This is a genomic window from Gilliamella sp. X-57, assembly GCF_057063565.1.
Genome location: NZ_JBXSQI010000010.1, coordinates 1 through 57,671, shown reverse-complemented (window position 1 = coordinate 57,671; position 57,671 = coordinate 1). Strand labels below are relative to the sequence as shown.

The following is a 57,671-nucleotide window of genomic DNA, read 5'->3' as shown; positions in this document are numbered from 1 at the left end:
CCGGCTAAATTGACCCCCAGCAAACTGGTTAAAAAAGTAATCGGCGTAAAGATAATAGTAAATAGCGACATTAAATAAATTCGTTTATTGGTCGATTCAGCCAAGAAACTATTAATCTGCTCCATAATTGAGGCTATTCGTAATAAACAGCTATCTATATCAGACACATAATGATTTTGTTGATAAGAAATATCGTGTAATCGCTGACGATCGTTATCGTCAATCCATGATATTCGTTCTGTTGAAATCTTCACAAAAATATCACGTTGTGGTGATAATAATCGACGTAAGACGATCAATTGTTTACGGACACGACCTATTTCTTTATAAGAAAAAATACGTTGATTTAATACAGATTCTTCTAACTTAATGATTTTATTGTGAACACTATCAAAAGATAAATTAACTTGATCACTAATTAAATCTGACATTTGAATCAACCAATCAGCCACATCCACAGGTCCAATACCTTTTTCTAAACGATCTTTTAATTCAGCAATAGCTGCAATTTCTTGATGCCGAGTTGAAATGATCATGTTATCGGTAATAAAAAAACGAAAGGTAACAATAGGATCGGGAAGTTCATTAGGAATAAAGTTAACTCCTTTTAACACAACTAAAACCCCTGATTCAAAACGGATTTCTTTAGGTATTTGGTTTGGTTTTACCAATTCGTTTTTGATCAAATCAGGAACAAGATCTGTAGCATTTATCCAATCAATCGTTTCTTGCTTGGCAAAATCTAGATGGATCCAAAATGGCTGCGAAATGGAAGGCTTACTCTGTTCGTTAAGTGGCATTGCTTTGCCTTTACCGTCTAATTGACAGACAAAAGCAGGTTGAGCATCTAAAAGATGAGAAACAGAAATCACACTTTCACTATCTTGGTTCGTCATTACTAGTACCATTTATTATTGTTTTTTCAAATTATATACTGAATTTAGATTAAAATGGAGTCAATAATTAGTGTTTATTTTGCTTAAGGCATTAAATAAACTTGAAGGACACAAGAATTATCAGGGTGCTGATAAATACCCAACTTAACCCCAGCTAGCGACAAATATTATCCATTGTCAGAACGTCTTTGGATGTGCTTTGTTCAATAATTTCACCCTGATGAATTAATAAAATTTTGACGGCATATAATAATGCCGCTAAATTGAGATCATACAATACACAATATACCGCCAATTTCCGCTTATGAGCAAGTTGTTTTAACAATCTTAAGATCTGTTGTAGGTGATATAAATCAAGGCTGAAGTGGGTTCATCTAAAAAAGCAATTTTTCAGATAGAGGTTATCATAAAGGCTTAATCAAGATGATGACCTTAATGGTATTTTGCATTAAGTCGCCTTGATGGTCAGCAAGATCGCAATCATGGCGATTCAATCAATAATTATCCAGAAAATTGCCATTCAAATTCAATATCGGCGGAATTAGGAAGGCAAACGGGTGATCAACCTTTACTTAATACCACAGCTGATTACAATAGCAAGACCAAAAGGCACATTACAACACATAGGATAAATAGGGTAATTCTTTAATCATCAAAGAAGCAAAAATAACCGTTTCAATCTGGCCATCAAAGTGCAACTGCAGTCAACTAATATTAGCGGGATTGACGCCTTAACTACCCAATTCAATTATCAATAAACTCATATTTACGATAACACAGACTTAAAAAACACATCTAGAGGCAATTTCAACAACAAACACACTACAAAACCTCAACAGAGCCCTGCTTTTACGCAGGGTATATTTTCTTTAGTCGCAAGAAAAAAGCTAAGGAGTGACACAAAGGCCATCGTAGATAACCGGGTGGAGTGGGGTGCTCTCATAACCTTTCATTATTTGACCGTCGAATGAAGCCACCGTGAAAAATGGAACGCCATTTGCAGAGTCAGTCGTCGGGAAGTCGTCGCCACCAAATTCTGCTCCGATGTAATAATACATTTTGCCCCACTCAGAAAAGAGCCCTGCCCCTATTTGACGCTGGTAATGATTACCTGTCGATGACGGCGTGGCGCCAATGGCACCTGCCCCTCTGCATTGGCTTGAGTTATAACCACGGCAGACTGCGTTAGTGAGATCTTTTACTTTTGGAAGCCGATAACCTAAACCATCACACCACTCAGCATGGGTTGGAGCACTCTCAATATCCCATATGTCGCGAACGAGAAACCATTTTTGTAATACAAATCCATATGTTACAACCCCATTACCCTCGCTATCTTTACCCACTAATTCGAATGTCTGCGGTAAATTTGGCTTATAAATTAGACCTGGGTAAGTTGGTTTTTGACCGATATCAAGATAATTACCGTTCTCATCAACTTCACTGTCATCTAATCTAGGACCTGTTATGGTAACTCGCAGCACATCTTCTGGACCATCAAACCACCCATCCCATACTCCTATCTTCCATTGCACTGTAGCAGTTATGCCCTCATGTGTAACGGGTTCCCAAGTCAACTGCCTTGCATCAACCCCCTCTATATCTAAATCAAAATATAATCCATTAGCGCCCGTAGTTGGAAAATTAAGCTCGTATGATGAGGGATTGATTGATTTCACAAAGAATCCTTTTTTGGGATTCCATATGTCAACAGGACCAGCATTTTCATGTGTACCCCAAACCAGATTTGGCCTAACGAAATTGATGAATGGTGATGGTGGTACCATTATTGAATCACTACGATTACCCCCTCGACCATTTTTACTGCTTACCGCCTGTAAATTCAATGAATACGGCAATAACAACAATAGAGCCAATGCCAACGGGACTTTTCGGAATAATTTCGATAATAATTTGCAAGATATTAACAAGATGAGTGTAGTAATTTGCCTAATAGGTTTATTTAATAATTTTAAGATATAAGACTGCTGGTCTCTAAAACGATGATAATGTATCATGGCTAATCCATAAAGTAATTTTTTTTGTTTTATTTCACTTTTTATATTTCTTCGCTTACTAAACAAGCTACTTTTAATCGGTGAAATTATAGCCGTTAAAAAAAAGATTAGCTAGTTTTTTCAGGGAATTTTTTTTGTAAAGATTTATTAAGAGCTATCGATTCAGTTTTTATCAGAGTGTGGATCACATAAGATGATTTATTTAATTAAAATAATTATTTAGGTTTTAGTCGTTTTAGACTTTTGGTTAAAAAATAGCTATTGGAATAATTTTCAAGTGAGAAGAATCTATGCGAAATCCCTAAAAAACACGTAACCACAGTTTGTTCACTGGACTAGATGTGTTAGTTTGCTTTTGAACATCGGTTGCTTTTAGATCGGTTAGAATAACCCATATACTAGAACTAGTGATGGCCGTTATACCTTTGTGAGTGACTGACTTCCAAGTTAACTAACTACCCCCGCCTATATCTAAATCAAAATATAATTCCATTAGCGCCTGCGATTAAGAAATTATGGTCATAAGATGCAAGCGTACAGTATCGTTAAAAAATTTCGAACTACTCTTTGGTCTGAACATTTTGTAAGGATTTGTTAAACGCAATTAATGGTAATCTTCATTGAGCTTTTAGTGAAAAGTTTTGCAAACCTTGTCAAAAACTTTCAGATAACTATGCGTTTGAATATGAAAATTATTTTTTGTTTTAGAAAGCTATTTTTGTTTCGGGCATTTTATGTTTAGATGATTTTATCATTACGCCGATTATCACGCTTGAAAGGTAGCTAATTTGAAATGGATTTTGGGACAAAATAGAAAACATCCGCAAAAAGATTGAGCTAGCGACGCAATTTCACTTCAAATTTTTTACATTCTTTTTTATTAAAAACCATTCTCCTCTTTTATGCGATCAGTGACAATTTGTCACTTTATCGGTATGATATTGGTCATTTTATTATAATCGATTAGGTTTAGTGTGAATATTCAACAATTATTAACGCAACGTGTTTCGCAAGCGATGATTATGGCGGGTGCAGATAAAAACTGCGACGCTCTAATTAAGCAATCAGCTAAAGCACAATTTGGTGATTACCAAGCGAATGGCATTATGGCTGTTGCCAAAAAACTCGGAATGCCCCCTCGGGATCTTGCTCAGGCGGTTTTACAACATCTCGATATTAATGATATCGCCGAAAAAGTTGAAATTGCCGGTCCTGGTTTTATCAATATTTTTTTAAAAAATAGCTGGATTGCTGAGCAAAATGAAATTGCTTTAAACAGTGATAAACTTAATATTACTTTGCCCGCAAAATCACAAACCATTGTGGTTGACTATTCAGCGCCTAATGTCGCCAAAGAGATGCATGTCGGGCATTTGCGTTCAACCATTATCGGTGATGCCAGTGTTCGCGTTTTATCGTTTTTAGGGCATAACGTTATTCGTGCCAACCATGTTGGTGATTGGGGAACGCAATTTGGTATGTTAATTGCATATCTTGAAAAAATGCAAAATGAGCATGCCAATGATATGGATCTTTCAGATTTAGAATCTTTCTATCGCGCTGCCAAAAAATACTATGACGAAGACGAAGTGTTTGCCGAAAAAGCCCGTAACTATGTAGTAAAACTGCAAGGCGGTGATGAGTATTGTCGCGAGATGTGGCGAAAGTTGGTTGATATTACCATGACGCAAAATATTGCCACTTATAAACGTTTAAATGTTACGTTAACGCTTGAAGACACCATGGGCGAAAGCATCTATAACAGTATGCTACCGGGTATTGTTGCCGATTTAAAACAAAAAGGGCTAGCCGTTGAAAGCGAAGGCGCGATTGTTGTGTTTTTAGATGAGTATAAAAATAAAGAAGGCGAGCCGATGGGTGTTATCATCCAAAAACGGGATGGTGGCTATCTTTACGCTACAACCGATATTGCTTGCGCAAAATACCGTTACGAAACGTTACACGCTGATCGTATTCTTTATTATACTGACTCTCGCCAACATCAGCATTTGGAGCAAGTTTGGACAATTATTCATAAAGCCAAGTATGTGCCAGAATCATTAAAACTTGAGCACCATATGTTTGGCATGATGCTAGGTAAAGACGGTAAACCGTTTAAAACACGTTCTGGTGATACTGTTAAATTAAATGATTTGCTAGACGAGGCTTGTGAACGTGCGACAACATTAATTCGTAGCAAAAATCCTGACTTAACTGAAAGCGAGCTTGCCGAAATCGTCGATGCAGTGGCTATCGGTGCAGTTAAATATGCCGATCTTTCTAAAAATCGTACCACCGATTATGTTTTTGATTGGGATAATATGTTGTCATTTGAAGGCAATACCGCACCTTATTTACAATATGCTTATACCCGTGTGTTATCAATATTTAAAAAATCAAATATTACCGAAGACAGCTTAACAGGTAATATTAGTTTAGAAACCGATAAAGAGCGTGCCTTAGCAACTCGTTTAATTCAATTTGACGAAACAATTTCAACTGTGGCAAGGGAAGGTACGCCGCATGTACTTTGTGCTTATCTTTACGACATTGCGACGCTGTTTTCAAGTTTTTATGAAAACTGCCCTATTTTAACGGCCGACAGCGAAAGCTTGAAGCAAAGCCGCTTGAAATTGGCTTGTTTAACAGCAAAAACACTGAAAACTGGTCTTGATATGTTAGGTATTAAGACGGTTGATAAAATGTAGGTAAACCGCCACCGATGTGAATGCATGGGTGGCAGTTTTGCTAATACACTTAATATTTTGTACTTTTAAGCTACATGATTTGTTTAACAATATTAATCTCTAACCCATCAACGTGATCTTTAGCAAAGTTGGCAAATTCAACAAAATGAGGCGTTGCATTGTGAAAATCAATTGCCTGCTGTGAAGCCCATGTTTCGATCACAATAAAGATATTGGGGTTATCAATACTTTGATTAAGCTCATAGCGCACACAACCTGTTTCGGCCCTGCTACCTGCAACTAATCGTTTAAATATCGGTTGAAATGCATCATAAAATTCTGGTTTAACGGTGATTGTAGCAACAATATTTAATTGGCTCATGTTAACTGCCCTATATTTCACAATAATTGGTTAGTACAGTATACGCTTGGCATCACCAATAATCCAAAACAGAATAATAAGATAAATAATCTCATTTTTGTGACGTTCAATTATGATTATTAAATAATAAGTTATCATTTAATTTTTTATTTTATGAGTAATTTGTATTTATTGAACGCTTTTTTGTTAGTAGAAAATCTAAAAAATAATACTTTAACCATTTTATTTATTTATATATTTCATCAATTATAGTCCTTGCCATTAAAAATATTTTGGTTAGAATTTCTGCAATTTTTAATCGATAAGGTATAAGCGCAATGAACATTTGTAAATCAATAATCTTAATCACTAAAATTATTGATATTACTTGTATCCTCCTTTTTGGGGGATTTTTTTTGCCTATTGCGCTCGATTTTATCCACTTTATTCAAAATGATTGCATTAGAGGCACATTATGATTGAACATAAAAACATGTTGTTAACTACAAGAGACCAAAGTTTAAAAGCCTATTTAATGACTAAAATTAAACAAAATGGCGGATGGGTTAATGCTCATATGCATGCCGATCGTGCTTTTACTATTTCGGTTGATAGTTTTGATGTCTATCAAAAACAGACCTTAATTGAAAAATGGGATACATTAGATAAAGTCAAAGCATCAATGAGCGAAGATGATTACTATCGCCATTTTAGTATGGCGGTTGAGCGGATGATTGAGCAAGGAGTGAGTGCAATGGGATCGTTTGTTGATATTGACCCTATCGCTCAAGAACGGGCAATTAAAGGGGCGTTAAGAGCACGTGAAACCTATAAAAATGACATCACTATAAAATTAGTCAATCAAACACTTAAAGGCGTTATCGATAAAGAGGCTCGTTATTGGTTCGATAAAGGCGCTGATTTAGTTGATATTATTGGCGGTTTACCACGTCGTGATGAGCGCGATCATGGTGAAGGAATGGGACTGAAGCATCTTGATGTGCTAATGCAAACGGGTAAATCATTAGGCAAAATGGTGCACGTACATGTTGACCAGTTTAATTCTCAAGATGAGATTGAAACGGAACAACTTACCGATAAAACCCTTGAACATGGTATGCATGGTCGCGTTGTTGCCATTCATAGTATTTCGATCACAGCCCACAGTTTAGAATATCGCCAAAAACTCTATAAAAAAATGAAAGAAGCAAAAATGATGGTAATTGCCTGCCCATTTGCTTGGATCGATAGCCCACGTCGCGAAGAACAAGGCCCTACTCGTAACTCACTCACCCCAGTTGATGAACTTGCCACAGCAGGTATTCCCGTTGCAATCGGTACAGATAATGTCAGCGATTATATGTTGCCATTTTCAACTGGCAATATGTGGGAAGAACTTAAATTATTAGTGACCGGATGCCGTTATACAGATTTAGATAATGTAATTAATGTAGCAACCAAAAATGGACGAATGGTGCTTGGGCTTGAATAGTTAATCATCTATATTAAATAAAAACCCCACAAACAATAAATAATGTTGTTAGTGGGATTTTATTTTTGCTTTGCATATAAATATTATGCACACTGATGAGATTAGATTATCTTTTGTAAAAATTAAAATATAAACTTCAATTAGTTACAAATATGAAAGATCTCTAATAATATCGTCAAACCGTGATTTTAGTTCGGTTAATTGCTGTTCTTTTGCTGCTTGAAGCAAGCTATCTTTAGTTTTCAACACTCCTTCACTGTGGTTACGCAAATTAGAGGGCACATTACCAGAATAGATATAATCATGTTTTGCCGATGTTTGAACAATGTCAAATTTTTTACTGTAACTATAGACGCCATGAACCTCAATTTCAGTGGTCAAGGTTAATTTATTACTATGCGTCACCGTTTTTAAATTAAATTGCTGATCTTTGTAGGTTTTAACTTGCTTTTTATTGCCGTTTTCGTCAGACACTTCAACAAATTTATCAAAGACTTGTTCGGTTTTGGTTTCATTGTTAACAGACTCCCCAAGATCAGAAAATTCAACGTTTGTCGTAATTCGGATTGTGACATCTGCCTGACTTGGTTGATAAGCAATGAATTCTATAAAGTCCTTACTTAATATATCTAATACAAAAGATTTTAATTCTAAAGAATTATAATAAACTTTAATTTTTCCTTTTTTTGTATAATTATTTGCTTGTGAATCTGCATCGCGAAAAGATCCGTATTGACGATAAGCAGAAGCAGCCGAGGCATAATATTTAGCAATTTCACGAAATTGATAACGATGCGTTGCAGTCTTTTCTAGTTGTTGTGCTTGTTCATAAGCATTTTCTGCTTGTTGAGTACAGTATTTTCTATCATTATCAATAGAAAGTTTATCACTATCTTTGTACTTGCCAAGCGGTTTATATACCTCCGAAGCATTACTAAATGCATCCGCAGCAGCTTTATAATTACCTTGCTGTTCGAACATTTTTCCTTGATCATAATACTCTTTAGCCGCAAGTTGCATATATTTTTTATTGGCATTTTTGTACAAGCTTTCAATATTTTTATAGTTATATTGCTCAAGCCCTTTTCCATATAAATCGGCTCTTATTCTGTAACTTTCACTATCGGTGCCAGTAATTGAATTGCCATAATTATAGTACTCTTTAGCAATAGTCTGTTGTAATTGAGTCACGTCATATTTGTTATCGAAAAAGCTGATTTCTTGGCTATAAAAACGATCAGTTAATCGCATTTTCATAGCTAATAGGTTTTCGTAACATTTTATTCGCGTGGCATAATCCAAGTTATTGGTGTTTAAAAGGCTTGTTTCGTAATGTTGCATGACATTACTGACTATATTTTGCAGTCGTTGTATATCTTGTTTTCCAAATTCTGCAGGACCTTTGTCCTCAATACTATCACCCAATAGGTTGATACTTTCTAAATATTTTCCTTCTTTATAAGCATCTTCTGCTGTACGTGTATGGCAAGCAGTTAATAAAAACATAAAAAAAACAGCTATGATTATACGCATAATTTTCCTTTCAATTTATTTTATTTTTGTGCTCGTTCATCTATTTATTATGATGAAAACTGTTTTAATTGAGCTTAATTAATAAGCTGGTTGATGAGTTTATTATAAATTTGCTCTAATTTATTAACTTTTTTTGCTAAAGTTGAGCCACAAATTAATCATCTTTAAAACAAACTAACGCCATATCACAGACAAGCGATATGACATTGATATCATAAAGAAGAATCACTGTCACCTATATGGCTAAACGCTTTATAGCCAACTATCCAACCTTTTATATTCCGTTAAAAAAGCTCGATTGAAGATAAATTAAGACGGCAAGCTAAATGTTCGCTTTTTAGGTTAGATTTTTTGTAAAAAATATTCAGGATTCTATACCGTTTCGTAATTAAATTTGTAGTCACTATGGGTTAAAACGTCTGATAATCATTGTATCAATAAAACATTCATACACCTTTTGCCCACAAACAAATAAGAAAACCGAAAGCGATAGAAACTTTAATGAAGATGTGATGTTCATTTTAGGTTATATTTTTGTAAAAAATATTCAGGATTCTATACCGTTTCGTCATTAATTGAGAATTTGCAGCCATTATGGGTTAAAACGTGTGATAATCATTGTATCAATCAAACATTCAAAAACTATCTGCCCACAAACAAGTAGGCAAGCTGAAAGCAATAGGGGTTTTAATGAAGATGTGATGTTCATTTTAGGTTATATTTTTGTAAAAAATATTCAGGATTCTATACCGTTTCGTCATTAATTGAGGATTGGTAGTGACTATGGGGTAATTCGTATGATAACCATTGTGGCAATCAAGCATTCAAAAAAACCGCTTGCCAATAAAAATTTAAGCAATTTATTAACTTTTATAATAGGGTTAAACCACATAAAGCGATTTTGGGTAAAAACGCCTTATGAGTTTTTTTAGTCTTAACGTGTAAACAACTCGTCGTTTTCCTATTTATAAAGGTTATTTTCGGGTTGCTTTTTGGGCTACTTTTTGACGAGTAGTTTTAGTCTGTTGATTGAATTTTACGCGCTTAGGTCTTGCTATTCGTTTGTCAGAGGATGAACTTGTTGTAAAGCTTTTGGCTTCTGGTGGTAAACCGACTAGTTCACGTAAGTAATTGACTGAGTCAATACCCAGTTCCATCCAAGTTCCACGCGATAATCCTTTAGGTAAAGTGATATTACCATAACGAATACGTAATAATCGGCTAACTTGCACCTCGATAGCTTCCCACATACGGCGCACTTCGCGATTACGTCCTTCGGTGATTACGACATTAAACCATTGGTTAAGCCCATCGCCACCTTGTGCTTTTATCGATTGAAATGAGGCTGGGCCATCTTCTAGTTGTATTCCTTTACGAAGTTGATTAATCTGCTGATCAGTCACATTACCAAATACACGCACAGCATATTCACGCTCAATTTCGTGCCTTGGATGCATTAAGCGATTTGCAAGTTCACCATCTGTTGTAAATAATAATAAACCTGATGTATTAATATCAAGTCTACCAATATTGATCCAGCGAGCATTTTTCAACCTAGGCAAACGTTCAAAAACAGTGGCTCGACCTTGTGGATCATGACGTGAGCAAATTTCACCTTCCGGTTTGTAATAAGCAAGCACGCGACAAATTTCTTTTTCTTTGCTTCGAAGCTGAACCAAGTGCCCGTTGATACGTATTTTAGGGGTTGCATTCACATCAACGCGATCACCTAAAGTGGCAATTTTACCATCCACACTGATTTTACCGGCTATAATCATGGCTTCAATTTCGCGGCGCGATCCGTTACCTAAATTGGCTAATACTTTTTGCAGTTTTTCAGTATTATCATGTACCGAAGTTTTTCGTGTCACAGTTGGTGCACTTGACGCTTTCGTTTTTTCATAAGATTGGCTTTCTTTAGCTTTAACGCTATTTGTCTTTTTGCCTCGTTGTGGGAATGCAGATTTGCTATTTTTCATATTATCCTCGCTGTTACCTTCTCAGGTATCATTTTTACTATTCACTCTATTGCCTAAATATCGACAATAAAAAACGGTCATTTATTCAAAAGGTTTAGTGTCGCCACTTCCTTGACGAATAATTTCTGGATAGCTATTAGTTAAATCAATCACGGTCGTGGGTTGCTCACCTATATAGCCTCCGTGCACAATTGCATCAAGCTGATGACCAATTTTATCTTCTATTTCGTCGGGATCGGATTGCGCTTGATCATCATTAGGTAAAATTAACGTTGCGCTCATTAATGGTTGCCCTAATAATTCAAGTAACGCTAAATCAATTTTATTATCTGGTACACGTAATCCAATGGTTTTACGTTTTTCGTTCATTAATCGACGTGGCACCTCTTTACTCGCTTGTAAAATAAACACATATTTGCCCGGTGTATTATTTTTTAATAATCGAAAAGTCGTATTATCAACAAAAGCATAGCAAGATAGCTCTGAAAGATCACGGCACATTAAAGTAAAATTGTGATGTTTATCCAGCTGACGAATTTGGCAGATGCGATCAACGCCATGTTTGTTATCCAGTAAGCAACCCAATGAATAGCCTGAATCAGTCGGAAAAGCGATAACACCACCGTCATTTAATATTTTAACAACTTGATCTAATAATCGAGTTTGCGGATTATCTGGGTGAATATAAAAAATTTGGCTCATAGTTTTCTTCTATATCAATTTTTTTAGTTTATTTTTCAATGTTTAGCGTAATTCCGTCAATATTTTGACCAAATGCCAATATACAGCCATTTAATCCTGATTTAATTACTATTGCCAATTATGCCAAATTGGCGTAACGCTACCTGGCAATGGCATTGTTTTGCCTAAGTCTAAATAATTAACTAAATCATGAAAATCCGAACCTTGCGATGCTAACATATCAAATTCATTGGCTAATTTAGCTAATCGATGTAAATCATCTTGCGTTTGCCTGCTTTGCGAAACCTCAATTGCATCACCACCACAGTCTTTAAATTCACTCAGTAATAATTTCAATTTAGTTAAGGTTAGATCATAACGACTTGGATGCGCAAGCACCGCTTGCCCTCCGGCCATGTGAATGGCATTAACTGCATCAGCAATGCTGCACCATGTTGCAGACACATAAGCATACCCACCTTTACCTAGGTACTTTTTAAATGCGCGTTTGATGTCCTTAACATAGCCATTAGCGACTAAAAATCTTGCAAAATGAGCTCGCGAAACAATGTCTCCTTTCGCAAATTGTTGTGCTTGCTGATAAGCATTTTCAATACTAACCTTTGCCAATTTTTGGCTTATTGCCAACGCTCGATTAATTCGTCCTTGCTCTTGTGATGATAATAGTGTCAATAATTGAGGATGTTCAATATCAATATTGAGTCCCACAATATGGATTTCGTTATTTTTCCAAGCCGTTGATATTTCAACACCACAAACTAATTTAACAGGCAAATTTTCATTAGCAATTGTTTGTTGAGCTTCAGGTAAGCCTTTAACGGTGTCATGATCGGTAATAGCCAAAATATCGATTTGGTTATCCACCGCTCTTTTGACAAGATCGCTGGGCGTTAAAACACCATCCGATGCCGTAGTATGAGAATGTAAATCAACGATCACTTTTTTCTCGAAAATTATTTTGAAACGTGTAATATACCACACAATTTGCATGACCACTAAAAGGTATATTATGAAAGATCAAATTATTCTTGCTCAGCAAGATACTAACGCTATTATTCAAGAATTGTTAGACGATGGTAGCGATCCTCATGCGCTTTATATTATTGAACATCATGTTTCATCGCAAGATTTTGATAAACTAGAAAAAATAGCAGTAGAAGCTTATAAGTTAGGCTATGAAGCAACCGATCCCGATGAAGATGTTGACGATGCGGGCAACGTTGTTATCGGTTTTGATATCATTGCCGAAAGTCCGCTTAATGCTGAATTAATCAATGCGCAAATTGCCGAAATCATTACTCTTACCGCCCAATTTGGCGTCAATTATGACGGTTGGGGCACTTATTTTGAAGATGGAAGCGATGACGATTTCGATGATAGTGAACTTATGGACACACTTCATTAATGTGTTATTAATCTATTTTGTTATTGACTATTCTTATCCGTTAAACAACGGATAAGAATATTGGGTTAATTTAATCTATTTCAATTCTTCTATACGGCTCGTTCTTTTGTGATTTGGCGATACGCTACGAATAGAGACTGTTTCGCCTTTTCTAATGCCTACTGGTTCAGTGTAGCGATGCCAGTTTTTACCTTGATTGGTTGAATATTCAATGGTTAAACCAGGAAATACAATATTGGCTACTAATTGACCGTTTTCAATTTTAGCACCTGGAACAGGCAAGCGATAATCTATACTAGCTAAATCAAGTTTTTGTAGTTCACGCTGACCCACTAAATTTGCAAAGCGAACCCAATCATTAAGTAGCTTTTGTTGATCAACATAATGCGTTGTTCCCTGAGCAAATTGACGATCTTTTTGGTAGCCAAGTTCCCAATCGGCTTGATGCCAAGCTCTTTCGGCGACTGCTAACAAACGTGGAAACGTCATGTATTCCATTTTTTTATCTGTCCGAATATCTTCAGTCCAAATCTGAGCAGATATGCCATAAGCGCCTGACCAATTCATTGTGCCCTTAGCCGTAAATGGATTACCATCGCGATCAACTGAGGTTTCTGCATTTTGTGGCAAATTATTGGGTGCGAAACTAAATATTTTACGTTCATCATTAAAGCGCGTTGCCCAATAATAACCACTCTCTTTTGGATTGACTTCATATGGCATATCTAAATAGACGTAATCAGGATTAGAAATGATCACTTGATAACCTTTATTAGACCACTCATTTACAGAATCAAATCCTCCCCAATATAATGTATCCCAAAAGTTAACCGTCACTTTATCAACCGCAAAAGATTTTGCATTCTCAGCATATTTCATGCCATCTTGCCATGCTTGCATATGGTTAATGCCATGAGATTTTATTATCGTACTGACTTGTTGTGCAAAATAACTAGGTAAATGTTCAATATCTTTTACCTTTCCTTTTGACACAAAGGTTTGGCAGGCTTGAGATTTTGCCCATGGATGATCTTCTATGCTTTGATCTATCGTTCCTTTAGCATCAGTTTTATCTTTTGCTTGTAGATCTTGATAACCTGCACCTAAACGAATATTTTTAGCCTCATCACCACCAAAATGCCAAGTGTGAAGTGGTTGGCCAGCTTCAATATGCATTTTTGCTATTTCATCTATGATTTTATTGACAAAACGTTTAGATGAATCAAGACAAGGATTTAAATAACTTAAACGATTATAAAATTGTACTGTTGTGGTATTAGATGTATCGGTTGGATCAACTAGTCGAAACTCATTAGCTTGTGCTTCTTTGCCATCTGCTACTAAACGTTTATAACGTGCTTCCATTGACACAATTGCGGCTCTGGCATGAGCGGGCATATCAATTTCAGGAATCACCTCGATAAAGCGTGCTTTCGCATATTTTACAATTTCTATATAATCTCGACGAGTTAAAAACCCTGATCCATTCGTATCCCTTTCGGGACCCGAACCTAATTGTGGTAATAAACAATGTTGTTCAGTAAGATCATGGCAGCGTTTACTACCAATATCGGTTAGTTCAGGTAATCCTGGAATTTCAATTCGCCAACCTTCATCATCACTTAAGTGGAAATGAAACTTATTGAGTTTATATTTTGCCATTTGATCTAATAAACGTAATATGGCTTGTTTTGATTTAAAATTACGACCAATATCGAGCATAATACCGCGATAAGCAAAACGGGGGGAATCAAACACATTTAGTGTTGGAATTGTTTTAAGTTCGTTTACGGGAATCAATGATAAAATGGATTGTACAGCATAAAAAATACCGCTTTCGTCGTAAGCTGTTATTAAAGCCTCATCTTTTTTAATATCTAATTGATATCCCCCTGATTGTCCTTGTTTGAATTGTTCAGGAGCAATTGCCGCTTTTATTTTATAACCATTTTGAGTAACGGGAATATTTAACGCATTAAACGCCGTGTTTAAAATTGTTAAGCTTTCTTGATTTAAGTCATTAAGTATTAGATTCACCCCTTGCTGACCAATTGTTATATCTTCTTTTTTTAATGTCATTTTTGCAGGTGTTGGCAAAATTTGCCCGCGGAGTGATTCTGCCGATAATTTCTTAATATCCGAATTATATTGGAAACGAGTATTAGGTGTCATTAGTGTATTGTGATCATCGGTTGTCCTTTTCCAGTTTTGTTGAATCGGTGCAACAAAAGCCGATAAATTGTCAGTCCCCGTGTTAGTATTAGCAATGATTTTGGGTTTAGCATTACTTGATGTGATATACCAACGAGGCATTAAATCACTTTCACTTACCATCCAATATTCACCAATAACCGGAATATTTACCGTGGCATTAGCTGGAATCGAAGTAAATTTTTCTGTTGGCTCGATTTTATGAAGATCGCCAGTAATGTGGGTTATTTTGAACTGTTCATTATTTACCGCTAAAATCATCCGGATATTATTAAAATAAATAACCCAATCCTTATCCTTGATTGCTGGACCATTATTCTTTAGCGAAATCTGCACCTTATTACAAGCAGCCCAATCAGCACCTAAAGCTGAACAATTTACACCATGTTCCCCAGCTTGATTGTCTATTACCTCATATTTAACATTGAGTTGTGAACTCATTGAGTCAACAATTTGTTGAGAAGCAAAAACAGATTGGGTTGCTCCCATACTTAACAAAGAAGCAATTGAAGTGGCTAATATTGCGGTTTTTATCTTTTTCATCATTTTTACCTACTTTGGTTGAGCGCTAAACACAGTGAATGGAATTGTGACAATGAATTTGATATCTCGCTCATCTTGAAAGATATTGCCATATCCACCGCCCCAGCTTGGTATACTATTTGAGTGATTGTTATATTTGGTGTAGTGCAATTGGAAAGTCGTATCTTTTGCCCAAATTTCTTGCACGGTATACCCTAAATCAAAGTTATATGCTGATTCAATCAAACGTTGTTTTTGATTGAATTGTCGATTAGTGCTTGGTTTTGCGTTCCAACCATAAGCATAAGAAGCCCCTGTTTTCCAACCTGCTAAAGAGTAAGATAGCTTACTTAAATCATAAGTTATTTCAGCAAACAGGGCTTTTTCACCATTGGCATTAAAGTCGGAACGTGAATTCCACCATACATCTAAACGGCCATTTGATGAAGCATAATCAGGTGTCATACGTTGTAAAAAGAATCCTTGCTCACCTTCAGCTTTAACACAAACCCCTTCAAGTCGCAAACCAACAGGACCAACTTGATAACCTAATGTCGCCGCTTGTAGCCATGCTAAACCATCATAAACATCTTTGCCTTTATGAGACTGATCTTTAGCACCATAAAATTGATAACTCATGGTCAGAGGGCTATCAAACACGTCCATTTTATAAGACACTTTACCAAAAAATTGGTTCATATAATTGTGCGCTTGGCCAAATGCACTTTCTAGTAATAAATTATTTTTGAAGTCATACTTCAAGCCAGCAGAATGTAAATAATCAATTTTTTTACCCGCGCCCCATTGTTTGAATTCATAGAGCCTTTTATACCATGGCGCTTTATATTTATCTGTCCACATGTAAGACATTGATAATGCACCGGCTGTATCAAAATCAAGCGTGGAACCCAATTCAAATCCACGATAAGTGCCCGGTAATAAGCTCCAGTGTGGTGCCAGTAACGTTTGTCCCGAAGGTTGAATATAACCTGCTTTCAGCCACAATAACTCATCGATTTTAAAATTCGCTTGTGCTTTATAAAAGCTAAGCCCACTGACGTCTTTCTTCCAATTTTCATCCCAACGAGTGTTTGCACCACTAAATCCAATTTCATTTGGATGACCATTGCCACCATTACTCACTTCCCAAGCGCCATAACCGCCTAGCTCGATAGCAAATCTATTGGCAATATACCCAGAACGGAAGTCCAAATTACTATTAAAGGTTGATTGTCTTATATTGCTTTTATATTTGTCCGTTTCGATATCTTTACGATCACGATCGCGATTCCAAAAAAAGACATTACCAGTTAATGAAGAATCTTCAATAAAGTCATTTACACCCGATGCATAAACAGGGATTGCACTGGTTAAAATAGATAAGGATAAAATCAGTTTAGTTAAAGGATTAAATGGTCGAGGTATTATTTGTGCATTACAGATATTCATCTTTATTTTCCTAAAATTATTCTGTTTAATTAATAATAAAATTCATCAAGCTCTAACTTACATGGCAAGCAGAACAACAGATTAATATTTTCTTAGAATTCGAAAGACACATTATTTTCATTAGCGTATACAAATCAGTGTAGCCTAATAAAAACGTTATCAATGGCGATATTGACTTGAAATACGCAGTTTTATAATGCATAAACATATTTTATCTAGCAAATTAAACAATCTAAAATCGTGATCTAAATCACCAAAATAGCCATTATTTATACGATTTTTTAGATAAAAATCACAACTTTTTTTATTATGAAAAATAAAAAAATCAGATTTTGAGTTTAAAACACGAGTGAAAATTGATATTAACTTATAAAAACAAAAATGGATGTAAATCGGATAAATAAGACGAAGAAAGCAATAAGGTAAAAAAAAGAGGAATCACTCGATTCCTCTTTTTATTGACATGAAAAAGAATGTATTATTTACAATCAATAGTCTATTCTTTCAAATTAAAAAATATGTTACTTTTAATTTTCAGTATCAATTTCATCAAAGCTTTTTACTAGCTCATCAATCGCTTTCATCTGTTTTAAGAAAGGTTCAAGTTTATTAAGTGGTAACGCTGATGGGCCATCGCATTTTGCATGACTCGGATCGGGGTGTGATTCTAAAAATAATCCGGCTATACCAACAGCCATGCCAGATCGCGCCAGTTCAGTCACTTGACCACGACGCCCGCCAGATGCAGCTCCCATTGGATCACGACACTGCAAGGCATGAGTAACATCAAAAATAACTGGTGAGCCTTTGCTGGCTTTTTTCATAATGTTAAAACCAAGCATATCCACCACTAAGTTGTCATAACCAAAACAACTACCGCGATCACAAAGAATCACTTGGTTATTGCCCGCTTCTTCAAATTTTTCAACAATGTTACCCATTTGCCCAGGACTGACAAATTGTGGTTTTTTAACATTAATTACTGCGCCTGTTTTTGCCATTGCAACAACGAGATCCGTTTGCCTTGCTAAAAAAGCCGGTAATTGAATCACATCAACCACATCAGCAACGGGTTGGCATTGCGCTTCGGTATGGACATCGGTAATAATTTTAATACCAAACTGTTGTTTAAGCTCTTGGAATATTTTAAGCCCTTCTTCTAAGCCTGGTCCACGATAAGAATGGATTGATGAGCGATTCGCTTTATCAAAAGACGCTTTAAAAATATAAGGGATATTCAGTTTATTAGTGACAGCGACATAATGTTCACAAATTCTCATTGCCAAATCGCGAGATTCAAGTACATTCATACCACCAAATAGTACAAAAGGTAGATCATTAGCGACAGTAATATCACCAACATTTACTTTTTTTTGCTGCATCATAAATAAAATTTTCCTAGTTAAGGTTTGAACCAGCGACCCAGTGTAACTCGATCATTACCACTATAGTCGGTGAAAGTTTCAACTAATTGAAATCCGTGTTGTTTAAAAATGGTTTGCACAGCTTCACCTTGTTTCCAACCATGTTCTATCAGTAACCAACCATATTGGTTTAAATGCTTAGTTGCACCTTTTACAATTAGTTTAATATCAGCTAAACCGTCATCTTCAGAAACGAGAGCGCTTCTTGGTTCATAACGCACATCACCTTGTGATAAGTGAATATCGGTTGGTTCAATGTAAGGAGGATTACTGACAATCATTGAAAACTTGCGGTTTTTGATTGGTTTATACCAATCTCCGTGTAAAAAATAAACATTATTTACCCCAATTTGCCTTGCATTTTGTTGAGCTAAGATTAGCGCATCTTTATTTTTTTCAATTGCGGTAAATAAACAGTCTTGACGCTCAGTTGCCATAGCGATAACTATCGCACCCGTACCCGTACCAAGATCCAACACTTCGCATGGCACTTTAGGTAGATACTCTAAACCTAATTCGACTAATTTTTCGGTATCAGGTCTCGGTATTAATGTAGCGTTAGAAACATTAAACTTTAAAGACCAAAACTCTTTTTCGCCAGTAATATAAGCGATAGGTTCGCCGTTTTGCCGGCGTTTTAAACATTCAGATAAAGCAATTAGCTCATCATCAGTAAGCAATGTTTCGCTAAATGCCATTAAAAATGTTCGCGTTTTGTGAGTCACATAACTTAATAAAATTTCGGCATCTCGCTTTGGGCTTTCACTATCGGTTAACGTTTGAGATGCGCACTTAAGCCATTGTAAATAAGTCATTCATCTTGTTCCGATAAAGCGGCCAGTTGATCTGCTTGATATTCTTGTACAATTGGGTCGATTAGCATCTCTAATTTTCCTGCCATTACTTCGTCTAAACGATAAAGTGTTAGGTTAATTCGATGATCAGTAACTCGACCTTGTGGATAGTTATAGGTTCTAATTCTATCTGAACGATCACCCGATCCTAATAAATTACGTCTTGTAGAGGCTTCTTCTTGTTGACGCTTGCGTAGTTCCGCATCTTGAATACGTGCTGCCAATACCGACATCGCTTTGGCTCTATTTTTATGTTGTGAGCGCTCATCTTGACACTCAACCACAATACCAGTCGGTAGATGGGTAATACGAATAGCCGAGTCAGTGGTATTAACATGCTGACCACCGGCACCAGATGAACGATAAGTATCAATTTTTAAATCAGCAGGATTAATTTCGGGCATTTCAGCCTCAGGCACTTCGGGTAAAACAGCAACAGTACAAGCTGAAGTATGAATACGACCTTGCGATTCTGTTTCTGGCACACGTTGAACACGATGCCCACCCGATTCAAACTTCAAATGACCATAAACACCATCACCACTGACTAACATAATCACTTCTTTATAGCCACCATGCTCACCATCACTTGCGCTCATAATTTCAACGCGCCAATTGCGTGATTCTGCATAACGTGTATACATTCGGGCTAAGTCACCAGCAAATATAGCTGCTTCATCGCCACCCGTTCCCGCTCTCACTTCGACAAAACAGTTATATTCGTCATTAGGATCTTTAGGAAGTAATAGCACTTGTAATTGCTTTTCTTGCTCTTCAATTCGACTTAATGCTTCGTTTAATTCCTCTTGCGCCATTTCGCTCATTTCAGGATCAGATAGCATCATTTTAGCTGTCTCTATATCCTCTTGTGTTTGCTTCCAATCGGCAAAACACTTTACCACTCCAGTTAACTGTGAATATTCTTTAGACAGTGTGCGAAAGCGATTTTGATCGGCAATAACCGAAGCATCAGACAACAATGCTTGAACTTCTTCATAACGCTCTTGTAGCGTTTCTAACTTACTGATAATTGAAGATTTCATAAAAATATATTTTAAATGATAGAAATTAATTAAATTTGTGGGGCATTATATACTTAATCTGCTTTAAAATACAGTTTGGACTAGTTATCAGGCTTATATCGCATAAACAATATATAGCAAAGAGATTGAGGTTATATGCAAATACCCGGTATATCCGAAATTCAATATTAGTCTTCTTGAGTTTTGTGATTGTGGTTTTGGTTAAAAAAACTTATTCTGTGCCAATCTTCTATTGTTTATCAATTACGTTAATTAAATTCTATTACAAGCTAAATTTTAAAATCTGAAAAAATGATAATTGAAATTGAAAGTTTTTATGGTAATACATTAATTTCAGGAAAAATAACATCAATAGAGCAGTTAAAATCACGTATGATGACTGTTCTTAATATGGTTGATACCCAAAATTTCACTCACACTTTTTGCCTTAGTTATGGTTATCAAATTTATCCATATGATAAAAATATTGCTGTGGACTATGTGATTGATTTAGATATTTATCATGTTTATCAACCTTATTGTTAATCGCTACAGATTATTTTATTTTCAGAAAGTATTCAAACACGACATATAATGACATTCATCTAGATTCAAAAGACTAAAAGAACCCGATAAGTAATAAAGAATAATATAATGGCTCATTTGTACATTTTATATTATTCAAGAAATACTAATCAAAAAAGTACAAAGGCTAAATTCAATAAAATGAATACTTGTGTAATTTATCAAACAAGAAATCCAGTTCTGACATGTCAACTCGGATTACCTGTATCTAAAGATTGTTTATTTAATCCCTATACCTTATGAATCAAAATTCCAAGCCATTTTATCTAAGGGAAAAGCTTCTCCTACTAATTTGATTTGTCTTATTCATCACAATTCTCACTTTAAAGTCTCTCGATTGTTACTAGACAGTTCATGGCCTATAATAGATAGGTTTATGTTGGTATTTTTCTATAAATTAATCATATTCAATTTTATATCTGCCAATAACATCAAAAATATGATCATAAGTACTAAGAATTACGCGTTGCTTGCCTTTTTTATGAACTTCATCAACTAAATCAAAGCTAGATTTTGAATATTTTTCATATGGGTATTCATCTATTAGATAAATAGATAAGCTATCAATATCACTAAAAATAAATGTAACTTTAACTTCTGGAACATTTAAGATTTCTGGCTTACAGCCTGCTAATGATAATGATGTATTGACCATCAAAGTGAATGGTATACATTCTAATTTAACGTCAGATAATATCAATGCATTTCGTGCATAAATAATGCCGTATTTTGTTTGTATTTCCTGTGTATTCATATCAACCTCATTTTTTCAATTTATTATTAATTGGTATTGTTTTTCTGAAAAATCTTTTTATATACTTGCAGACAAATTCATCTGCGATAAATCATCTGAATAAAATCCTAAGTATTCTAATCTTTTTAGTAATATAAAAATACCTATCAGCAATAACTAATATTAGCGTATTGACGATTACGGAAGTTATCATGATAAATAACTTATTTATCTCTCGTTTTCATTAGGATTTGCATTTAGTCGTTTAATTCAATTTTTTACTGAAACGTAGTGTTTCCTGAAAGTTTTTGACAAAAATAAATTAGCTTATATTAAGACAAATAAAATGCCGTTAGTTTAAGCTAACGGCATTTTATTAAGTAAATAAATAACTTGTTGTCGCTATTTTTTCTTTGCTTTGGCATTAGGTAAATCGGTGACTGAGCCTTCATAAATTTCAGAAGCTAAGCCGATTGATTCATGCAATGTTGGGTGAGCATGGATAGTTAATGCAATATCTTCTGCATCACAGCCCATTTCAACAGCTAAAGTGATTTCACCTAGTAATTCACCGCCATTCACGCCAACAACCGCACCACCTAGCAAGCGATTATCTGCTTTATTAAAGATGAGTTTTGTCATCCCTTCTGAACAATCCGAAGCAATAGCGCGCCCTGATGCAGCCCATGGGAAGATTGACACTTCATAATCAATACCTTTTTCTTTCGCTTCTTTTTCAGTTAAGCCCACCCAAGCTACTTCAGGTTCAGTATAGGCAATAGAAGGAATAGTTTTTGGATCGAAGAAGTGTTTTTTACCAGCAATCACTTCTGCTGCCACATGCCCTTCGTGTACACCTTTGTGCGCAAGCATTGGTTGTCCCACAATATCGCCAATGGCATAAATGTGTGGTACGTTGGTGCGCATCTGTTTATCCACTTCGATAAATCCACGATCCGTGACATTAACACCAGCTTTTTCTGCACTAATTAACTTACCATTTGGCGTACGACCAATTGCCACTAATACCGCATCATAAGTATGGGTTTCGGTGGTGCCGTCTTTCTTTTCCATGGTGACGTAAATTGCATCATGTTTGGCTTCAACGGTGGTCACTTTGGTTTCCAATCGTAAAGTGAATTTCTTTTGGATCTGCTTAGTAAAGACTTTAATCACATCTTTATCAGCAGCTGGGATCACTTGGTCAAACATTTCAACCACATCCACTTCTGAACCTAATGCATGGTATACAGTACCCATTTCAAGCCCAATGATTCCGCCACCCATTAATAATAATTTTTTAGGAATGGTGGTTAGCGCTAAGGCATCTGTTGAATCCCAAATACGCGGATCATCATGTGGAATAAAAGGTAACTTAATTGGACGAGAACCCGCTGCAATAATGGCATTATCAAAAGTAATTTTAGTGATCCCTTTTGATGAAGTTACATCCATGGTATGACTACCAGTAAACTGAGCTTCACCTTGAATCACATTGACTTTACGCATTTTTGCCATGCCAGCAAGCCCGTTAGTCAGCTGACTAATGACTTTTTCTTTCCAGCCACGCACTTTGTCTAATTCAAGTCTCGGCGTACCAAAATGGATACCATGTTCAGTTAATGATTTTGCTTCATCCATTACTTTAGCAACATGAAGTAATGCTTTTGATGGAATACAGCCTACATTTAAACAGACACCACCAAGTGTTGAATAACGTTCAACAAGGGTCACATCTAGTCCAAGGTCAGCTGCGCGGAACGCAGCGGAATAACCCGCTGGTCCTGCCCCTAAAACCACAACTTGCGTTTTAACATCTTGACTCATAATTTGATCTCCTTAATTACATCACTAAACGACGTAAGTCGGATAAGACGTTAACAATATGGCTTAAGAAGCGTGCACCATCCGCACCATCAATCACTCGGTGATCAAAGGATAATGATAAAGGTAACATTAAGCGTGGTGTAAACTCTTTACCATTCCAAACTGGTTTCATGCTAGAACGAGATACACCTAAAATACCCACTTCTGGTGCATTGACAATTGGTGTAAACGAGGTTGTACCAATACCACCAAGGCTAGAAATAGTGAAACATCCACCTTGCATATCGCTACCAGTCAATTTACCTTCACGCGCTTTTTTAGAAATTGCCGCAAGTTCTCGTGAAAGTTCAACAATGCCTTTTTTATCAACATCTTTAAATACTGGCACAACAAGACCATTTGGTGTATCAACAGCAACACCTATATTAATGTATTTTTTGATGATTAGCGTTTGAGCATCTTCAGATAATGAGCTATTAAAGCGTGGATACGCTGTTAATGCGCTAGCTACCGCTTTCATGATAAACACTAAAGGTGTGATCTTAAGGTCGAGCTTCTTCTTATCAGCTTCTGCATTTTGTTGCTTACGGAATGCTTCTAAATCAGTAATATCGGTTTCATCAAACTCGGTCACATGTGGGATCATGACCCAGTTACGGTGTAAATTTGCACCTGATACTTTTTGAATTTTAGTTAATGGTAGGCTTTCAACTTCACCAAATTTGCTGAAATCAACTTTCGGCCATGGTAATAAACCTGGTAATGCACCGCCCGCAGCGCCACTTTCAATTTGCTTAACTGCATTTTTAACGTACGCTTGAATGTCTTCACGTAAAATACGGTTTTTAGGACCTGTCGCGGTGACTTTAGCGAGATTTACGCCAAATTCACGCGCTAAACGGCGCACTGATGGAGTTGCATGCGCATAAGCATCATTTTCAACAAATTCATTGCCTGATGCGACAGGCGCTGATTGTGCGGTAACAGGCGCTGGGGTTGGCGCTGGTGCGGCTTTTTCAGCAACAGGTGCTGGCGCTACCGGTGCTGTTTGAGTAGCTGGTGCTGCACTGGTTGTTACTTCAAATTCCATAATTTTGGAACCTGTTTTCACCTTATCGCCTACTTTCACTGTGATACTTTTAACTGTGCCAGCAATGGTCGCGGGTACTTCCATTGACGCTTTATCACCTTCAACGGTAATTAACGAGTCATCAACAGATATAGTATCGCCAACTTTTACTAAAAGTTCGGTCACTTCAACTTCATCGCCACCAATATCAGGTACATTGACATCAACAGTTTGACTCGCAGCAACAGTTGGTGCGACTTCAACTTTTGGAGCTTCTTGTGCTGGAGCTGCAGGCTCTGCACCACCCTGTTCATCAAAGACCATAATGTCCACACCTGTTTGGACTTTATCGCCAATTTTCACCGAAATTGATTTAACAATACCGGCTTGTGGTGCTGGGATTTCCATTGATGCTTTATCACCTTCAACAGTCATAATTGACTGATCAGCTTCAACTTTGTCACCTACATTAACCAGAATTTCGGTCACCTCGACCTCATCACCGCCAATATCTGGTAATTTAATTTGAATACTCATTATAACAACCTCTTATGCAATTCGTGGATTAAGTTTATCAGCATTGATTTCGAATTTTTTGATCGCTTCTTCAACAACGCTAACTTCGATATCACCACGTTTAGCAAGTTCACCCAATGCTGCAACTACAACATAAGATGCATCAACTTCAAAGTGATGGCGTAAATTTTCACGGCTATCACTGCGACCAAAGCCGTCAGTACCAAGCACTCGATAACTTTCAGCAGGTACAAATCCACGAATTTGCTCAGCAAAAATTTTCATATAATCAGTTGAAACTACTGCTGGATTGTTATTCATAACTTGTGCAACATAAGGCACTTTTGGTGTTTCACTTGGATGTAGCATATTGTATCGTTCACAATCTTGTCCATCACGAGCAAGTTCAGTAAATGATGTTACGCTATAAACTTCAGAACTAATGCCATAGTTTTTAGCTAAGATGTCAGCCGCATCACGTACATGACGTAAAATTGAACCAGAACCTAATAATTGAACAGTCGGTTTACCTTTTTGACCTTCAACAGTATCAAGTTTATAAATACCACGACGAATGCCTTCTTCTGCACCTTCAGGCATTGCAGGCTGTGCATAGTTTTCATTGAGTGTTGTAATATAGTAGTAAACGTTTTCTTGTTCGCCATACATACGACGTAAACCGTCTTGCATAATAACCGCAACTTCATAAGCATAAGCAGGATCATATGAGATACAGTTAGGTATGGTTAATGATTGAATGTGGCTGTGACCATCTTGGTGTTGTAAGCCTTCACCATTTAATGTTGTACGACCTGATGTACCACCGATCATAAATCCGCGTGCTTGCTGATCGCCAGCTGCCCACATTAAATCGCCAATACGTTGGAAACCGAACATAGAATAATAAATGTAGAATGGAATCATTGGGAAATCATTGGTGCTATATGATGTCGCAGCAGCTAACCATGAAGCGGTTGCACCACATTCATTAATCCCTTCTTGTAAAATTTGACCTTTTTCGTCTTCACGATAATAAGCAACTTGCTCTTTATCTTGTGGCGTATATTGTTGCCCATGTGGGTTATAAATTCCAATTTGACGGAATAAACCTTCCATACCAAAAGTACGCGCTTCATCAGCCAAAATTGGTACTAAGCGTGGTGCTAATTCTTTATCCTTAAGCATGATGTTAAGTGCACGGACAAACGCAATTGTGGTAGAAATTTCTTTTGACTGTGCTTCAAGTAATGACGAAAATTCGCTTAATGATGGAATAGAAACCGTACCAGAGAATTTGGTTAATCTTGACGGAACATAACCATGTAATGCATTACGGCGTTCATGAATATATTTGTATTCTGGCGTGTGTTCCTCAAATTTGATATAAGGTAATTTTTCAAGAGCTTCATCTGTTACAGGAATATTGAAGAAATCACGAACATGACGCACACCATCCATATTCATTTTTTTCACTTGGTGAGCAATATTTTTCGCTTCGGCTGCAGCACCCATACCATAACCTTTAATGGTGTGAGCAAGGATAACAGTTGGGCGATCTTTAGTTTCTTTTGCTCGTTGGAATGCAGCAAACATTTTAGCTGGATCTTGACCACCACGGTTTAATCTAAAGATTTCTTCATCAGACATATCTTTAACTAATTCAGCAGTTTCTGGATATTTGCCAAAGAAATGCTCACGCACATAAGCGCCATCTTTTGATTTTAATGTTTGATAATCACCATCAAGCGTTTCATTCATTAGACGAATTAATTTACCTGATTTATCTTTTTGTAGTAATTTATCCCAACGATCGCCCCAAAGAACTTTAATCACATTCCAGCCTGCGCCAGCAAATACACCTTCAAGTTCATTAATAATTTTACCATTACCGGTTACTGGACCATCTAATCGTTGTAAATTACAGTTGATAACAAATACCAAATTATCTAATTTTTCACGCGTTGCAACGGTGATTGCGCCTTTTGATTCAGGCTCATCCATCTCACCATCACCTAAGAAAGCATAGACAGTTTGTTCAGAAGTATCTTTCAGTCCACGATTTTCTAAATATTTTAAAAAACGTGCTTGATAAATAGCACTAATAGGACCAAGCCCCATTGAGACTGTTGGGAATTGCCAAAATTCAGGAAGTAATTTAGGATGAGGGTAAGAAGGGAGTCCTTTACCATGTACTTCTTGGCGGAAATTATCAAGTTGTTCTTCGGTTAAACGACCTTCAATAAATGCGCGTGAATAAACACCTGGTGAAATATGCCCTTGGAAATAAACCAGATCACCACCATCTTTTTCATTGCGTGCACGGAAGAAATGGTTAAAACAAACTTCATAAAACGTAGCAGCAGACTGAAACGATGCCATATGTCCACCTAGTTCCAGATCTTTTTTTGATGCCCTTAGCACCATCATAATTGCATTCCAGCGAACAATTGAACGAATGCGGCGTTCTATTTCCCAATCGCCAGGATAAGCAGGTTGTTCTTCTACAGGGATAGTATTGACATAATTACTTGTTGAAGAACCAAAAAGTAGTGGTACACCGCCATCTCTTGCTTTATTGACTATTTGTTCAATAATATATTGTGCACGTTCTATACCTTCTTCGCGAATAATTGAATCAAGACTCTTGAGCCAATCTTGTGTTTCAATGGGATCGATATCATTCACTTGCATATCCGACATATAAAAACCTCTTTTTTGTTTAAAAAAATGCAGTATTTGCTATCCTTAGCTATAAATAACTATATAAATTACAACCCTGCATTATGGAGTTTCACCGCATAAGTCTGCCATTTTCAAAAAAAAAGTAAAGCAAACCAAAGCTTAGAAAAGAATGTTAATTCCTATCAAATTAATCAACTATTTCAATGGTGACATTTACAACAGTGCTAGTTATTTGATAAAAACCAAATTTTAGTAATGAATAAATACAAAAAAATAGCTAGAATGTCTATACCGAAATCATCTACAAGTTGTCAAATTGTAGTAAAATCTGATATATATTCACAAATTTTTTGTTAATACCAATGACAATAAGCAATACCATGAGCATTAATAATGTTATCGTCCAAGACCTACATATTGTTCCTTATATGCAAACTTATCAAGCTATGCATTACTTTACCCAAAATCGTCATGAACAAACACTTGATGAAATTTGGTTAGTAGAACATCAACCTGTATTTACCCAAGGAAAAGTGGGTAAAGCTGAACATTTATTAAATTGTACAGATATTCCTGTTATTCAAACTGATCGCGGCGGTCAAATTACCTATCATGCACCCGGTCAACAAATCATGTATACCCTAATTGACTTAAGAAGACGCCATATTGGTATTCGTGATATGGTCAGTTTTTTAGAAAATAGTGTCATTCAAACTTTAGCGCACTATGGTATCATAGCTTACACAAAAGCAGAGGCTCCAGGAGTGTATATTGATCATAAAAAAATTTGTTCGCTCGGTTTGCATATAAACCGAGGTTGTACACTACATGGGCTGGCATTAAATATTGATATGGATCTTGCCCCGTTCAATAACATTAACCCTTGTGGTTATGCTGGATTACAAATGACACAATTAAAAGACTATGTTTTAAATATCGACCGTAACGAAATTAAACAACGATTAACCGATAATTTTATCAATCATCTACCTAAGTATTAAGATACCTAATATGCAAAATAATGAAACAACGATCAGAAGCTCAAAATATCGTGATGCTGACAAAACACGCTTAATCCCAACAATCACATTAGAAGATTCAACGCCACTTAAAAAACCTGAATGGATGCGAATTAAGTTATCTGCTCACTCTGATAATATTGCACATATCAAAAACACCATGCGCAAACATGGGCTGCATTCAGTTTGTGAAGAAGCCTCTTGTCCTAACTTAGCAGAATGCTTTAACCATGGTACAGCCACTTTTATGATTTTGGGCGATATTTGTACTCGCCGTTGCCCATTTTGTGATGTTGCCCATGGCAGACCATTACCACCAGATCGCGAAGAACCCATAAAACTGGCTAAAACAATTCAAGAGATGAAGTTGCGCTATGTCGTTATAACCTCTGTGGATAGGGACGATTTAAAAGATGGGGGTGCAAGTCATTTTGCCTCTTGTACTCAAGAAATCCGAACCTTAAATCCAAATATAAAAGTTGAAACACTCACCCCCGATTTTCGTGGCTGTATTGATGAAGCAATTGAAGTGTTAAGCGATAATCCACCTGATGTGTTTAATCATAACTTAGAGAATATCCCTCGTTTATATAAAAAGATCCGTCCTGGTGCTAACTATGAAGGATCACTCAATTTATTGGCTAGGTTTAAAGAGCGACATCCAGAAATTCCAACAAAATCGGGCTTGATGGTTGGACTAGGTGAAACAAACGAAGAGTTAATTCAAGTATTAAAGGATTTACGGAGTCATGGTGTGACTATGTTAACGCTGGGTCAATATTTACAACCAAGTAAATATCATTTACCAGTTGAACGTTATGTGTCACCACAAGAATTTGAAGAGTTGAAGCAAACAGCATTAAATATGGGATTTACCCATGCTGCTTGTGGACCATTTGTGCGTTCATCCTATCATGCTGATTTACAGGCAATGGGTAAAGAGGTGAAGTAATCTTCACCCTCTTTTTATTGCTCTATATTCGACAGTTAAATCAATTATCCACTACCATAAAACGGCGATTTTCAGTGACTATTTGTAAAAAGATCGGCAAGCTGATTTTTTCGCCTTTTTGTAATTTACCATTAGGATCATAAATTTTAGAACGACCAAAAGCATCTAAAACCACTGTTTTATCATCATAAATTGCAGCAATGGTATTTTCATCACCCGCAACGAGCCACTGTCTAGATTTTCCCTTAAGTAGATTTCTACCTTGATTATATTGCTGTGGTGGCGTAGTCACATGAAATACGTCTTGCATTAATGTACACATAATATCGGTTTGCGACGATGCTTCTGCTATTTGAGCACTTTCTTTATTAGGCCATGACATAATCAATGGTACTTTTAATGATGCACGGTTAAAATCACTACCTGTATTGCGTAGTGCTATTTTTTTCGTCTCATCAATTTTAATATCATTCGTACCAGTAATAATAATCACCGTATCATCGTAAGCATTCGATAATCTTAAATAAGCAATTAAGGATTCAATAGACTGATCTAACTTTTTAGCTTCAGTTTGAAGATCTGATATCGCAATTTTTTTGTTTTTATCACCTAACGAATATTGGATGATAGAAAATAAAGGCGCATGATTGTCAAGATGATTCTGTTCCTCATGCCATGCTCTCCAATTTTCGGTTATTTGTTTATTGGATTGTTTTTTAGGCTCTGGTATTGAAAAATTAGATAATAATGCAGCACGATATAAAGGTTCAGCAAAACCGTCTGCTGAAAACAGACCTAAATTATAGTGCTGTTTAGTCACAACCTCGAGCAATACAGAAGGCTTATGTCCAACTAAAATACTATTATAGTAGTTAGGATCTAATCCGTAAAATAATGAAAAGTCATTCAAATACGACTGATTACTTGCACCATAATGATTTGTAAAGGCAATATTATCTTGAGCAAACGCATTCAATCTAGGCATATGTTTAGTTAATAAATTTGTATTCCACCCATCAATAACAATCATAAGCACATTATTTTTTATCGGTTGTTTATCATAAACAATACGTCCTAATGGGTATTCAATTGCCATCGCAAAAGGATTGCCTTCTTGAGCAACACGATCGCGATAACCGTTTTCTTTCATAAAGCCATACCGTTCAAGAAAATGGCGAGCAGTTAAAGGATAAGAAAGCGGAAGGCTTGAACGTTGCATGGTAATGGGGCGATAAAAATTAGCATCAGCCCAACTATGGATCAAATGTGAGGCAACGAAGCAAACAATAAAAAAAATCACAACTGGTTTTGCATAGCGTTTGCGTTTACTTAAGCTACGTAGTTTTTTCCAACTCCATAATGCAAATAAAATCTCAATCAATAAAACAAAGGGAATGGCAATAAATACCGTACTTAAATAAGAAACTTTTTGCGATGAGAATAATTGCCAAATCGACAAATTAAGATGCATTCTAAAATGCGAAAAAACTTCAATATCAATAATCAGTAATGAAATACCGACTGTTGCAAAAACCGTTGCAATAATCCTTTGCCATCGCGACGAATGAATAAAAAAACTTAGCGGAAAAAGTAGAACTAAATAAGCGACAAAGGTCAAATAACTAAAATGACCAATGGAGCTAATGATTGCATAAAACCGCCCCATGAAAGTACGAGGCCAATCCGCAATAAGTAAATATTGACTACCAAGCAAAATTACAACAAAAATATTAAACAACGTAAACCAATGCCCCCAGCTAACAATTTGTGAGGCACGATCGTCTTTGAAGTAAGTATTTTTGATTTTGAGCATGTTTAGTCGTTGATAATGGTGATTGTGAAGCTAAATAAACAATAAATTTTGACTTAGTTTACCTGATTTTGAAAAATCTTTCTGTAAATTTTTTATTTGTTAGCATAAAGAATTTGGTAAGCTGTTGGCGATACTTCGGATACTTGTTATAATTTGAAAATGAAATAAGCTAACAAAAAGACAATAATTTTGGCCATTACACAACTCAACGCACAACAAATCCAACCTGATTTATCTTATTTTTCTAAACGCAAAAACACGACGAATACTTCAACAGTATTAGCATCAGAAAAATCAGAACATTTACTCATGTGGCAACCTCGCGCTGCATCTGCTTTATCCCTGTTATGCACCCAAAAGAGAGAATGTTATAGACCACGTTTTATATTGCTTAAAGCACCTGAAAGTGAGCTTCTTTTTGATTTACTAAGGCAAGCCATTAAATGTGATTTATCACCAGCCCCGCTCGGTTATAGTTATTTTTTTAGCGAAAACAAAATTACACTAACCAAAGCGAAAAGCAAGCAAGATAATTTTGCAGCTCAAGATAATTGCTTATTTGCTTCTTCTGTTGATGCTGAAAAACTTTTTGGGTGTGTTAGACAACCTGAAAATGGCCCAATTAAATTACAAGCAGGACTAGTTCATCGTGCTAACGGTGGCGTTTTAATTTTAGGTCTTCGCTCGCTACTTAGCCAACCATCGTTATGGACAAAGCTAAAGCACATGATAATGAAACAAGAATTTGAGTGGAGTTCATCTGACGAATCTCATCCTTTACCCTTATCTATTCCGCCTATGCCACTTGATTTACGTGTCATTTTAGTCGGAGATAGATTAAGTTTAGCCGAATTACAAGATTTCGAACCTGAATTTTATTCAACATCTATTTACACTGAATTTGAAAATGAATTACAGATTAAATCACCCGAACAACTTGAACACTGGATTAACTATTTAAAATTTATTGCCCATAAACAGCAATTACCCGATATTGATACCTCGGCTATTGCAAAAATTTACAAAGTAGCAACTCGCTATACTGGTGACCAATATTATCTACCCCTTTCGGTTGATTGGGTTAATTCATTATTAGTCAATGCAACTTACTTTATGCAAAATAATGTAATAGACGAATCAGCGATTACAACTGCGATCAAGAGAAAATCATGGCACGAAGATTATTTGCAAGATAGAGTGCATGATGAAATATTTAGTAATCAAATAATGATTAATACGAAAGATCAAGTGGTTGGACAAATAAATGGTTTATCGGTAATTGAATATCCTGGACATCCAAAAGCTATCGGCGAACCGACACGTTTAAGTTGCCTTATTCATTTTGGCGATGGTGAACTCATTGATATTGAACGCAAAACAGAATTAGCCGGTAATATTCATTCAAAAGGAATGATGATAATGCAGTCTTTTATCATGTCTGAGTTTGCATTTAATCACCAATTACCTTTTTCGACTTCTTTGGTTTTTGAGCAATCTTATAGTGAAATTGATGGTGATAGTGCTTCGCTTGCCGGACTTTGTGCAATCATTAGCGCTTTATCTCAGCAACCTATCGATCAGCAGTTGGCTGTAACCGGTTCAGTGGATCAATTTGGTCATGTTCAAGCAATTGGAGGTGTTAACGAAAAAATTGAAGGATTTTTTGCCGTTTGTCAGCATCAAGGCTTAACAGGTCAACAAGGAGTGATCATACCAGCCACCAATCAACGCCATTTAAGTTTAAGTGATGAAGTTATTGAAGCTATTGAACAAGATAAGTTTTCAATATGGACAGTTGAACATATTGCCGATGCTCTTTATTTGCTGACAGGTATTCCGTATAAAGATAAAAGTAGTATCAATCTTTACCAATTAATTCATGCGCGTATGCAGGCAGCATTATTACAAGACAAAAAACAAGATAGTTGGCTAACTAAATGGCAAAAATATTGCAAAAAGTAACAATACCCAATAAACTTTAGCCCAAAATTTTATTCATTATGGAATAAATAAGAGCTAGGTAACTTTCAATTTTTTAAAGCATGTTTTAATTTACATTAAATAAAAGGTTTTTTTATGACATTTGAACGTAAATCATCGTACGATAAAGCTGATTTAATTAAATCAGGAAATAATGAACTATTTGGCCATGATGGCCCTCCATTACCATCTGATTTAATGTTAATGATGGATCGTGTTATCGAGATGAATGAAAACGGTGGTAATTTTGGCAAAGGTTTTGTCGAGGCAGAACTTGATATTAATCCTGATTTATGGTTTTTTAAATGTCATTTTAAAAATGATCCAGTTATGCCTGGTTGCCTAGGGCTTGATGCTATGTGGCAATTGGTAGGCTTTTATTTAGGTTGGATTGGCGGTAAAGGTAAAGGGCGAGCTTTAGGTGTTGGTGAAGTAAAATTCACTGGACAAGTATTACCAACCAATAAAAAAGTGACTTATAAAATCCATTTTAAACGCGTAATTAACCGCAAATTAATTATGGGTATTGGTGATGGTGAAGTTTTTGTTGATGGCAAATTAATTTACCAAGCATCTGATTTAAAAGTAGGTTTATTCCAAGATACCAATACTTTTTAATTTAAAAATCTTCCCCACCCCAATCAGCCATACACAATATAAGTATGGCTGAATATAATGCTTTTTCTCATTAAAAATAATTTATCATCGCTAAGTTAGATTTTGTTTATCATGGTGTAAACACAAAAGCAGACATGAAACAAACGGCTAATTATCAAGTAAAAATATCATCACAACGTCGTAAGTTTCAATAATCAATGTATAATGCTACAAATTATTATACCTTTTTTATTTATCATGAATTACTTAAAACACTTATTGATTTTTATTATTCTATCTTTTTTATCAAATACGCTAGCTTATGCTGATTTCAGTGGTAAAGTTGTCAAAGTGATTGATGGAGACACAGTAGATATTTTGACGGTAAAAAAGCAAAAAATTCGTGTTCGATTACTTGATATTGATGCGCCAGAAAGAGGGCAAGCCTTTGGTAATGCATCACGAAGATATTTAGCCTCACTCATTGCGGGTAAAAATGTTTTTGTCAAAGAAAATAAAAAGGATATCTATAAAAGAACTTTAGGTACTATCTTTTTTAATAAGGTGAATATCAATGCCAAAATGGTAGAAAGTGGTTACGCTTGGGCTTATCGTTATAAAGGGGTTGCTGACAACAAGATAATGGTAAAATTAGAGGTAAGTGCAAAACAAACCCAAAAAGGGCTATGGAAAGATAAACATCCTATAGCTCCTTGGGATTTTCGTCATAATAAACGATAAATTATATTATTTTTTAAATAAATTTGCTTCAGCTTGTTGAAGAAAATCCATACCTCGCTTACAAGCTGGAGCTTGATTATCTGCAGACAGTGACGAAATTTGTTGTTTAGCCAGTTCAACGCTTTGTTTAATCATATCAGATTGTTGTTTAGGAATTGCTTTCATAAAACTGTCAAGTTTATCAAAATAGGTTTTACATGATTCAGTTAAATCCGCCATAGAAATTGAAGAAAAACCTAATAACACAATAAATAGTAATCTTTTCATTTTCTTTCCTTATATCATAAGTTTATTGCTAATATCATGAAAAATGATAATTAATACTAGAAATAGCCAGAATATGGTAAAGAATTTAAGGCGGGAAGTCTATATAAGAAAATACCCTATCAGTAACAATTTACCGATAGGGTAGCAAAACTAAAAAATAAAATATAAATCTTAGATGATGGTAACATCTGCTGCCGCAGGACCACGAGGGCTGTCTTGAATTGAGAATTCTACTTGTTGACCTTCGCCTAATGTTTTGAATCCATCACCAGAAATTGCTGAAAAATGTACAAATACATCTTTACTACCATCAGCAGGAGAAATAAAACCAAAACCTTTACTTTCGTTGAACCATTTAACTTGACCAGTTTTCTTAGACATAATAATCTTCCTATAAATAAATTAATCTTAGCCATTAAGGCTATATTCAAAAACATAAAACCTAGATTACTCACTAACACTAAGAAGAAGATACTGAAGAAAACTAATCTCTAAGACATCGTAAACTACAAACTACATATATCTAAATGTTACAAAATAAATCCGCATGTCGTATGCTTAGTTCTATTTACGCATAAAAAAATAACTAATGCAAGAAATCTTTTGAAAGATTTGTTAATAGTACTGAAATAGAACAATTCATAATTGTTAATTCAATTGCATAACATTATAAATTTATAACTTATTTTTTGGAATAACTGAATTTAACAGTGTTATCAGCTAACTTCGCAATAAATATCAACAAAAAAGAGAAAGTTGTCTAGCTACACGAATAACAGCATCAATTAAATATTCTGGTATAATCTCGGCTTCGTCAATATTAGTACGTACAATACTTTGTTATTTTATTATTAATTTAATTCAGCCAATGGCAAAAGAAAGATGTTTTATTTACGCTTTATCCTGCACATTTTCTATATTACACAAGTTCAATCATGATTTAGATTTAATCATATCTCTTGATTGACAATATCATCATAGTTATTTGATAAATTTTAATATTTTAAATATAACTAAATTTTATATTTATTTTTCTGCAAGCTCTTTAGATTTATTAATTGTTGCCTCTACAGCATCAATTACCGCTGATCTAAATCCTTTAGCTTCAAGCATTTGTACCCCTTCAATCGTAGTGCCCGCAGGTGAACAAACCATATCTTTTAATTCACCTGGATGTTTACCTGTTTCTAATAATAGTTTTGCCGAACCCAAAACTGCTTGTGCAGCAAATTTATAGGCTTGTTTTCTTGATAATCCGCCTTTAACTGCACCATCAGCTAAAGCTTCAATAAACATAAACACAAACGCTGGCGAAGATCCACTTGCGCCAATAACTGCATCGATTAAAGATTCAGGAACAATCTCAGTTTTGCCAATGCAATTTAATAATGTTTGTACTATTGACAACTCTTTATGGGTAATTTCAGAATTCGGTGTAATTGAGCACATAGCGGCATTGACAAGCGCTGGGGTATTTGGCATAACGCGAACAATTTTTTGCTCATAGCCCACACATTTTGCAATTGTCTTAATAGTGACACCAGCAGCAATTGAAATAACGATAGTATCCCTTTTTAATTCTTTTTGAATATCATTAAGCACATCAACAATCACATTAGGTTTAACCGCAACCAATACAATATCTGACTCACGAACAACATCTCTTGCTGAATCCAGATTATTAACTGAATAAGTTTGATTAAGCGCTTGACCTTTTTCTAAATGAGGATCATAAACATAAAGCTGTGTTCCTGATACAATATTACTGCCCAAAATGCCTTGCAAAATTGCCGTGCCCATGTTTCCTAAACCAATAAAACCAATTTTTTGTTCCATTTATTAATCACTTTTAGTATCTATACTTGTTGACAATTATAGAATATTTTTTGATCCAAAACCCAACTTTTACCAAAATAGTTTATTGTTAACTATATTCACAAGTATTTTTAGATCTAAAGTTCATTTTTGTTAGAACTTATGAGTAATAGTTGGGTATTTTATTTCTTATCGAAATAAACAAAATAAAGTTTTGGATAGTATTAATTGAAAATAATTTACATAACATATTATTGTTTAGCTCACAACAACCAGAATTCTAAGTGACTAGTTAGACAATAATTTACTACTTTTTTCTTGTCTAAATAGTCGTAATTAGATACATTTTAAATTATAACACTCAACTAAGGGCTAACGCATGCTACTCTAAAGTCTAAATCACCACCACCTCTATCGCCAACAATGCCTGTATTTGTATCTACAACATAATTAAAGATATCATTAAAATCGTGTTTGTAATGAAAATCTGTAGTCCAATAATACCCTCGAAAATCCCCCCAAGCAGACTCACCAACAAGAAAATATTCCCAATCGCTATCTTTATAATAGATTTTAGTCGTCCGTCCCCATTCACTAAATAGCCCCCCCATCCAATAACCATTCTTTTTATAACTGATTTTTCGCGAATAGAATTCTTCAACTATACCATTTTGCCAATTCACAAGACCACCTCGTCTGGCATTGGTCAAGTCATGTACTTTTGTTACGCGATATCCACCACCATTAAAAGTATTACAAAACGTTACAGCATTTTGATATCCACCTGCACCGCCTTTTTTAGCCACATACCAACGCTCTAGCTTAAAACTATATAACGGTTGATTATTTGTATCCCTCCAATAAAATGTTGAAGGTATAAAAGTCCCTGGATGTTCAAAATTAGGACCAGTTAAGGTAACTTTTACTAAACCAGTAGGATAAGTGTTTGCCGCATGCAATTTGAGAGTTACTCCCCCTTTAGAAATCGTATTACCATTAGTATTAACAAATTCTTCCGCTTTTATCCCTGCAACGCTCAGATAAAAAAACAGATTATGAGAACCTGTGGATGGAAAATTTGCCCCAGGGTTAACTGAATTATAAGCATAAAACCCCCTATGCTTATTCCACTCACCGTTCACAGCGTTGATAGAGGAAATTGCTCCGTCATAAGGGATTACACCTGAATGAAAATCAAATTCTAAATTCGGTTTTGCATAACAAAATTTTGGTCTATCAATTTTAGGATAAAGATAATAGGTATGCTTTCCACCCGTAAATTTACCACTTTGAGATGGTATACCATATTCAGTTTTAATGCTGATATCTCCGACTTCTAACGTTAATTTATAAGGAGCATCACACCCATTGAGTAAGCTATTAGCATTATGCTTCACATAATTAGTAATATCTTGACCTTCTATATTCTGCCATTTTATTTTTAATCTACTACTTCCGTTACCTTGAATAACATCGCCATCATCATCTTTCAAGTAGCCATGACTTTCAAGAACTTTATCAGTTGATACATGTGGATAGTTTATAAATGGTACAAATGTTTGTATATCTGTAAAAGTTGCATCTGAATTATCCAAAATTATTGGTTCTTCCATACTCGAACTATCTTCTGATGCATTAATAACCTTATTCCCAGGCAATGTAATTGATAACAATGGAATAACTGAATTTGCGTGCGTCACTCCATCATCAAATGTTAAATATGGTGCACTGCCATGAATCTCTCTCATTGTCATTGCTGAAAGCCCAGCTATTGCATTGCTTGATGTAATTAAGCTCAATAATACAACTATTGTTCGACAAATACAGCGCTTAACACTCAAATTTAACAAAATTATAGACAAAGTCTGGTTATGTACCTGATTATTTAAAAAGGGAATAGAAAGCTTAAAAATTGACGATGTCTGTGAAATTAATTTAGTAAATTGTTCAAAAGTATATCTTTTTTGTTTGTTTGTTTGTTTGTTTCTTCATTATAGCATTACCCATCCTATTTTACTTTGTTTCCTCTAAATTCCGTGAATTTTCTAAAGTGGAATTAGTTCAATAGCAATTAATAACTTGTTAATCAATTGTTCTAACTTATTTTGTTTTAAAAACTTTACTTTTAGAGCCTGAAATACAATTGTGTGGTAACTAACAAAACAACGTTGTAAATTATAAATGAAAAAACATATCGTTTTAATGTAAATCTTCTTTTTTTTTGTTAAAATTTGTAAAGATATCTTATTTTCTACTCTGAGCTATACAGTTAAACACATAAAATTGGTTTACAATCAAACAGGATTTCAATTGAATGAATTACTGATCTACCATAATTTGCATGCCATACTGCTGCCCAGTCTGCATAAGCGAGAAGATCTGCTTCGTTTTGCCTTCATTGATCAAATTACTAACTGCTGGAGTATTAATCAATACTTCAAATAAAGCTTTACGTCCGTTATTATCTGGAACTAATTTTTGACTTATAACAGCTCTTAGACTTGTTGATAATTGCGTGCGAATAAAACCTCGTGAACTATCTTCAAATACGTCAATAATACGATTAATGGTCTGAATAGCAGAGTGAGTATGCAAAGTGGCAAAAACTAAATGACCTGTTTCAGCAGCTGTTAATGCTGCTTGGATTGAGTGTTGATTGCGTAGTTCACCTAGCAATATGATATCGGGATCTTGTCGTAAAAGGCTATCGATAGCACTTTCAAAATTTGCCACCTCGCATTGCTGAATTAATGATTTATCATTTTGGTAAATATATTCAATTGGATCTTCTAAAGTAATAATATGCTTAGCGACAGTCGAATTTATATATTGAATTAATGATGCTAAAGTCGTCGATTTACCACTTCCTGTTGTACCTGTTATAAGAATAATCCCTGAGTCAATTGTAGCAAGCTTTCTAAAAATAGCAGGCGCATTAATTTGTGATAAGGTCGGAATACGATGATTAATAACACGAAATACTGCTGAAATGCCGCGCTGTTGATAGAAAATATTTACCCTAAATCTTCCTATTTCTGCCAATTGATAAGCAAAATCAAGTTGTCCACTTTGTTTAAAGGTATCAATTTGTGATTGTTCCAGTAAATTAAATAATTCTATTTCGAGTTGTAATGGCGATAATTTTTCTTCAGACAAAAAATGTAATTGCCCATTCACTCGAATGCATGGTGCTGTGCCACTTGAAAGGTGCAAATCTGACGCATTTTGCGTTACACTAAGAGCCAAAATTGAGTTTAACATTAAATTTTACCTACTAATTACCAATTGGGAATTAACATGAATACAATACAAGACAATTTAATTGTTATTAAAAAAGAAATTGAGAAAATTGCATTAAAGTGCGAACGCAATCCCAATACAATAGAACTTATTGCAGTCAGTAAAACCAAATCTGTACAACAAATCACCGAAGCAATAAATGCGGGTCAATCCGCTTTTGGTGAAAACTATGTGCAAGAAGGCGTAGAAAAGATTCAATATTTCAAACAAATCATGCCAAATAATGCACTTACATGGCATTTTATTGGTCCGTTACAATCCAATAAAAGCAAATTAGTCGCTGAACACTTTGACTGGATGCACACCATTGATCGATTTAAAATCGCACAGCGTTTAAACGATCAGCGCCCTGCTAATATGAACAAACTCAATGTTTTAATTCAAGTTAATATTAGTCAAGAAGCCAGTAAATCGGGGGTTGCTTCTGAAAATGTTGCAGATTTGGTACAACACATTATTACGCTACCAAATTTAAATTTACGTGGTTTAATGGCTATTCCTGAAATAGAAAATGATTTTAATAAACAATTAGATACTTTCAAGCAAATGCAACAACTTCTGCAATCATTACAGGCGGATTACCCATTTATGGATACATTATCTATGGGGATGAGTGGCGATATGCAAGCTGCGATTATTGCTGGTAGTACTATGGTTCGCATAGGAACGGCAATCTTTGGAGCAAGGCAATATTTGTGATATATTGCCAAAAGAGTTTATATTAAGGAGTCTTAAATGACATCACTTTATTTTCTGGGAAAAACTATTTTAACGCTATGTCTATATATCTTAATTTTGCGTTTATGGATGCAAACTGCACGTGTAAATTTTTATAATCCATTTACCCAATTTATTGTCAAAATAACTCAACCTATTATTGGCCCATTACGTAAAGTTATTCCTTCGATTAAGCGTATGGATACCACTACATGGGTTCTTTTGTACTTTGTTGCTGTTATGAAGATCGTTTTTATTTACTATTATGGCATGATGAATAAACCAATTTGGTCTTATGAATACCTTTTATATGCTATTGCCGCCATAGTGCATGCATTTGGATATTTATTATTTTGGTTATTACTATTTCGAGCTATTTCGAGTTGGGTAAGTCGAGGACAATCGGGTGCAGATGAATTGCTTGCTCAGTTAACAGAACCTCTTATATCGCCAATCCGTCGCATAGTCCCCCCTATAGGTATGATTGATATCTCATTTATGATTTTCGTATTTATTTTGATGTTTTTAAATATGTTTGCTATCGATATTGTTGGCTATTTATGGCTTATACTTTAAGTTCAAATAACAGAGAGAAAACTTTTTTAGGTTGTTGAGAAAGAGCTCGCTTTTTAGCGAGTTTTTTATCTAATAGATAAGTGCAAAATAATCAAAGGTATTGCCAATACTGAAAAATACATTCAATAAACATAAAAAAGAGAACAAACCTTTCCACAAAATCATTTTGTTCTTAACATTGTAAATACCACTGATTTTGAGTTTATTTGCGAACTAGCAAGCCAATCGCTTTAAATCCAACTGTTACGCCCCAATTGCCTACCTAATAAAAAGCAGTCTTATTTTAATAAAACAGTCAGTTAAATCATTTATTTTATTAAATTTTTCACTTAAATGCTTTTATAAAATATCCTTGGTAGCACTATGTTAGATTTAAATAATAGCGAAACTTATCAACAATCTGAGAAAACAATAGCTCTCTTTTTAAATAATATGATCTTCCCAACAAATTACATCTTTTTCATAAACAATGCGATTTTTAACGGATATTTTCAGCTTATGCATAAGTTTCTTATTTCCCGTAATTAGTGGGTGCCAATGAGGCAGTTGCCCTGTTTCAGAAAAATAACGATAAGTACAAGTTGGTGGTAACCATTCAATGATAAACAGATTTTCACGTGTTAGCTTAATACAATCGGGTTCATATTTAAAACGATTATGATAATGTTTGCATTGACAAGTCTTAGAATCAAGTAAATTACAAGCCACATTGGTATACAAGATTTCGTCGGTATCTTCGTCCATTAACTTATTAAGACAACATTGGCCACAGCCATCACAAAGCTGTTCCCATTCATCATCGCTCATTTGATCTAATGTTTTAGATTCCCAAAATGGTTCAATCATACTTTAAAATCATCTTCTTTTAACATCTGCAAGAAAAAACCATCTGTCTTTATTTTTTCTTCAATTTCATCCGAAGTACCGACCACAAAACGCCGTTTACCATCAAGTAATACTTTCATCACAAATACCGGCGAACCAAAAATAGAAAGTATTTTTTCTGGAATACTTGAAAAGTCATTTTCATGTTCCATATACAAATAGCAATTTTCTTTTTTAGTACTTCGATAAATATAACACCACATCATAAAATAAAACCTTATCAATAAACCTTACTTAAGACTGTTTTGCAAATAAACACCTGCACCCAATAGCCCTGGATCTTCATGAGTTATCACATAAACAGGAATTTTTTTAACTAAATAAGACATGCGACCTTTATGTTCAAATGCCTCTCTAAATGGTGATGATTTAAAAAATTCGATAAAACGTGGCACAATCCCCCCAGCAATATAAACACCACCTTGGGTATTGAGTGTTAAAGCCAAATTACCGCCAAATCGTCCCATAAAAGTACAAAAATACGTTAGAGTTTGCAAACAGAGCGGGCAACTTTTTGACAAGGCATTTTTAACAATAATGTCTGGCGTAAGTGCTTCTATAGGTTGTTCATTAATTTGCAATAGCGCTTGATAAATATTAACAATACCATTTCCTGATAGGAAACGTTCGGTCGAAACTCGTCCAAACTTTTTTCTTAGCTGATCTAAAATACGATCTTCATCTTCACTGGTCATCGGCAATTCGGTATGACCGCCCTCTCCAGATAAACTAATCCAATGCTGCTTAATTTTTATTAAATGAGACACGCCTAACCCTGTACCTGCACCATAAATTGCAATAGGGTAATTTAGGTTAGGTTCGTCACCACCAATTTTGATTAAATCTTCTTTTGATAAAAGAGGTATCGACATTGACACTGCTGTAAAATCATTAATCACCTCAAGTTTTATAAGATTCAATGCTTGAATTAATTCAGAACGCGAAAATGACAAATCATTATTAGTCATATTGATCACATCCTCATCATCAATCGGGCAAGCAATTGCAATACAAGCCATCTCAACGGTTACTGATTGGGATGCTAAATAGTCTTTAATTAATGTTAATAATATATCATTTTTTGAGATAAGAATTTTAGTGATTGCAGATAACTCGTTAGTTGCTAAATCATACAACGCAAAACGAGCATTGGTACCACCAATATCTGTGACTAGTGCATATTGACTCATGTTGTTCCCTTTTATGATAAATTAATTATTTTAATACTAAGCTTTTTATTCATCATACTGAAAGCGTAATAGGTAATATTATCAACTATTTATAATAATTTAACTAATTTACCTTAATTGATATTGCTTATATGAGGCTCCGCTAAACCGAGTTAGCGGATAAATTTTTAAATAACCAAAATCTACAACCACTTTTTAAGTTTAAAATAAATATAAGGCGCAACACCCGCTAGTAACATTAATAGTAATGAAAACGGATAACCGTACTCCCATTTTAATTCAGGCATAAATTCAAAGTTCATACCATATGCAGAAGCAACCACTGTTGGTGGTAAAAACACAACCGACACAACCGAGAAAATTTTAATAATTCGACTTTGTTCAATATTAATGAAGCTGGTTGCAGCTTGCATTAAGAAGTTTACTTTTTGAAATAATGATTCATTATGTGGAACAAGTGACTCAATATCGCGAATCACTTCACGAGCTTGTTCGAGTTGATCTACTGGCATTTTTGCTCGACGAACTAAATAGTTAACTGCTCGTTGACTATCCATTAAACAAAGCCGTACTTTCCACGCGGTATCTTCAAGCTCAGCTAATGAGGTGATCGCTTCATCATAATGTTCTTGCGCAGAGCGATCCATAATAATTAAACTTAACTCTTCTAATTCACTATAAATATTTTCGATTTGATCGGCTAATTGTTCTACTTTAACTTCAAACAAATCAAGTAATACTTCATAGGGATTTCCATCGTTCATGCTTTGATAACGAGAACGCATGCGATACAAACGAAAGGCTGGAAGATCACGCTCACGCAAAGTAAATAGACGGCCATTGTGCACAGTAAATGCAACTGTTGAGTTACCTGCTCGGTCTTCCGCATCTGCATAAAAAAAGAAAGAGTGAACATGTAATCCTTCGTTGTCCTCAAAAAAACGCGCTGACGCCTCAATATCATCTAACTCGATACTCGTTGCTAAGTTTTGTCCTAAATGTGTTAAAACAAAATCACGATCTGCTTCTTCTGGTTCAATCAAATCAACCCAAGTCGCATTATTTATATCGCTTTCATTAATTTTTACTAATTGTTTGTTTTTTAATCCAAACGCATTAATCATAAGGTCTCCAGTAGAGGGAATGTTTAGAACAATACATCAACAAATATCTGGCATTATACTCGTTAAAGTAACAAATTCCTATGGTTAGACCAATCTTTCTCTATCTTTACATAATGGGAGCAATATTCCATTAATTGAATTAAATTCGCTGATATTACTATAGTCTCATGTTACAATACCTAGCTTAAATACTTATGCAATTTTTAGGAGTTAACAATGGCCAATCGAGGAATAAATAAAGTCATTTTAGTTGGTAACTTAGGACAAGATCCAGAAGTTCGTTACATGTCTAATGGTAATGCAGTTGCTAATTTAAGTGTCGCAACATCAGAATCATGGAAAGATAAGCAAACTGGTGAAACCCGCGATCGTACTGAATGGCATCGCGTTGTTGTTTTCGGTAAATTAGCTGAAATTGCTGGCGAATACTTAAAAAAAGGTTCACAAATTTATCTTGAAGGGCAATTACAAACTCGAAAATGGCAAGATCAGTCAGGACAAGATCGTTATACTACAGAAGTGGTGATCAATCCAATTGGTGGTACCTTACAGATTTTAAGCTCAAGAAATAGTGGCGAAAGTTTCAATGATGGCTCACAAAATTGGGGACAAAGCGCAAATAATTTTTCATCTGCACCAGCTGCTCAATCTCGCCCGACAACACCAAGTGCACCAGCAACACCAACACAACCAGCCACGACTCCCGAACCTCCAATGGATTTTGATGACGATATTCCATTCTAGAGTTTACCAGAGAACGATTCTGTAAAGGATATTAAAAAGGTCCTTATTTAAGGGCTTTTTTATTTTTATTGCTAGTTTATTTATGTAAAGAACTAATTGGCAAAAATTCGCTTGTAGTGTACCTTGTTAAAAAGGTAAATAATTAGGGTATGTAATTAATACCAATTACGAAACAACAACGCTAACATATTCTATATTCCTATTAACCATTAGAATAATATAATTATTTTATGGTTAACCCCATATCTCAGCTTGTTTCAATTACCAGATTATTTATAAAATCTGTTAATTTACCTAAATCTCCTAGTATTTTTACACCTATTCCTACTTCGCTGCCATTTTTCGTAGGCTTTTTTCGTCTATTTTGTATCTACCTATTTTTTACTCATTCGCTTAGTTCAAAAATAGGCAAATATATAAATTTATTTACAGCGTCATTTTTCTCGTTGCTTAACAAGGTCAATAAGCTTGTCTAGGCTAATCAGAGCATTCATCACATTATTTTGACATACACTTTCATCATCTTGATATGTATCTTCTCTTGTAACCCATATTAGCCAAGCTTTAACTGCTAAATATTCGTCAACGGTTAATGTTGCCCAGCGTTCAAAGTCATAACTATTAGACAGTATTTCTTCAAAATCCATAATCCAAAATACGATTCTATCTATAAAATCTTTAATCCTTGCTTTTTGCTCCTCTATAGCTCTTGCTTTAACTAAAGTTTCAGCTCTAGTTATAGCTCTTGCTTTAGCTCTAGTTCTAGCTAAAACTATATCTATAGCTTTAGCCTCAGCTTCAGCTTCAGCTCTAGCTATAGCTTCAGCTTCAGCTATAGCTATATCTATAGCTTTAGCTGAAGTGATGAGTAACCCAGGTAAATAATAAGCATATGCTGATGGCGTAAATGCATATAAAGCATCCACATAGTCTACGTATATATCAAAAGTGATATCTTGCCAATTCTTACCCAAAAATTGTTTTAGCGCTATTTCATCATCAGGCATTATTATTTTGGTATATTCAAAGCTTAATTCCCACATATCTTTCGGACGCTCTCGCCAAGAAAATGCATCCGCTATTTTATTGAATAATATTTCTTCATATATAGCATCATATTTTTCCTGTTCAGGCGCTATTACCTTTTTTACCATAGAAATCCCTCTTTTAATTGCTAATAAATGTTATAGTTTTTTATTTCTTGATTTATCGGTGATAGCTATACTCAACCTCATTTCCTAATGCCTTGGTTTCTTTAATAAGATTATTATTTTTGTCATATTCAAACGTGTATTGGTTATCATTTGCATCGGTGACTTGTGCTGTATTGCCTCATAAATATGACATATACTGTATTTCATAACCTAAAGCATCTATAGATACTTGTCCAAACGTATTATGGTTATATGTCTCAGCAAAGGTAGGCAGGTACTGAATAAGCTAAATTAGTCTAATTAACTTTAAAAACGCTGGTAATTATAATAAATTGAGTGGTCCAAATATTTTCTCTAGCTTAATATAAAAATTATTAATGATATCTTCTTCCGATTCATTATAATTAATTAAACAACGATTAAAATTATTATCTAGAGTAAATAGATTTTTATCGATATTTATAAAATTTTCATCATAACGAGCTAACATTCTATAGCAATCTTTTCTATAAATAATTCCTTTAAATCCGTTATTTCCTTTATAGACTTCTAATTTATATTCTGCGTAATCATCTTTGGTATCAACTTTGTAAATTATTGTTTTTATTAATTCATATTGTTTTAGTTCTGCCATTGAGTTTTCCCATTATTTATTAGTACTCTTAATTCTATTTTATATCAATTTATATAGATACTTGTCCAAAGATATTATGGTTATCTATCTTAGCAAAGCTAGGCTGGTACTGAATAAGCTACATTAGTTTAATTAATTTTAAGAATAATGATAATTATAACAAATTGAGTGGCCCAAATATTTTCTCTAACCTAATATAAAAATTATTAATGATATCTTCTTCCGACTTGTTGTAACAAAAATAAAAATCTTCAATAAATAAAGATACATCGCTATTTACAAATCTTTTAACATCATAACGACGTTTCAATCTATATGAGTCTAACCGATAACCAATACCTCTAAAATCTTTGTCTCCTTTATAGATTTCTAATTTAAATTCTTCGTAATGCTCATCTTTACTTAATTCATAAATGATCGTTTTTATTAATTCATATTTTTTTATCTTTGCCATTTTAATTTTTTCCAGTGTTTATTTGAATATTACAAGATACTAAGCAACACGACTCAACTTTTCTTTAACCTATATCAATTTATATAGTAATTATAATTAATTGAGAGAGTTAAAATTTTTCTCTAATTCATTATAAAAAATATTAATGATATCTTCTTCTGATTCATTATAATTAATTAAATTAAGATTGAAATTATTATCTGGACTAAACATAAATTCATCGCACTTTACAATACCTCCTTTATAATTAGCTCGCATTCGATAGAGCTCCTTTCTATAGACGATGCCTTTAAATACGTTTTCTCTTCTATATATTTCTAATCGATATTCTATGGAACCTTCATCAGTATCTACCTCATATATCATCGTTTTTATTAATTTATCTTGTTTTATTTTAGCCAATTCAAATTTTTCTACTTTTGTCATTTAATTTCTCCATTATTTACAATCACGCGTAAGATTTTCTTAATTCTTATCAACTGATACAGTAATCTCCCTTTATTTCTGTGCGAAATATAGAGAGATCGATTTAACTAAAAATAACAATTCTTTGATTGATTATAATTAACATACTCATACTGAAAAAATAAGCATACCTTAATTTTTCGCTCATGATAAATTTATAATCTATAGAATTATCACCCTTCTAATCTTCTAATTTATATTCGTTTTAATTATTATCTTACTTATTGTGTAAGTTAATTATTTTTTCCAACATTTAGTACAATAACAATGCCTTGGATAAGCATCTCTAGGAGTCAATGCTTTTGCTTTATTTTTTGCTGCATTACAAGCCTCATACTGAGAACTTCCTCTATGAGCCCCTCGTACTCTTCCAGGAGTTTTACCATCTAATTTATGATCAATCGCTTGAAGATCACACTTTGCTTCACAAAACCACTTGCCCTTACCTTCAATCTTATCTTTGCTTTTCTTGGTAGTGGTAGATATAGAAGCTGATGGACAGAAAGCATGACCATTATTTGATGAATCATAGTTATATTCCTCTAACAATTTAATGTTATTTAATACTCCATAAGCTATAGCGCCTCCCACAACTGCAACACATTGTGGGTTTGCCATACATGCCCTTATGCCAACAAAGAGAAGGGCTACTGGATTTTTCCCTAAGGGATCTCGATATAAAAGCGGATTGCCACCAACATAACTAAAGGTATTTACTCCACCATTTAAGCCTATCGGATCGCTTTGGATATAACGCCCTATTTTAGGATTATAATCCCTAAAATAATTATAAGAAAGCCCCGTTTCTTTATCATAATATTGCCCCGGAAAACGTAAATTTAAGGTAATTTGGTTATTAGGATCTAATACCGCATTACCAAAGGCATCACTGTGCATTTTCCATGTTTGTTGGCCTTGATTGTTAATGGCCAGTTGGGGGGTACCTAAATGATCCGTAATCAGATAATGGTAAGACGCAGTTTGTAGTGTCTGGTTAGCAGCGGTTAAACTTGCCTGCCACAGTGGACTGGTTCCCCATTCGGTATCAGGTACCCAACCATATAGGCAACAGTCATCTGACCGCGATGGTCTAATTCAGCAATCAGACCTTCATTGGTATAAATAAAATAGGTGATATCACCATTAATGGTTTTACTAATACGACGACCAAAAGGATCATATTGATAAGTCACCAGTTCAGTAGTTTCGTCGTTAACGCTGATAAGGCGCTCTGCTGCATTATAGTGATAGCTTAATTTTTTATCTGCACTAACTTCAGTGGCTAACTGACTATTAGGGGTATAGGACAAGGTGGTTTGACTAGTGCCTTCGCCCCATTTGATTAGCTGATTAAATTTATTGTATTTCCACTCGCCTAATTGTTGCGCGCTACCGATGCGATTACCAATAGCATCGTAGCTATAAGACTCTACAGTGAGTCCATTTTTTTGTAGTTCAATATTAGGTTTAGCAAGAATAAGCCGGTCTAATAAGTCATATTGGTAATTATTTTCCCCGTTTTCTGTTGCGATTCGGGTTATATTACCTACCTTATCATAGCTATATTGGCGATTTAATAATGTTTTGCGATTCGCCGTTAACCCTATCAGTAAGGGGCGCTGTAATGAATCATACTGCTTAGTTTGCGTTGCATTAGGATAAGTCACTTTAGATGGCATAAACCAGCGGTAATCACTCCAGTTAATCACCTCGCCATTAGCCAGTGTTGCCTGTTTTAGCTGATTTTTATCATATCCATAGGTTACTTTTGTATTATCTGGATAGCTGATGGAAGCTAAATTACCCTCTTTATCATAAGCGTACTGCAAAGTCTTAGTAATACTATCTGCACCTGTGCCATAGGTAATCGTTTCTTGAATTACTCGACCAAGTTTATCGCGCTGATAAACAAAGTGGGAATAGGTATCACCAGTTTGTAGTACATCAATTAATTGATTAGCCTGATTATAGCTATAAGCGACAACCTGACTTGGGGTTGATTGGTCTTTTTCAATATAGCTTTGTTTTACCAGATTTCCTGCCGCATCGTATTGGTATTGAATATGGTTGCCATTCGTTTGTCTTTGCTCGATTAATTGATTTGCTTGGTTATAGCTATACTCAACCTCATTCCCTAATGACTTGGTTTCTTTAATAAGATTATTATTTTTATCATATTCAAACGTATATTGGTTATCATTTGCATCGGTGACTTGCGTTATATTGCCTAATAAATCTGACAGATAACGGGTTTCATGATTCAAAGCATCTATAGATTTTACTATTTCCCCTAGGGCATTATATTCTGTTTGTGAAACCCGATTCGCTGCATCAATGACACTGGTCATTAAGCCTAATTGATCATAAATACGATGAGTGGTTAATGTAGTATTCGTATCTAGTTGCTGATTAATCTCAGTGACTTTATCTAAAGCATTATAGTTATATGTCTCAGTAAAGGTTGGATAAACAACTTTCGCTAATAAACCTGCTAAATTAGAACCTTTTTCACCATATTCATAAGTTAAGATATTCCCTGCAACATCAACTTTCTGTATGAGTTTATCATCGGTGTTATACGCTTGTTGAGTGACTAATCCCGTTGGACTAATGGTTTTGATTAGGCGATATAAGTTATCATACTGGTAAGTGGTGGTTTGATTGAGTGCATCAACAACTTTTGTTTCATAGCCGTTCTGATTAAAACTGTAACTATATTGAGTTTTATTACCCAACGCATCGACAACTTTGATTAATCGCCCCATTTCATCATTTGATAAAGATACACTATGATTAAGTGGATCAATAGATTCCGTAAGATAACCCGCTAAATTATAGTTAAACTGCCATAGTTGTTGTAGTGGGTTTTTTACTGTTTTTACTTGTCCCTGAATATTATGAGTGTATTGTGATTGATAGCCATTACCATCAGTATATGTTGCTATATTGCCATAGCGGTCATAAGTTTGTTGCAAATTAATCGCTTTATCACCACCACTAATAGTCGCGACAATTTGTTGACCATAATTGTCATAATTAAAGCTTATAATACGTTGTTCGGGTTTACCTGCCGCATATACAACTTTAATAGGGCGATTAAAAGCATCGTACTGAAAGCTAATTACATCGCCTTTAGTATTTGTGATTTTTATTGGATTATTGGCTTTATTGTATTCATAAAGCTCTGTGGCGCCATTAGGATAAGTGATTTTTATTGGATAGTCGGATTGATTATATTGCGTGGTTGTTGTTAGCCCTCGCTGATTAGTATACTTAACAGAATGATTAGCTTTGTCGCGTTGATAGGATTCAGTAATACTATCATTTACTGTTTTAGTAATAACACGACCTTTGGCATCAAATACGGTAACTGTTTTTTTGCCTATTGGATCATTAACAGTAATAGTATATTGCTTATTAACGCGATTATATTGGCTATTAAAAATTGTTACCGCACCGGTTTTGTTAGTGATTTTACCTACTTGGGCTAATTTTGTATCGCGATTATCAGAACCTGTTGTAACAACTGTTTTTTTTGAAATAACCCCACCTTCTTTACCACTTATCATAGCGGTTTTCGGTGCAGGAGTTGATACGGTATAATCAATTTTAGTTACACCACCATCTGGCTCAGTTTTTTGGTTTAGTTGTCCATTTGCATCGTACCCATAATGCCATACATAACCAAGAACATCTGTGACCTTTACCAGTTTATTTCCTGACCATTCATAACTTACAACTCGCCCCTCACGATCACTGACTTTGATAAGACGTTCCTGATTATCATAAGCAAAACTATATACCTGTTCATCAAAATGATCTTTAATAGCAATGCAACGACCTTCTTTATCTAATGTAAAACTAACTTTTACATTATTAGCATCACCATATTCTAAAATGCGTCCTTTATCATCAAAATTAATCCAATTTCCTTGTTGATCGAACCAATGCCACCCACTATCTGTTTTCTTAATAGATACGTGTTCGTAGGTGTATAATTGTTCCTCACCAGTACGTTGATACATGGTACCAGCACGATCAATGGTTTTCACACTATTATCTAACGGATCAAGAATAAAGCGTAAATTAGCCCAAGCTGGATTTATATACCAACGACCATTAACCCAAGTTCGATTAAGTTTAACTTCACCACCAAGTACTTTGACCCGTAGGTCAATCGTACTTTCAGTATATTCGGTATTTGGTAATTTAACACTGGCGTCACTTATACCAGATATTTTTTGTATATCACCATTATAAAGTTGTGCACACGCTATTTTAGGTAATGAGACAATCATTATTGTAATCACCATAAAGATTGCTATATACCTGTTTATATTTTTAATTATCATGTTGCGATCCTTTGTGTTATTTGACACTTTAATTTTCATTTTTAAATTACCTAGCACCGCTTGCCGTACCGGCACTCGCACAATTAGCTTCTGGAGCACAACCAGGGGCTATTGGCATGGCAAAAGGAGAGCCTAAAGTACCACCAAAATGAATACCTTTACTCCAGTCCCAATTAAAATCTGCTAATGAACATTGCCCTACATATTGATAAAAATAACCACCGCTATTACCTTTAGATATATCACCATTAGCGCATATACTTTCATGTAGCTCTAAATAAGGAGCTAAATAACAGCTACTAACCGCATTTTTACTTTTAAATAACATTGTTTCAATCGTTGCTTCTGGTTTAACGCTTTGAGCTTGGTTCGAATCAAGAGCTGTGACTCGATAAGCAATAACTCTTTTTTCCTTAGGCAAGAGACTATTAGGTATTTCTCCAAAAAATTCATACTTAAATTTATTATCAGTTTTAGGTAAATTTAATACCACATTTTTAGCCTCTATCAGACCATAGTTAGTAATAGTGAGCTCACCCACTTTTTCCTCACCAATTTGTAAACCCGCTAAATTAATAGACATAGGTTCTATCAAAACAACAGGTGCTGGTACTAAAGTATTGAAAGTTGCATTTAACTCAATATCATAAATATCTTTAATTGCTGTTTCTGTTGTACCAAATTCAATATTGATGTTTTGGTACTCTAAAAAAATATGTTCATTAATAGTAGTATTAGGGCGAATAACAATGCGACCTGATACATCCGTATGGTTTGGTGCACTCACACGATAGCGATAAACTCCTGTAGGGATATTTTCTAATAAGGCGATCCCCTGTTCATTAGAGATAATGCTATATTGTTGAGTAAGCACAGCTTCATTTTGCAATTTAATCGTCGCACCTTTTACGCCTGCAATAGGATTACCTTGTTTATCCAATGTTGCAGTATAGATATCAGCGATATCAAATTGTGCAATGCCCAGACCGCTTTGCGTCACTGAAATACTGACGGGAATTGATCCTAATATATTGTTATTCTGTGCTATTTTAAGATTAAAACGATAAACACCATCATTTACCTTGTTATCTGGTTGAGCAATAATTTGTAAAGGCAGTTGTTCATCAACAGCAATTGATTCAATTGTTTTATCAGTAGCAATAAATATCCAGTTTGGCGCTGGATTACCACTTTCATCAAGAAGTTCAATTTGAACATTTTCTGCTTTAGCCAATCCTTTATTGCCTAAATGAATATTGGCACTTACCATTGTTCCCTGCTGTAGACCCGTTTGAATATAATTTGGAATAGCATAAAGGGTTGGCATTGCTTGTCCTAACTGATAATCAATTTTCAATTTACCTCGTATTAAATCATTTGATTCATCAGCTAAAGCGACAAGATAAATACTTCCCGTTTCGGTTGCTGTATCATCAGCAATGAAATTAATCATGGTTAATTCAGTTTCACCATTATTTATATCAATTGGTTCAGATTTTATTTGTATCCCTTTTGGCAAAATACCATCCGGCTGATTATCTGCAGTTAATACCCAACGTAAATTTTTAGCAGTAATATTCGCTTTAGCTACCATATTTATAGGCATTACAATGTTACGTACCGCTTTTAGATGATAATTTTGGTAATTAAAGGCGATACGATTAATTTCAAAACTAGCTTGTGAAGTTATAGTTAGTTCATCTGGATGAACAATGGCTACTTGGTATATACCTGCATCATTTTCTTGAGGCATAAAAGTATAAGAGAAATTTCCTTTATCATCAGTTGCAATGGCAATCTTCCGCTCAAAGCCATTAATTTTTAATACCAACTTAACTGGTGCATTAGCAACAACAGTATTATCCTTCCGATAAATCGCCTGCCCTGTAATTGTAATAGGTTGTAGTCCATAGCTAACTTTTGGATTGATATTGGTAACTTTCCCTGTATAAGCTGTCGGTGGTGGGGCAGGAGGTTCCATTTTAACCATTACCTCACGTTCAATTGTAGCAACTTTACCACTCGAATTAATCGCTTTAACGGTTAATTTATGTTTACCATTATTTTGTTGTGTTAATGGCCAATGAACTTGATAAGGAGATTTGGTCAAAGTTGAAAATAATTGGTCATCAAGGTAAACTTCGACTTTATCAATTCCTAATTCATCTGTTGCAGATATCTGGATATCCATAGGAGCAAAAATCGCTTGATTATCTGCTGGTGTTATAATTGTTGCCTTTGGTGTCGGTAGTTTAAAACTAACTGAAACAGGTTTACTGTGTTCACTTATACCAAAATCACTATTAAGTACCGCCGTTAATTGATAATTCCCCTCTTCCTTAAGATCAACAACTTTATAAAAATAACCATTTTGATCAACTTTAACAGGATCATTAACCATTATCCCATTCAAATATAGCTGTACTTTTCCAATTTCATCAGCTTTACCTTGAACCTCTAAATTTGATATTTTAACCGTTGAATTAGAGACTGGTTGAATTAATATTGGCGCTGTAATACCAATAGCTAAAGGCTCTGTATAACCTGATTCATTACCAGCTTTATCAGTTACATTTAAACGTGCATATAATATTTCATTATCTTTAACTGGTAAATTCGGAATTTGGTAGCTATTTGCATCAATTTGGATATCTTGATCAATGAGCGGTGTATCAAAACTTGGGTTAGTTGCTATTTGTAAATGTCCCGATTTAACACCACTTAAATTATCATAAGTTGTAAAAATTACTTTCACTGTATCACTATTAATACGATTAAATTGTTTGAGCTTAACCACTGGTTTAATCGTGTCGATAGTCACTAAAGTTGAAAGAGGAGACCACATTTCCCATGTTCTACCATTATTAATACTTCCTCTGATAAGAGCTCGATAAGATTGACCATTTTGCAAACCATTAACAAATGTAAATTGCCCTATATCACCGACTACTTCGCTATAAACTGTATTACCAGATGGATCTTGAATATCAATTTCATAACTATTGAGTGTACTAATTTTTTGCCATGACCAACTCGGCGCTTGATGGCTATAACGGTTAACTGGTATTGGTGCATCTAACGTTAATTCTGATATGTCAAAAAAATTATAAGGTGCATTTTGATCAACAATATACTTACTAAAATCACTATTTGGTGTAAATAAAATGGCTTGTTCTGATTTAACAACATCTGCAGTATTACAACCTATTTGTGCATAATTTGATGCGCCTTGGATACCGATTGTAGCACTGCTACCTTTGCTACGTTCGCCTATCAAATAACGATATTGATACTTAATTTGATTAGAGTTTTCATAAAGAATAGCCTGAAATGTTCCCATTGGAAGATTAGTACCAAAGTAATACTGGTTAGTCCATTGAACAATTAACCTCCTATTAGGTGCCTCTCCCTGAGTTTCATACTGAATAGTCCCTGTTGGCTGACCTGAAACATCGGTTCTTAAATCATCCCAAAACACATACAGTGTATTATTATAAGAACGAAGACAAGTATTAATGTAGGAGGTAGTTGGGTTAGTAAATTGAATCAAACCATTAGTTGTGACATAAAATTGATCAAAATTGCTACCATAATAGTTAAAGCTAAATCCTATTGGGAAAGGACCTGCATATCTATCGTCACCATATAATCCAGTATTTGTAGCAGCATAACTAGAATGATAAACGAATACAGACAAAGCAAAGAAAAGGATTACATATTTATTTTTTTGTTTTATCGATCGTCTTTTTGAGGGCCTTATATTTAATTTTAAAGATAGACTTTTCCATCGTTTATAAACTTTCATTTTTTGCTCCATTAGAGTTAAAAATTCTTATTAAATTATATCGTTATCCTGCAAGGCTTAGACAAACTCTTGCCTGCGTTATTAACCAAGTTTGCCTGTTGCTTCACATAGTGTTGATAACTAGCTAAACCGCCTTCTAACCAAACAACTTCGCTTGACTCAGGAATCGTTAATGTGCGTTTTAATAATTGGGTGATATGCTCATTAGGGGGTATTAATACATATTGTATAAAGGTATCATTGTTAATAATTTTATTTTTTAAAAAATGTTTTATAGCTAGATGAGATTCTTCTGATAAATTAAAATTTCTAATAGGTTTTTCAGGTAATGTATCAATATCTTGTGGCATTAAACCAATTGTAATGATCTGCCAGTTAATAGTTTTGCTGCCTAATAGAAATTCTTCAGGGGTTATTATATTTGATAACTGTAAATTTTGTTTTTTTAGCTTTGACCACGTCCTAATCCCCCCTAATAAAGCAAAAAGATGCTTATAACCTTTTTGCCTTAGAGTATTGATTGTTCGATTAATCGTTTGTTGTTCAAAACCTGTTCCAACTAATACTACTGTTTTATCATAAAGAAAATCCTTTTTTTCTAAATGATTAAGCGGGATAGTTAAAATACCTAATTGATTATGTGAGTTAAATAAGTTCGATCTAACATCTATCCATACTACATCATCTGATAAATTACTCGCCTGTTCAATGGTTAACCAAAACGTCTTATCTAATGATTCTTTATGTTGGTTAATAGGCCAATGAGTAAAAAGATCTCTATAATTTTGGACATCTTCTTGACAATCATTAATTTCATTTGCAGAAATCTGACAACAAAAAGACAACACAATACAAGAAAATAATAATCTACATAGCAAATTAGAATAAAAAACAGACATTTTTAAACTTCTTTTCAAATTATTTAAATAAGTTTTAATACAATTAATTTTTATTTATTAGGGCGTGTTGATCTTTCGTGATTATTTTTTAGACGGCATGATGTGAGTTATAATAATTCTGCAAAAAACAACCATAACTCGATTCATCATGCCAAGAACAATGCTAACAGATAAACGGTGGGAAAAGCTACTACAAATAATGAGAAATACCGGCCGAGTTT

46 protein-coding genes (1 of these 46 running past the window's edge) are annotated in these 57,671 nt (G+C 34.8%); 12 read left to right on the top strand and 34 right to left on the bottom strand.

Going from position 1 to position 57,671, the window contains the following annotated elements; genetic code table 11:
- Together zntB and ACYIAL_RS06100 are read right to left on the bottom strand one after the other, a co-directional pair.
- Positions 1–896 carry the 5' portion of a zinc transporter ZntB gene (gene zntB, locus ACYIAL_RS06105; RefSeq protein WP_174797221.1) on the bottom strand. It extends 106 nt beyond the left edge of the window, so the window shows 896 of its 1,002 coding nt (coding positions 1–896); the start codon lies at positions 894–896; its stop codon lies beyond the left edge, outside the window.
- 887 nt (positions 897–1,783) lie between these two features.
- The gene (locus tag ACYIAL_RS06100) at positions 1,784–2,914 is read right to left on the bottom strand and encodes a hypothetical protein (protein ID WP_483751222.1); all 1,131 of its coding nucleotides are present in this window, start codon (positions 2,912–2,914) and stop codon (positions 1,784–1,786) included.
- Positions 2,915–3,888: 974 nt separating this feature from the next.
- Here ACYIAL_RS06100 and argS point away from each other — a divergent pair.
- Positions 3,889–5,622, top strand: coding sequence for an arginine--tRNA ligase (gene argS, locus ACYIAL_RS06095; RefSeq protein ID WP_483751221.1), 1,734 nt, complete (start codon positions 3,889–3,891; stop codon positions 5,620–5,622).
- A gap of 70 nt (positions 5,623–5,692) precedes the next feature.
- Here argS and ACYIAL_RS06090 read toward each other — a convergent pair whose 3' ends face one another.
- Complete coding sequence (locus tag ACYIAL_RS06090) at positions 5,693–5,983, bottom strand: putative quinol monooxygenase (protein ID WP_174797224.1); 291 nt, start codon at positions 5,981–5,983, stop codon at positions 5,693–5,695.
- A gap of 454 nt (positions 5,984–6,437) precedes the next feature.
- Between ACYIAL_RS06090 and ACYIAL_RS06085 the strand changes: the two genes are divergently transcribed.
- Positions 6,438–7,454, top strand: coding sequence for an amidohydrolase family protein (locus tag ACYIAL_RS06085; RefSeq protein ID WP_483751220.1), 1,017 nt, complete (start codon positions 6,438–6,440; stop codon positions 7,452–7,454).
- A gap of 144 nt (positions 7,455–7,598) precedes the next feature.
- Here the strand turns inward: ACYIAL_RS06085 and ACYIAL_RS06080 are convergent, their stop codons facing one another.
- The 4 genes from ACYIAL_RS06080 to rnm form a co-directional block, all read right to left on the bottom strand.
- Positions 7,599–8,987, bottom strand: a complete 1,389-nt coding sequence (locus ACYIAL_RS06080) for a hypothetical protein (RefSeq protein ID WP_174797225.1) — start codon at positions 8,985–8,987, stop codon at positions 7,599–7,601.
- A 974-nt stretch (positions 8,988–9,961) separates the two neighbouring features.
- On the bottom strand, positions 9,962–10,966 hold the full coding sequence (gene rluB / locus ACYIAL_RS06075; protein WP_483751219.1) for a 23S rRNA pseudouridine(2605) synthase RluB: 1,005 nt from the start codon (positions 10,964–10,966) through the stop codon (positions 9,962–9,964).
- Positions 10,967–11,047: 81 nt separating this feature from the next.
- Complete coding sequence (locus ACYIAL_RS06070) at positions 11,048–11,668, bottom strand: L-threonylcarbamoyladenylate synthase (RefSeq protein ID WP_483751218.1); 621 nt, start codon at positions 11,666–11,668, stop codon at positions 11,048–11,050.
- Between the two features lie 108 nt (positions 11,669–11,776).
- Positions 11,777–12,607: an RNase RNM gene (gene rnm, locus ACYIAL_RS06065; RefSeq protein WP_483751217.1), complete on the bottom strand. Its 831-nt coding sequence runs from the start codon at positions 12,605–12,607 to the stop codon at positions 11,777–11,779.
- A 70-nt stretch (positions 12,608–12,677) separates the two neighbouring features.
- Between rnm and rraB the strand changes: the two genes are divergently transcribed.
- Positions 12,678–13,073, top strand: coding sequence for a ribonuclease E inhibitor RraB (gene rraB / locus ACYIAL_RS06060; protein ID WP_483751216.1), 396 nt, complete (start codon positions 12,678–12,680; stop codon positions 13,071–13,073).
- Positions 13,074–13,148: 75 nt separating this feature from the next.
- On the opposite strand, the gene ACYIAL_RS06055 is transcribed toward rraB, so the two are convergent.
- The 5 genes from ACYIAL_RS06055 to prfA form a co-directional block, all read right to left on the bottom strand.
- Positions 13,149–15,827, bottom strand: a complete 2,679-nt coding sequence (locus ACYIAL_RS06055; protein WP_483751215.1) for a beta-N-acetylhexosaminidase — start codon at positions 15,825–15,827, stop codon at positions 13,149–13,151.
- Positions 15,828–15,836: 9 nt separating this feature from the next.
- Positions 15,837–17,255 carry an OprD family outer membrane porin gene (locus ACYIAL_RS06050; RefSeq protein WP_483751214.1) on the bottom strand — a complete coding sequence of 473 codons (1,419 nt, stop codon included), beginning with the start codon at positions 17,253–17,255 and terminating at the stop codon, positions 15,837–15,839.
- Positions 17,256–17,782: 527 nt separating this feature from the next.
- The gene (kdsA, locus tag ACYIAL_RS06045) at positions 17,783–18,637 is read right to left on the bottom strand and encodes a 3-deoxy-8-phosphooctulonate synthase (protein ID WP_483751229.1); all 855 of its coding nucleotides are present in this window, start codon (positions 18,635–18,637) and stop codon (positions 17,783–17,785) included.
- Positions 18,638–18,657: 20 nt separating this feature from the next.
- Positions 18,658–19,494, bottom strand: a complete 837-nt coding sequence (gene prmC, locus ACYIAL_RS06040; protein ID WP_483751213.1) for a peptide chain release factor N(5)-glutamine methyltransferase — start codon at positions 19,492–19,494, stop codon at positions 18,658–18,660.
- A complete protein-coding gene (prfA, locus tag ACYIAL_RS06035) occupies positions 19,491–20,576 on the bottom strand; it encodes a peptide chain release factor 1 (protein WP_483751212.1) in 1,086 nt (361 codons plus the stop codon). Before prfA ends, prmC begins: the two co-directional genes overlap by 4 nt.
- A 291-nt stretch (positions 20,577–20,867) precedes the next feature.
- Between prfA and ACYIAL_RS06030 the strand changes: the two genes are divergently transcribed.
- On the top strand, positions 20,868–21,101 hold the full coding sequence (locus tag ACYIAL_RS06030; RefSeq protein ID WP_483751211.1) for a hypothetical protein: 234 nt from the start codon (positions 20,868–20,870) through the stop codon (positions 21,099–21,101).
- A 436-nt stretch (positions 21,102–21,537) separates the two neighbouring features.
- On the opposite strand, the gene ACYIAL_RS06025 is transcribed toward ACYIAL_RS06030, so the two are convergent.
- From ACYIAL_RS06025 to aceE, 4 genes are all read right to left on the bottom strand, one after another.
- Positions 21,538–21,894, bottom strand: coding sequence for a hypothetical protein (locus tag ACYIAL_RS06025; RefSeq protein ID WP_483751210.1), 357 nt, complete (start codon positions 21,892–21,894; stop codon positions 21,538–21,540).
- Between the two features lie 381 nt (positions 21,895–22,275).
- Entirely contained in the window at positions 22,276–23,700 is a 1,425-nt protein-coding gene (gene lpdA, locus ACYIAL_RS06020) for a dihydrolipoyl dehydrogenase (RefSeq protein WP_174797237.1), read from the bottom strand.
- A gap of 16 nt (positions 23,701–23,716) precedes the next feature.
- Positions 23,717–25,306, bottom strand: coding sequence for a pyruvate dehydrogenase complex dihydrolipoyllysine-residue acetyltransferase (gene aceF / locus ACYIAL_RS06015; protein ID WP_483751209.1), 1,590 nt, complete (start codon positions 25,304–25,306; stop codon positions 23,717–23,719).
- Positions 25,307–25,318: 12 nt separating this feature from the next.
- Positions 25,319–27,985: a pyruvate dehydrogenase (acetyl-transferring), homodimeric type gene (aceE, locus tag ACYIAL_RS06010; RefSeq protein ID WP_174797239.1), complete on the bottom strand. Its 2,667-nt coding sequence runs from the start codon at positions 27,983–27,985 to the stop codon at positions 25,319–25,321.
- A 362-nt stretch (positions 27,986–28,347) separates the two neighbouring features.
- Between aceE and lipB the strand changes: the two genes are divergently transcribed.
- Entirely contained in the window at positions 28,348–28,968 is a 621-nt protein-coding gene (gene lipB / locus ACYIAL_RS06005) for a lipoyl(octanoyl) transferase LipB (protein ID WP_174797240.1), read from the top strand.
- Positions 28,969–28,978: 10 nt separating this feature from the next.
- The gene (lipA, locus tag ACYIAL_RS06000) at positions 28,979–29,938 is read left to right on the top strand and encodes a lipoyl synthase (protein WP_483751208.1); all 960 of its coding nucleotides are present in this window, start codon (positions 28,979–28,981) and stop codon (positions 29,936–29,938) included.
- Between the two features lie 40 nt (positions 29,939–29,978).
- Here lipA and ACYIAL_RS05995 read toward each other — a convergent pair whose 3' ends face one another.
- Positions 29,979–31,751: a DUF3413 domain-containing protein gene (locus ACYIAL_RS05995; RefSeq protein WP_483751207.1), complete on the bottom strand. Its 1,773-nt coding sequence runs from the start codon at positions 31,749–31,751 to the stop codon at positions 29,979–29,981.
- A gap of 189 nt (positions 31,752–31,940) precedes the next feature.
- Between ACYIAL_RS05995 and ACYIAL_RS05990 the strand changes: the two genes are divergently transcribed.
- From ACYIAL_RS05990 to ACYIAL_RS05980, 3 genes are all read left to right on the top strand, one after another.
- Positions 31,941–33,713, top strand: a complete 1,773-nt coding sequence (locus ACYIAL_RS05990; protein WP_483751206.1) for an AAA family ATPase — start codon at positions 31,941–31,943, stop codon at positions 33,711–33,713.
- 114 nt (positions 33,714–33,827) lie between these two features.
- Positions 33,828–34,349 (top strand): bifunctional 3-hydroxydecanoyl-ACP dehydratase/trans-2-decenoyl-ACP isomerase, encoded by a 522-nt coding sequence (gene fabA / locus ACYIAL_RS05985; RefSeq protein ID WP_065581835.1) that lies wholly within the window; start codon positions 33,828–33,830, stop codon positions 34,347–34,349.
- Positions 34,350–34,586: 237 nt separating this feature from the next.
- Complete coding sequence (locus ACYIAL_RS05980; protein WP_483751205.1) at positions 34,587–35,069, top strand: thermonuclease family protein; 483 nt, start codon at positions 34,587–34,589, stop codon at positions 35,067–35,069.
- Between the two features lie 6 nt (positions 35,070–35,075).
- Here the strand turns inward: ACYIAL_RS05980 and ACYIAL_RS05975 are convergent, their stop codons facing one another.
- From ACYIAL_RS05975 to ACYIAL_RS05955, 5 genes are all read right to left on the bottom strand, one after another.
- Positions 35,076–35,336 (bottom strand): DUF5339 family protein, encoded by a 261-nt coding sequence (locus tag ACYIAL_RS05975; RefSeq protein ID WP_174797245.1) that lies wholly within the window; start codon positions 35,334–35,336, stop codon positions 35,076–35,078.
- A 171-nt stretch (positions 35,337–35,507) separates the two neighbouring features.
- Complete coding sequence (cspE, locus tag ACYIAL_RS05970) at positions 35,508–35,717, bottom strand: transcription antiterminator/RNA stability regulator CspE (RefSeq protein WP_034909833.1); 210 nt, start codon at positions 35,715–35,717, stop codon at positions 35,508–35,510.
- 645 nt (positions 35,718–36,362) lie between these two features.
- Positions 36,363–37,172 (bottom strand): pyrroline-5-carboxylate reductase, encoded by an 810-nt coding sequence (gene proC / locus ACYIAL_RS05965; protein ID WP_174797246.1) that lies wholly within the window; start codon positions 37,170–37,172, stop codon positions 36,363–36,365.
- Positions 37,173–37,516: 344 nt separating this feature from the next.
- Positions 37,517–38,950: a hypothetical protein gene (locus ACYIAL_RS05960; RefSeq protein ID WP_483751204.1), complete on the bottom strand. Its 1,434-nt coding sequence runs from the start codon at positions 38,948–38,950 to the stop codon at positions 37,517–37,519.
- Positions 38,951–39,470: 520 nt separating this feature from the next.
- The gene (locus ACYIAL_RS05955) at positions 39,471–40,412 is read right to left on the bottom strand and encodes a type IV pilus twitching motility protein PilT (RefSeq protein WP_483751203.1); all 942 of its coding nucleotides are present in this window, start codon (positions 40,410–40,412) and stop codon (positions 39,471–39,473) included.
- A 36-nt stretch (positions 40,413–40,448) separates the two neighbouring features.
- On the opposite strand from ACYIAL_RS05955, the gene ACYIAL_RS05950 reads away from it, so the two are divergent.
- The gene (locus ACYIAL_RS05950; RefSeq protein ID WP_483751202.1) at positions 40,449–41,150 is read left to right on the top strand and encodes a YggS family pyridoxal phosphate-dependent enzyme; all 702 of its coding nucleotides are present in this window, start codon (positions 40,449–40,451) and stop codon (positions 41,148–41,150) included.
- A 36-nt stretch (positions 41,151–41,186) separates the two neighbouring features.
- Positions 41,187–41,744: a YggT family protein gene (locus ACYIAL_RS05945; RefSeq protein WP_483751201.1), complete on the top strand. Its 558-nt coding sequence runs from the start codon at positions 41,187–41,189 to the stop codon at positions 41,742–41,744.
- Between the two features lie 423 nt (positions 41,745–42,167).
- Here ACYIAL_RS05945 and ACYIAL_RS05940 read toward each other — a convergent pair whose 3' ends face one another.
- The 4 genes from ACYIAL_RS05940 to corA form a co-directional block, all read right to left on the bottom strand.
- A complete protein-coding gene (locus ACYIAL_RS05940; RefSeq protein WP_483748461.1) occupies positions 42,168–42,590 on the bottom strand; it encodes a YcgN family cysteine cluster protein in 423 nt (140 codons plus the stop codon).
- Positions 42,587–42,835: a YcgL domain-containing protein gene (locus ACYIAL_RS05935; protein WP_081303153.1), complete on the bottom strand. Its 249-nt coding sequence runs from the start codon at positions 42,833–42,835 to the stop codon at positions 42,587–42,589. The genes ACYIAL_RS05940 and ACYIAL_RS05935 overlap by 4 nt, the downstream gene beginning before the upstream one ends.
- Before the next feature lie 24 nt (positions 42,836–42,859).
- The gene (locus ACYIAL_RS05930; protein ID WP_174797251.1) at positions 42,860–43,819 is read right to left on the bottom strand and encodes a glucokinase; all 960 of its coding nucleotides are present in this window, start codon (positions 43,817–43,819) and stop codon (positions 42,860–42,862) included.
- A 182-nt stretch (positions 43,820–44,001) separates the two neighbouring features.
- Positions 44,002–44,943, bottom strand: a complete 942-nt coding sequence (gene corA / locus ACYIAL_RS05925; RefSeq protein ID WP_483751200.1) for a magnesium/cobalt transporter CorA — start codon at positions 44,941–44,943, stop codon at positions 44,002–44,004.
- A 216-nt stretch (positions 44,944–45,159) separates the two neighbouring features.
- Here corA and ACYIAL_RS05920 point away from each other — a divergent pair, with 216 nt between their 5' ends.
- Positions 45,160–45,687, top strand: a complete 528-nt coding sequence (locus ACYIAL_RS05920; protein WP_483751199.1) for a single-stranded DNA-binding protein — start codon at positions 45,160–45,162, stop codon at positions 45,685–45,687.
- A gap of 434 nt (positions 45,688–46,121) precedes the next feature.
- Here the strand turns inward: ACYIAL_RS05920 and ACYIAL_RS05915 are convergent, their stop codons facing one another.
- From ACYIAL_RS05915 to ACYIAL_RS05880, 8 genes are all read right to left on the bottom strand, one after another.
- Positions 46,122–46,841, bottom strand: a complete 720-nt coding sequence (locus tag ACYIAL_RS05915; RefSeq protein ID WP_483751198.1) for a hypothetical protein — start codon at positions 46,839–46,841, stop codon at positions 46,122–46,124.
- Between the two features lie 322 nt (positions 46,842–47,163).
- Positions 47,164–47,475: a hypothetical protein gene (locus tag ACYIAL_RS05910; protein WP_483751197.1), complete on the bottom strand. Its 312-nt coding sequence runs from the start codon at positions 47,473–47,475 to the stop codon at positions 47,164–47,166.
- 154 nt (positions 47,476–47,629) lie between these two features.
- Complete coding sequence (locus ACYIAL_RS05905; RefSeq protein WP_483751196.1) at positions 47,630–47,929, bottom strand: hypothetical protein; 300 nt, start codon at positions 47,927–47,929, stop codon at positions 47,630–47,632.
- Between the two features lie 96 nt (positions 47,930–48,025).
- Positions 48,026–48,355 carry a hypothetical protein gene (locus tag ACYIAL_RS05900; protein ID WP_174797266.1) on the bottom strand — a complete coding sequence of 110 codons (330 nt, stop codon included), beginning with the start codon at positions 48,353–48,355 and terminating at the stop codon, positions 48,026–48,028.
- Positions 48,356–48,631: 276 nt separating this feature from the next.
- The gene (locus ACYIAL_RS05895) at positions 48,632–49,321 is read right to left on the bottom strand and encodes an RHS repeat domain-containing protein (protein WP_483751228.1); all 690 of its coding nucleotides are present in this window, start codon (positions 49,319–49,321) and stop codon (positions 48,632–48,634) included.
- A 77-nt stretch (positions 49,322–49,398) separates the two neighbouring features.
- Entirely contained in the window at positions 49,399–52,707 is a 3,309-nt protein-coding gene (locus ACYIAL_RS05890) for a hypothetical protein (protein WP_483751195.1), read from the bottom strand.
- Positions 52,708–52,792: 85 nt separating this feature from the next.
- Positions 52,793–56,551: an Ig-like domain-containing protein gene (locus tag ACYIAL_RS05885; protein WP_483751194.1), complete on the bottom strand. Its 3,759-nt coding sequence runs from the start codon at positions 56,549–56,551 to the stop codon at positions 52,793–52,795.
- A gap of 35 nt (positions 56,552–56,586) precedes the next feature.
- The gene (locus ACYIAL_RS05880; RefSeq protein ID WP_483751193.1) at positions 56,587–57,450 is read right to left on the bottom strand and encodes a rhodanese-like domain-containing protein; all 864 of its coding nucleotides are present in this window, start codon (positions 57,448–57,450) and stop codon (positions 56,587–56,589) included.
- Between the last annotated feature and the right edge of the window lie 221 nt (positions 57,451–57,671).

What these genes read in the sequence shown, in the direction of transcription:
- cspE (WP_034909833.1), bottom strand. Translation starts at nt 35,717, where the DNA reads ATGTCTAAGAAAACTGGTCAAGTTAAATGGTTCAACGAAAGTAAAGGT.
- aceE (WP_174797239.1), bottom strand. Translation starts at nt 27,985, where the DNA reads ATGTCGGATATGCAAGTGAATGATATCGATCCCATTGAAACACAAGAT.
- rluB (WP_483751219.1), bottom strand. Translation starts at nt 10,966, where the DNA reads ATGAAAAATAGCAAATCTGCATTCCCACAACGAGGCAAAAAGACAAAT.
- corA (WP_483751200.1), bottom strand. Translation starts at nt 44,943, where the DNA reads ATGATTAATGCGTTTGGATTAAAAAACAAACAATTAGTAAAAATTAAT.
- fabA (WP_065581835.1), top strand. Translation starts at nt 33,828, where the DNA reads ATGACATTTGAACGTAAATCATCGTACGATAAAGCTGATTTAATTAAA.
- ACYIAL_RS05975 (WP_174797245.1), bottom strand. Translation starts at nt 35,336, where the DNA reads ATGAAAAGATTACTATTTATTGTGTTATTAGGTTTTTCTTCAATTTCT.
- ACYIAL_RS06025 (WP_483751210.1), bottom strand. Translation starts at nt 21,894, where the DNA reads ATGAATACACAGGAAATACAAACAAAATACGGCATTATTTATGCACGA.
- ACYIAL_RS05940 (WP_483748461.1), bottom strand. Translation starts at nt 42,590, where the DNA reads ATGATTGAACCATTTTGGGAATCTAAAACATTAGATCAAATGAGCGAT.
- ACYIAL_RS06080 (WP_174797225.1), bottom strand. Translation starts at nt 8,987, where the DNA reads ATGCGTATAATCATAGCTGTTTTTTTTATGTTTTTATTAACTGCTTGC.
- ACYIAL_RS06100 (WP_483751222.1), bottom strand. Translation starts at nt 2,914, where the DNA reads ATGATACATTATCATCGTTTTAGAGACCAGCAGTCTTATATCTTAAAA.
- ACYIAL_RS06050 (WP_483751214.1), bottom strand. Translation starts at nt 17,255, where the DNA reads ATGAATATCTGTAATGCACAAATAATACCTCGACCATTTAATCCTTTA.
- lpdA (WP_174797237.1), bottom strand. Translation starts at nt 23,700, where the DNA reads ATGAGTCAAGATGTTAAAACGCAAGTTGTGGTTTTAGGGGCAGGACCA.
- ACYIAL_RS05900 (WP_174797266.1), bottom strand. Translation starts at nt 48,355, where the DNA reads ATGACAAAAGTAGAAAAATTTGAATTGGCTAAAATAAAACAAGATAAA.
- ACYIAL_RS06055 (WP_483751215.1), bottom strand. Translation starts at nt 15,827, where the DNA reads ATGAAAAAGATAAAAACCGCAATATTAGCCACTTCAATTGCTTCTTTG.
- ACYIAL_RS05905 (WP_483751196.1), bottom strand. Translation starts at nt 47,929, where the DNA reads ATGGCAAAGATAAAAAAATATGAATTAATAAAAACGATCATTTATGAA.
- lipB (WP_174797240.1), top strand. Translation starts at nt 28,348, where the DNA reads ATGAGCATTAATAATGTTATCGTCCAAGACCTACATATTGTTCCTTAT.
- ACYIAL_RS06085 (WP_483751220.1), top strand. Translation starts at nt 6,438, where the DNA reads ATGATTGAACATAAAAACATGTTGTTAACTACAAGAGACCAAAGTTTA.
- ACYIAL_RS06070 (WP_483751218.1), bottom strand. Translation starts at nt 11,668, where the DNA reads ATGAGCCAAATTTTTTATATTCACCCAGATAATCCGCAAACTCGATTA.
- ACYIAL_RS05980 (WP_483751205.1), top strand. Translation starts at nt 34,587, where the DNA reads ATGAATTACTTAAAACACTTATTGATTTTTATTATTCTATCTTTTTTA.
- prfA (WP_483751212.1), bottom strand. Translation starts at nt 20,576, where the DNA reads ATGAAATCTTCAATTATCAGTAAGTTAGAAACGCTACAAGAGCGTTAT.
- ACYIAL_RS05920 (WP_483751199.1), top strand. Translation starts at nt 45,160, where the DNA reads ATGGCCAATCGAGGAATAAATAAAGTCATTTTAGTTGGTAACTTAGGA.
- rraB (WP_483751216.1), top strand. Translation starts at nt 12,678, where the DNA reads ATGAAAGATCAAATTATTCTTGCTCAGCAAGATACTAACGCTATTATT.
- ACYIAL_RS05915 (WP_483751198.1), bottom strand. Translation starts at nt 46,841, where the DNA reads ATGGTAAAAAAGGTAATAGCGCCTGAACAGGAAAAATATGATGCTATA.
- ACYIAL_RS05945 (WP_483751201.1), top strand. Translation starts at nt 41,187, where the DNA reads ATGACATCACTTTATTTTCTGGGAAAAACTATTTTAACGCTATGTCTA.
- lipA (WP_483751208.1), top strand. Translation starts at nt 28,979, where the DNA reads ATGCAAAATAATGAAACAACGATCAGAAGCTCAAAATATCGTGATGCT.
- ACYIAL_RS05955 (WP_483751203.1), bottom strand. Translation starts at nt 40,412, where the DNA reads ATGTTAAACTCAATTTTGGCTCTTAGTGTAACGCAAAATGCGTCAGAT.
- proC (WP_174797246.1), bottom strand. Translation starts at nt 37,172, where the DNA reads ATGGAACAAAAAATTGGTTTTATTGGTTTAGGAAACATGGGCACGGCA.
- ACYIAL_RS05890 (WP_483751195.1), bottom strand. Translation starts at nt 52,707, where the DNA reads ATGGTGATTACAATAATGATTGTCTCATTACCTAAAATAGCGTGTGCA.
- ACYIAL_RS05995 (WP_483751207.1), bottom strand. Translation starts at nt 31,751, where the DNA reads ATGCTCAAAATCAAAAATACTTACTTCAAAGACGATCGTGCCTCACAA.
- ACYIAL_RS05930 (WP_174797251.1), bottom strand. Translation starts at nt 43,819, where the DNA reads ATGAGTCAATATGCACTAGTCACAGATATTGGTGGTACCAATGCTCGT.
- ACYIAL_RS05910 (WP_483751197.1), bottom strand. Translation starts at nt 47,475, where the DNA reads ATGGCAGAACTAAAACAATATGAATTAATAAAAACAATAATTTACAAA.
- ACYIAL_RS06090 (WP_174797224.1), bottom strand. Translation starts at nt 5,983, where the DNA reads ATGAGCCAATTAAATATTGTTGCTACAATCACCGTTAAACCAGAATTT.
- ACYIAL_RS05935 (WP_081303153.1), bottom strand. Translation starts at nt 42,835, where the DNA reads ATGATGTGGTGTTATATTTATCGAAGTACTAAAAAAGAAAATTGCTAT.
- kdsA (WP_483751229.1), bottom strand. Translation starts at nt 18,637, where the DNA reads ATGCAGCAAAAAAAAGTAAATGTTGGTGATATTACTGTCGCTAATGAT.
- ACYIAL_RS05885 (WP_483751194.1), bottom strand. Translation starts at nt 56,551, where the DNA reads ATGAAAGTTTATAAACGATGGAAAAGTCTATCTTTAAAATTAAATATA.
- aceF (WP_483751209.1), bottom strand. Translation starts at nt 25,306, where the DNA reads ATGAGTATTCAAATTAAATTACCAGATATTGGCGGTGATGAGGTCGAG.
- ACYIAL_RS05950 (WP_483751202.1), top strand. Translation starts at nt 40,449, where the DNA reads ATGAATACAATACAAGACAATTTAATTGTTATTAAAAAAGAAATTGAG.
- prmC (WP_483751213.1), bottom strand. Translation starts at nt 19,494, where the DNA reads ATGACTTATTTACAATGGCTTAAGTGCGCATCTCAAACGTTAACCGAT.
- ACYIAL_RS06030 (WP_483751211.1), top strand. Translation starts at nt 20,868, where the DNA reads ATGATAATTGAAATTGAAAGTTTTTATGGTAATACATTAATTTCAGGA.
- ACYIAL_RS05880 (WP_483751193.1), bottom strand. Translation starts at nt 57,450, where the DNA reads ATGTCTGTTTTTTATTCTAATTTGCTATGTAGATTATTATTTTCTTGT.